Source organism: Serratia sp. Je.1.23.a (assembly GCF_051129805.1).
Classification (GTDB): domain Bacteria; phylum Pseudomonadota; class Gammaproteobacteria; order Enterobacterales; family Enterobacteriaceae; genus Serratia; species Serratia liquefaciens.
This window is the reverse complement of the sequence record NZ_JBCPSR010000002.1, coordinates 516,449-571,969: the sequence shown is the minus strand read 5'-3', so window position 1 is coordinate 571,969 and position 55,521 is coordinate 516,449. Positions and strand designations below refer to the sequence as shown.

57 protein-coding genes (2 of these 57 only partly in view) are annotated in these 55,521 nt (G+C 54.1%); 26 read left to right on the top strand and 31 right to left on the bottom strand.

Translation table 11 applies throughout. From position 1 onward, the window contains the following. Nucleotides 1-814, top strand: the 3' portion of a protein-coding gene (locus AAZT04_RS10495) for a D-hexose-6-phosphate mutarotase (protein ID WP_048760076.1). Its footprint begins 62 nt before the window's first position; 814 of the gene's 876 nt are visible here — the last part of the coding sequence; its start codon lies beyond the left edge, outside the window; the stop codon is at nt 812-814. A 115-nt stretch (nt 815-929) separates the two neighbouring features. Here the strand turns inward: AAZT04_RS10495 and AAZT04_RS10490 are convergent, their stop codons facing one another. Both AAZT04_RS10490 and AAZT04_RS10485 read right to left on the bottom strand, forming a co-directional pair. Beyond that, a complete protein-coding gene (locus tag AAZT04_RS10490) occupies nt 930-1,694 on the bottom strand; it encodes a MipA/OmpV family protein (RefSeq protein WP_020827213.1) in 765 nt (254 codons plus the stop codon). A 108-nt stretch (nt 1,695-1,802) separates the two neighbouring features. Then, entirely contained in the window at nt 1,803-2,042 is a 240-nt protein-coding gene (locus AAZT04_RS10485) for a hypothetical protein (protein ID WP_128864695.1), read from the bottom strand. A gap of 82 nt (nt 2,043-2,124) precedes the next feature. On the opposite strand from AAZT04_RS10485, the gene yeaG reads away from it, so the two are divergent. Together yeaG and AAZT04_RS10475 are read left to right on the top strand one after the other, a co-directional pair. Further along, nucleotides 2,125-4,059 (top strand): protein kinase YeaG, encoded by a 1,935-nt coding sequence (gene yeaG / locus AAZT04_RS10480; protein ID WP_020827214.1) that lies wholly within the window; start codon nt 2,125-2,127, stop codon nt 4,057-4,059. A 189-nt stretch (nt 4,060-4,248) separates the two neighbouring features. Continuing rightward, nucleotides 4,249-5,517: a YeaH/YhbH family protein gene (locus tag AAZT04_RS10475; protein WP_434679958.1), complete on the top strand. Its 1,269-nt coding sequence runs from the start codon at nt 4,249-4,251 to the stop codon at nt 5,515-5,517. A 17-nt stretch (nt 5,518-5,534) separates the two neighbouring features. Here the strand turns inward: AAZT04_RS10475 and AAZT04_RS10470 are convergent, their stop codons facing one another. Continuing rightward, entirely contained in the window at nt 5,535-6,026 is a 492-nt protein-coding gene (locus tag AAZT04_RS10470) for a GNAT family N-acetyltransferase (protein WP_242498794.1), read from the bottom strand. 622 nt (nt 6,027-6,648) lie between these two features. Here AAZT04_RS10470 and AAZT04_RS10465 point away from each other — a divergent pair. After that, complete coding sequence (locus tag AAZT04_RS10465) at nt 6,649-7,221, top strand: type 1 glutamine amidotransferase family protein (protein ID WP_434679956.1); 573 nt, start codon at nt 6,649-6,651, stop codon at nt 7,219-7,221. 99 nt (nt 7,222-7,320) lie between these two features. On the opposite strand, the gene AAZT04_RS10460 is transcribed toward AAZT04_RS10465, so the two are convergent. Together AAZT04_RS10460 and AAZT04_RS10455 are read right to left on the bottom strand one after the other, a co-directional pair. Continuing rightward, on the bottom strand, nt 7,321-8,010 hold the full coding sequence (locus AAZT04_RS10460; RefSeq protein WP_434679954.1) for an alpha/beta hydrolase: 690 nt from the start codon (nt 8,008-8,010) through the stop codon (nt 7,321-7,323). Between the two features lie 519 nt (nt 8,011-8,529). Further along, the gene (locus AAZT04_RS10455) at nt 8,530-8,688 is read right to left on the bottom strand and encodes a YqaE/Pmp3 family membrane protein (RefSeq protein WP_020827220.1); all 159 of its coding nucleotides are present in this window, start codon (nt 8,686-8,688) and stop codon (nt 8,530-8,532) included. A gap of 223 nt (nt 8,689-8,911) precedes the next feature. Here AAZT04_RS10455 and AAZT04_RS10450 point away from each other — a divergent pair, with 223 nt between their 5' ends. Further along, nucleotides 8,912-9,088 (top strand): GhoT/OrtT family toxin, encoded by a 177-nt coding sequence (locus AAZT04_RS10450; RefSeq protein WP_020827221.1) that lies wholly within the window; start codon nt 8,912-8,914, stop codon nt 9,086-9,088. A gap of 55 nt (nt 9,089-9,143) precedes the next feature. Here the strand turns inward: AAZT04_RS10450 and AAZT04_RS10445 are convergent, their stop codons facing one another. Beyond that, nucleotides 9,144-11,261: a TonB-dependent siderophore receptor gene (locus tag AAZT04_RS10445; RefSeq protein ID WP_434679950.1), complete on the bottom strand. Its 2,118-nt coding sequence runs from the start codon at nt 11,259-11,261 to the stop codon at nt 9,144-9,146. A 435-nt stretch (nt 11,262-11,696) separates the two neighbouring features. Then, a complete protein-coding gene (locus tag AAZT04_RS10440) occupies nt 11,697-11,990 on the bottom strand; it encodes a hypothetical protein (RefSeq protein ID WP_048760090.1) in 294 nt (97 codons plus the stop codon). Between the two features lie 171 nt (nt 11,991-12,161). Here AAZT04_RS10440 and AAZT04_RS10435 point away from each other — a divergent pair, with 171 nt between their 5' ends. Then, nucleotides 12,162-12,644, top strand: a complete 483-nt coding sequence (locus tag AAZT04_RS10435) for a hypothetical protein (protein ID WP_434679948.1) — start codon at nt 12,162-12,164, stop codon at nt 12,642-12,644. A gap of 10 nt (nt 12,645-12,654) precedes the next feature. On the opposite strand, the gene AAZT04_RS10430 is transcribed toward AAZT04_RS10435, so the two are convergent. Next, nucleotides 12,655-12,810, bottom strand: a complete 156-nt coding sequence (locus tag AAZT04_RS10430; protein ID WP_434679946.1) for a hypothetical protein — start codon at nt 12,808-12,810, stop codon at nt 12,655-12,657. Between the two features lie 152 nt (nt 12,811-12,962). On the opposite strand from AAZT04_RS10430, the gene AAZT04_RS10425 reads away from it, so the two are divergent. From AAZT04_RS10425 to AAZT04_RS10400, 6 genes are all read left to right on the top strand, one after another. Continuing rightward, nucleotides 12,963-13,772 (top strand): ATP-binding cassette domain-containing protein, encoded by an 810-nt coding sequence (locus tag AAZT04_RS10425; RefSeq protein WP_434679943.1) that lies wholly within the window; start codon nt 12,963-12,965, stop codon nt 13,770-13,772. A 13-nt stretch (nt 13,773-13,785) separates the two neighbouring features. Continuing rightward, nucleotides 13,786-14,568 (top strand): ABC transporter ATP-binding protein, encoded by a 783-nt coding sequence (locus AAZT04_RS10420; RefSeq protein ID WP_048760281.1) that lies wholly within the window; start codon nt 13,786-13,788, stop codon nt 14,566-14,568. Nucleotides 14,569-14,586: 18 nt separating this feature from the next. Continuing rightward, the gene (locus AAZT04_RS10415) at nt 14,587-16,095 is read left to right on the top strand and encodes an ABC transporter substrate-binding protein (protein WP_371078049.1); all 1,509 of its coding nucleotides are present in this window, start codon (nt 14,587-14,589) and stop codon (nt 16,093-16,095) included. Then, on the top strand, nt 16,095-17,813 hold the full coding sequence (locus AAZT04_RS10410; RefSeq protein WP_434679940.1) for an ABC transporter permease subunit: 1,719 nt from the start codon (nt 16,095-16,097) through the stop codon (nt 17,811-17,813). The genes AAZT04_RS10415 and AAZT04_RS10410 overlap by 1 nt, the downstream gene beginning before the upstream one ends. A 62-nt stretch (nt 17,814-17,875) precedes the next feature. Further along, the gene (locus AAZT04_RS10405; protein WP_046373357.1) at nt 17,876-18,436 is read left to right on the top strand and encodes a 3'-5' exonuclease; all 561 of its coding nucleotides are present in this window, start codon (nt 17,876-17,878) and stop codon (nt 18,434-18,436) included. A gap of 109 nt (nt 18,437-18,545) precedes the next feature. Beyond that, a complete protein-coding gene (locus AAZT04_RS10400) occupies nt 18,546-19,739 on the top strand; it encodes a multidrug effflux MFS transporter (protein WP_434679938.1) in 1,194 nt (397 codons plus the stop codon). A 3-nt stretch (nt 19,740-19,742) separates the two neighbouring features. Here the strand turns inward: AAZT04_RS10400 and dadX are convergent, their stop codons facing one another. Next, the gene (gene dadX, locus AAZT04_RS10395; protein ID WP_128864704.1) at nt 19,743-20,816 is read right to left on the bottom strand and encodes a catabolic alanine racemase DadX; all 1,074 of its coding nucleotides are present in this window, start codon (nt 20,814-20,816) and stop codon (nt 19,743-19,745) included. A 73-nt stretch (nt 20,817-20,889) separates the two neighbouring features. Then, nucleotides 20,890-22,194 carry a D-amino acid dehydrogenase gene (locus AAZT04_RS10390; protein WP_046373355.1) on the bottom strand — a complete coding sequence of 435 codons (1,305 nt, stop codon included), beginning with the start codon at nt 22,192-22,194 and terminating at the stop codon, nt 20,890-20,892. 188 nt (nt 22,195-22,382) lie between these two features. On the opposite strand from AAZT04_RS10390, the gene AAZT04_RS10385 reads away from it, so the two are divergent. Both AAZT04_RS10385 and AAZT04_RS10380 read left to right on the top strand, forming a co-directional pair. After that, entirely contained in the window at nt 22,383-22,640 is a 258-nt protein-coding gene (locus AAZT04_RS10385; RefSeq protein WP_434679935.1) for a hypothetical protein, read from the top strand. 92 nt (nt 22,641-22,732) lie between these two features. Continuing rightward, nucleotides 22,733-24,268, top strand: a complete 1,536-nt coding sequence (locus tag AAZT04_RS10380; RefSeq protein ID WP_020827233.1) for a SpoVR family protein — start codon at nt 22,733-22,735, stop codon at nt 24,266-24,268. A 62-nt stretch (nt 24,269-24,330) separates the two neighbouring features. Here the strand turns inward: AAZT04_RS10380 and fadR are convergent, their stop codons facing one another. Beyond that, complete coding sequence (gene fadR, locus AAZT04_RS10375) at nt 24,331-25,050, bottom strand: fatty acid metabolism transcriptional regulator FadR (protein ID WP_020827234.1); 720 nt, start codon at nt 25,048-25,050, stop codon at nt 24,331-24,333. 243 nt (nt 25,051-25,293) lie between these two features. On the opposite strand from fadR, the gene nhaB reads away from it, so the two are divergent. Both nhaB and dsbB read left to right on the top strand, forming a co-directional pair. After that, nucleotides 25,294-26,865, top strand: a complete 1,572-nt coding sequence (nhaB, locus tag AAZT04_RS10370) for a sodium/proton antiporter NhaB (protein ID WP_434679933.1) — start codon at nt 25,294-25,296, stop codon at nt 26,863-26,865. A 124-nt stretch (nt 26,866-26,989) separates the two neighbouring features. Continuing rightward, a complete protein-coding gene (gene dsbB, locus AAZT04_RS10365; protein WP_020827236.1) occupies nt 26,990-27,520 on the top strand; it encodes a disulfide bond formation protein DsbB in 531 nt (176 codons plus the stop codon). Nucleotides 27,521-28,027: 507 nt separating this feature from the next. Here dsbB and AAZT04_RS10360 read toward each other — a convergent pair. Beyond that, nucleotides 28,028-28,474, bottom strand: coding sequence for a YcgN family cysteine cluster protein (locus AAZT04_RS10360; protein WP_020827237.1), 447 nt, complete (start codon nt 28,472-28,474; stop codon nt 28,028-28,030). Nucleotides 28,475-28,883: 409 nt separating this feature from the next. On the opposite strand from AAZT04_RS10360, the gene AAZT04_RS10355 reads away from it, so the two are divergent. Continuing rightward, nucleotides 28,884-29,132: a CsbD family protein gene (locus AAZT04_RS10355; RefSeq protein WP_012145476.1), complete on the top strand. Its 249-nt coding sequence runs from the start codon at nt 28,884-28,886 to the stop codon at nt 29,130-29,132. A 69-nt stretch (nt 29,133-29,201) separates the two neighbouring features. On the opposite strand, the gene AAZT04_RS10350 is transcribed toward AAZT04_RS10355, so the two are convergent. The 3 genes from AAZT04_RS10350 to AAZT04_RS10340 form a co-directional block, all read right to left on the bottom strand. Beyond that, on the bottom strand, nt 29,202-29,858 hold the full coding sequence (locus AAZT04_RS10350) for a fumarylacetoacetate hydrolase family protein (RefSeq protein WP_044551811.1): 657 nt from the start codon (nt 29,856-29,858) through the stop codon (nt 29,202-29,204). A gap of 83 nt (nt 29,859-29,941) precedes the next feature. Then, complete coding sequence (locus tag AAZT04_RS10345) at nt 29,942-31,006, bottom strand: lytic murein transglycosylase (RefSeq protein ID WP_048760115.1); 1,065 nt, start codon at nt 31,004-31,006, stop codon at nt 29,942-29,944. 56 nt (nt 31,007-31,062) lie between these two features. Further along, nucleotides 31,063-31,335 carry a YcgL domain-containing protein gene (locus AAZT04_RS10340; protein WP_020827240.1) on the bottom strand — a complete coding sequence of 91 codons (273 nt, stop codon included), beginning with the start codon at nt 31,333-31,335 and terminating at the stop codon, nt 31,063-31,065. 136 nt (nt 31,336-31,471) lie between these two features. Between AAZT04_RS10340 and minC the strand changes: the two genes are divergently transcribed. The 3 genes from minC to minE are packed head-to-tail and all read left to right on the top strand — an operon-like array spanning nt 31,472 to nt 33,284. Continuing rightward, on the top strand, nt 31,472-32,173 hold the full coding sequence (gene minC / locus AAZT04_RS10335; RefSeq protein ID WP_020827241.1) for a septum site-determining protein MinC: 702 nt from the start codon (nt 31,472-31,474) through the stop codon (nt 32,171-32,173). A 25-nt stretch (nt 32,174-32,198) separates the two neighbouring features. Continuing rightward, complete coding sequence (gene minD / locus AAZT04_RS10330; RefSeq protein ID WP_020827242.1) at nt 32,199-33,011, top strand: septum site-determining protein MinD; 813 nt, start codon at nt 32,199-32,201, stop codon at nt 33,009-33,011. Between the two features lie 3 nt (nt 33,012-33,014). Next, nucleotides 33,015-33,284 (top strand): cell division topological specificity factor MinE, encoded by a 270-nt coding sequence (minE, locus tag AAZT04_RS10325; protein ID WP_012145482.1) that lies wholly within the window; start codon nt 33,015-33,017, stop codon nt 33,282-33,284. 233 nt (nt 33,285-33,517) lie between these two features. Here minE and rnd read toward each other — a convergent pair whose 3' ends face one another. The 5 genes from rnd to AAZT04_RS10300 all read right to left on the bottom strand — a co-directional run bounded on the left by rnd (nt 33,518) and on the right by AAZT04_RS10300 (nt 40,004). Further along, entirely contained in the window at nt 33,518-34,639 is a 1,122-nt protein-coding gene (gene rnd, locus AAZT04_RS10320) for a ribonuclease D (RefSeq protein WP_434679927.1), read from the bottom strand. An 89-nt stretch (nt 34,640-34,728) separates the two neighbouring features. Then, nucleotides 34,729-36,417, bottom strand: a complete 1,689-nt coding sequence (gene fadD / locus AAZT04_RS10315) for a long-chain-fatty-acid--CoA ligase FadD (RefSeq protein WP_048760117.1) — start codon at nt 36,415-36,417, stop codon at nt 34,729-34,731. A gap of 208 nt (nt 36,418-36,625) precedes the next feature. Next, nucleotides 36,626-37,216, bottom strand: a complete 591-nt coding sequence (locus AAZT04_RS10310) for a Slp family lipoprotein (RefSeq protein WP_041415437.1) — start codon at nt 37,214-37,216, stop codon at nt 36,626-36,628. Between the two features lie 101 nt (nt 37,217-37,317). Beyond that, complete coding sequence (gene tsaB, locus AAZT04_RS10305) at nt 37,318-38,019, bottom strand: tRNA (adenosine(37)-N6)-threonylcarbamoyltransferase complex dimerization subunit type 1 TsaB (RefSeq protein ID WP_041415440.1); 702 nt, start codon at nt 38,017-38,019, stop codon at nt 37,318-37,320. A gap of 80 nt (nt 38,020-38,099) precedes the next feature. Further along, complete coding sequence (locus AAZT04_RS10300; protein ID WP_434679924.1) at nt 38,100-40,004, bottom strand: ATP-dependent DNA helicase; 1,905 nt, start codon at nt 40,002-40,004, stop codon at nt 38,100-38,102. 133 nt (nt 40,005-40,137) lie between these two features. On the opposite strand from AAZT04_RS10300, the gene AAZT04_RS10295 reads away from it, so the two are divergent. Then, the gene (locus AAZT04_RS10295) at nt 40,138-40,482 is read left to right on the top strand and encodes a RidA family protein (protein ID WP_020827248.1); all 345 of its coding nucleotides are present in this window, start codon (nt 40,138-40,140) and stop codon (nt 40,480-40,482) included. 50 nt (nt 40,483-40,532) lie between these two features. On the opposite strand, the gene mdtI is transcribed toward AAZT04_RS10295, so the two are convergent. The 4 genes from mdtI to zwf all read right to left on the bottom strand — a co-directional run bounded on the left by mdtI (nt 40,533) and on the right by zwf (nt 44,054). Continuing rightward, the gene (gene mdtI, locus AAZT04_RS10290) at nt 40,533-40,862 is read right to left on the bottom strand and encodes a multidrug/spermidine efflux SMR transporter subunit MdtI (protein WP_020827249.1); all 330 of its coding nucleotides are present in this window, start codon (nt 40,860-40,862) and stop codon (nt 40,533-40,535) included. After that, nucleotides 40,849-41,217 (bottom strand): multidrug/spermidine efflux SMR transporter subunit MdtJ, encoded by a 369-nt coding sequence (gene mdtJ / locus AAZT04_RS10285; protein WP_046373350.1) that lies wholly within the window; start codon nt 41,215-41,217, stop codon nt 40,849-40,851. The genes mdtI and mdtJ overlap by 14 nt, the downstream gene beginning before the upstream one ends. A gap of 565 nt (nt 41,218-41,782) precedes the next feature. After that, nucleotides 41,783-42,424, bottom strand: a complete 642-nt coding sequence (locus AAZT04_RS10280) for a bifunctional 4-hydroxy-2-oxoglutarate aldolase/2-dehydro-3-deoxy-phosphogluconate aldolase (RefSeq protein WP_020827251.1) — start codon at nt 42,422-42,424, stop codon at nt 41,783-41,785. Nucleotides 42,425-42,578: 154 nt separating this feature from the next. Further along, nucleotides 42,579-44,054, bottom strand: coding sequence for a glucose-6-phosphate dehydrogenase (gene zwf / locus AAZT04_RS10275; protein WP_020827252.1), 1,476 nt, complete (start codon nt 44,052-44,054; stop codon nt 42,579-42,581). 417 nt (nt 44,055-44,471) lie between these two features. Between zwf and AAZT04_RS10270 the strand changes: the two genes are divergently transcribed. From AAZT04_RS10270 to AAZT04_RS10260, 3 genes are all read left to right on the top strand, one after another. Continuing rightward, nucleotides 44,472-45,344, top strand: a complete 873-nt coding sequence (locus tag AAZT04_RS10270; RefSeq protein ID WP_020827253.1) for a MurR/RpiR family transcriptional regulator — start codon at nt 44,472-44,474, stop codon at nt 45,342-45,344. Nucleotides 45,345-45,532: 188 nt separating this feature from the next. Next, on the top strand, nt 45,533-46,975 hold the full coding sequence (pyk, locus tag AAZT04_RS10265; RefSeq protein WP_020827254.1) for a pyruvate kinase: 1,443 nt from the start codon (nt 45,533-45,535) through the stop codon (nt 46,973-46,975). 107 nt (nt 46,976-47,082) lie between these two features. Then, the gene (locus AAZT04_RS10260) at nt 47,083-47,967 is read left to right on the top strand and encodes a leucine-rich repeat domain-containing protein (protein ID WP_115058657.1); all 885 of its coding nucleotides are present in this window, start codon (nt 47,083-47,085) and stop codon (nt 47,965-47,967) included. Nucleotides 47,968-48,034: 67 nt separating this feature from the next. Here the strand turns inward: AAZT04_RS10260 and lpxM are convergent, their stop codons facing one another. From lpxM to znuA, 3 genes are all read right to left on the bottom strand, one after another. Beyond that, entirely contained in the window at nt 48,035-49,003 is a 969-nt protein-coding gene (gene lpxM, locus AAZT04_RS10255) for a lauroyl-Kdo(2)-lipid IV(A) myristoyltransferase (RefSeq protein ID WP_020827256.1), read from the bottom strand. 149 nt (nt 49,004-49,152) lie between these two features. Next, nucleotides 49,153-50,475, bottom strand: a complete 1,323-nt coding sequence (gene mepM, locus AAZT04_RS10250) for a murein DD-endopeptidase MepM (RefSeq protein ID WP_041414635.1) — start codon at nt 50,473-50,475, stop codon at nt 49,153-49,155. A gap of 21 nt (nt 50,476-50,496) precedes the next feature. Beyond that, nucleotides 50,497-51,462, bottom strand: a complete 966-nt coding sequence (gene znuA, locus AAZT04_RS10245) for a zinc ABC transporter substrate-binding protein ZnuA (protein WP_046373347.1) — start codon at nt 51,460-51,462, stop codon at nt 50,497-50,499. A 78-nt stretch (nt 51,463-51,540) separates the two neighbouring features. Here znuA and znuC point away from each other — a divergent pair, with 78 nt between their 5' ends. Then, a complete protein-coding gene (gene znuC / locus AAZT04_RS10240) occupies nt 51,541-52,299 on the top strand; it encodes a zinc ABC transporter ATP-binding protein ZnuC (RefSeq protein WP_020827259.1) in 759 nt (252 codons plus the stop codon). Then, nucleotides 52,296-53,081 carry a zinc ABC transporter permease subunit ZnuB gene (znuB, locus tag AAZT04_RS10235; protein WP_116690314.1) on the top strand — a complete coding sequence of 262 codons (786 nt, stop codon included), beginning with the start codon at nt 52,296-52,298 and terminating at the stop codon, nt 53,079-53,081. Before znuC ends, znuB begins: the two co-directional genes overlap by 4 nt. Before the next feature lie 69 nt (nt 53,082-53,150). On the opposite strand, the gene ruvB is transcribed toward znuB, so the two are convergent. The 4 genes from ruvB to AAZT04_RS10215 all read right to left on the bottom strand — a co-directional run. Then, on the bottom strand, nt 53,151-54,155 hold the full coding sequence (ruvB, locus tag AAZT04_RS10230; protein WP_334647257.1) for a Holliday junction branch migration DNA helicase RuvB: 1,005 nt from the start codon (nt 54,153-54,155) through the stop codon (nt 53,151-53,153). Nucleotides 54,156-54,175: 20 nt separating this feature from the next. Further along, nucleotides 54,176-54,790, bottom strand: coding sequence for a Holliday junction branch migration protein RuvA (gene ruvA, locus AAZT04_RS10225; protein WP_020827262.1), 615 nt, complete (start codon nt 54,788-54,790; stop codon nt 54,176-54,178). Between the two features lie 108 nt (nt 54,791-54,898). Further along, complete coding sequence (ruvC, locus tag AAZT04_RS10220) at nt 54,899-55,420, bottom strand: crossover junction endodeoxyribonuclease RuvC (protein WP_020827263.1); 522 nt, start codon at nt 55,418-55,420, stop codon at nt 54,899-54,901. 74 nt (nt 55,421-55,494) lie between these two features. Continuing rightward, nucleotides 55,495-55,521: the end of a YebC/PmpR family DNA-binding transcriptional regulator gene (locus AAZT04_RS10215; RefSeq protein WP_020827264.1), read on the bottom strand. The gene runs 717 nt beyond the window's last position; 27 of the gene's 744 nt are visible here — the last part of the coding sequence; its start codon lies off the right edge, out of view; its stop codon occupies nt 55,495-55,497.

Below are 55,521 nucleotides of genomic sequence, written 5' to 3'. Positions count from 1 at the left end.
GCAACTCGACGAACTGCCCGTGGTGGTGGTTTCCCACCCGAAAGTGCGTGCGGCTATCACGCTGCAAGGCGCGCATCTATTGGCCTGGCAACCCAGCGGTGAAAAGCCGGTCATTTGGCTGAGCAACAACACGCCATTTAAAAAAGGCAATGCTATCCGCGGCGGCGTCCCCATTTGCTGGCCCTGGTTTGGTCCGGTGGCAAAACCTTCACACGGTTTCGCCCGCAATCAGCCCTGGAGTCTGACGGCGCATGATGAAGATGACAACGGCGTCATTCTGACCTTCACGCTGAAAGATAATGAGCAAACCCGTAGCCTGTGGCCACACGCCTTTACGCTGATTGCCCGCTTCAAGCTAGGCGAAGAGTGTGAGATAGAGCTGGAGTCTCACGGTGATTATCAGGCCACTGCGGCGCTGCATAGCTACTTCCAGATCGGGGACATTGAACAGGTTAAGGTAGCCGGCCTCGGCGTGCCTTATATCGATAAAGTCGCTGGAGGCGCAGAGGCCAAACAGACCGGTGACGTGACCTTCATCGGCCAGACCGATCGGGTTTATACCCAGCCGGAGGCCTTTAGCCTGATCAAAGATGCGGCGCTCCAACGCACCATTGAGGTTCATCACCATCACATGAGTGATGTGATTGCCTGGAACCCTGGCGTAGAGCTTTCTTGCAGCATGGCGGACATGCCTAACGACGGGTATAAAACCATGGTTTGCGTGGAAACCGGCCGCGTCAGCAAACCGCTGATCGCAGCAGGGGAACAACCCGCACGGCTGGCAGTGACCTTCCGCACCCGCAAGAACGCGTGATCGCAGCAGGGGCGGTGAAAACTGCCGCCCTGCATCATTGCACTACAGATGTGCAAAAGGGGCGCCAGCGCCCCTTTATGATGCCTACATTGCACTTTTTTTGTGCATTCGCTTTTTAGAAGCTGTAGCTCACACCCGTCATTAACACCCCGGTGTAAGATTTATCCACCATCGGGCTGTCTTTCACTTCATCAGACAGTTTGATGTAACGCCCCATAAAGAAGGCATTCCAGTCTTTGTTGATCTTGTAGTTGGCGCTCAGCTCAACGTAAGGTGCCCAGCTGTCGCTTGGCGTGTAGCTGTCCAGACCGCTGCGGCGAGATTCGTTATCGCTAACGCCGTAGTAGTATTTGTTCTGGTTTTTGCTGCTCCACGTCACACCCACACCCGGCACCAAGGTGAAGGCGTCCAGCTCAAACTTGTACAGATAGGCGAAGTCACCAATCATACCGTTGCTGTAATCCAGGGTATCACCGGTAAAGGTGGTACGCAGGATGCCCCAATCAGCATTATGCGTATAAGCCAGACCGGCCATCAACGTGCCGCGACGCTTGTCCAACTTCTTCATGCGATCGTCGTCACTGTCACCCGGACGGTAGCCCAACGGTGAGTAGTAACCCATCAGACTCAGTTGGTTTTCCTGATCTTTCCACAGGTAATAACCGGCGGTCAGGGTACGGAAGTAGAAGTCATCCCCTTCATAGTTGATGACGGGTACCGGATACACGCGGTCCTGATAGCCACGATACGGATCCGGGCTAACCAGCGCGGAAGCACCGAGTGACCAGGTCCCAGCCTGAGCACTTTGCGCACAAACCATTGCGGAAGCGATAATTGCTAGCGTTTTGAGTTGAAAAATCTTCACTGGTTCTTTTTCCATAAATAACAGAGTTAATAGCTGGCTTAGTTTATGTGAAATTGTCGTTACGCGCCTAATCTTTACAATAGAAAACAACCAAGATCGAATAACTTAGAATAGAAATATGAATTAATCATGGCGGAACAGTGACGTTTTTTGCCGCAGGCCGCGCCAGACAAGGCATTTGGCTATCCCTGTCATAACTGAGTCATTGATATGACTTAAAAAAAGCTTTTTACCACGCAGGAAATTTTCTGGTATGCAAACTAAGCTTAAATCAGAAGGTGAATGAATCCTGAGCCCAGTGGCAATACAGCGCAACTCGCGATAATAAGCGCACCAAGTTGGCATACGGGTTGCTGTACTCAAGGATAACTTCTTCTTTCGGGGGCCAAAACACAATCATCAGCTCCCTTTAACCTGTGCTAATAACGAAAGGACGGGCATCGCCATGAACATATTTGACCACTATCGCCAGCGCTACGAAGCTGCCAAGGACGAAGAGTTCACACTGCAGGAATTTCTTACCATCTGCCGGCAAGATCGCAGTGCATATGCCAATGCGGCAGAACGTCTACTCATGGCTATCGGTGAACCAGTTATGGTGGATACCGCGCTTGAGTCGCGTATGTCTCGCCTGTTCTCCAACCGCGTGATCGCACGCTATCCGGCATTCGAAGAGTTCTACGGTATGGAAGAAGCTATCGAACAGATAGTCTCTTACCTGAAACATGCCGCCCAGGGCCTCGAAGAGAAGAAACAAATTCTTTATCTGTTGGGCCCCGTCGGCGGCGGTAAATCATCGCTGGCAGAACGCCTGAAAGCGCTGATGCAACGCGTGCCCATTTATACCCTGAGCGCCAACGGCGAACGCAGCCCGGTAAACGACCACCCGCTGTGCCTGTTCAATCCGCAGGAAGATGCCACTATTCTGGAAAAAGAATATAACATCCCAAATCGTTACCTCGGCACCATCATGTCCCCTTGGGCGGCAAAACGCCTGCATGAATTTGGCGGCGACATCACCAAATTCAAAGTGGTCAAGGTGCGTCCTTCCATCCTGGAACAGATCGCCATCGCAAAAACGGAACCGGGTGACGAGAACAACCAGGATATCTCCGCGCTGGTCGGCAAGGTCGACATTCGCAAGCTGGAAAACCACGCGCAAAACGATCCGGATGCCTATGGTTATTCCGGCGCCCTGTGCCGTGCCAACCAGGGGATTATGGAGTTCGTGGAGATGTTCAAAGCGCCGATCAAGGTGCTGCATCCTCTGCTGACCGCCACCCAGGAAGGTAACTACAACGGTACCGAAGGGATCTCTGCCCTGCCGTTCAGCGGCATTATTCTGGCGCACTCCAACGAATCCGAATGGGTGACCTTCCGTAATAACAAAAACAACGAAGCCTTCCTCGACCGCGTTTACATCGTCAAGGTGCCTTACTGCCTGCGAGTTTCGGAAGAGATCAAAATCTACGACAAACTCCTGGATCACAGCGAACTGACCCATGCGCCGTGCGCCCCTGGCACGCTGGAAACCTTGGCGCGCTTTACCGTGCTCTCACGCATGAAAGAACCGGAAAACTCCAGCATCTACTCGAAGATGCGCGTCTATGACGGCGAAAGCCTGAAGGATACCGATCCGAAAGCCAAGTCGTACCAGGAATACCGCGACTACGCCGGGGTCGATGAAGGCATGAACGGCCTGTCTACCCGCTTCGCGTTTAAAATTCTGTCGCGGGTGTTCAACTTTGATCACGCAGAGGTCGCCGCTAACCCGGTTCACCTGTTCTATGTGTTGGAACAGCAGATCGAACGTGAGCAATTCCCGCAAGATCTGGCAGAGAAATACCTGGAGCACCTGAAAGGCTATCTGATCCCGAAATACGCCGAATTTATCGGCAAAGAGATCCAGACGGCTTATCTGGAATCTTACTCGGAATACGGTCAGAACATTTTTGACCGCTACGTGACCTATGCAGACTTCTGGATCCAGGATCAAGAGTACCGTGATCCGGATACCGGCCAGCTGTTCGATCGCGAGTCCCTGAACGCTGAACTGGAGAAAATCGAGAAACCGGCCGGCATCAGCAACCCGAAAGATTTCCGCAACGAAATAGTCAACTTCGTGCTGCGCGCCCGTGCTAACAATAGTGGCCGTAACCCTAACTGGACCAGCTATGAGAAGCTGCGTACCGTGATCGAGAAGAAAATGTTCTCGAACACCGAAGAGTTACTGCCGGTGATTTCCTTTAACGCAAAAACCTCAACGGATGAGCAGAAAAAACACGACGACTTCGTCGACCGTATGATGGAGAAAGGCTACACCCGCAAACAGGTTCGTCTGCTGTGTGAATGGTATCTGCGGGTCAGAAAGTCTTCGTAACGTCTAATGAGAATTAGCGTCATGGAGATGGCGTATACCCAAAATAATTGGCGTTGCATCAAGGCGGCAAGAGCGCTTATCCCGATGAGCTTACTCTGGTAAGTGATTCGGGTAAGTGACCGCAACCAACACAGAGGCAACGGCAAGTATAACGAGTATAGAAAGTTGGCAACGTCGTTTGGGGGAAGTATGGCCTATTTCATTGACCGACGGCTTAACGGCAAAAACAAGAGCATGGTTAACCGCCAACGCTTCTTGCGCCGCTACAAGTCGCAAATCAAACAGTCGATTGCCGAAGCCATCAACAAGCGTTCGGTCACCGACGTAGACAGTGGGGAGTCCGTCTCGATCCCCGCTGGCGATATCAACGAACCTATGTTTCATCAGGGTCGCGGTGGCACACGCCACCGCGTTCATCCGGGCAATGACCACTTTGTGCAAAATGACCGCGTCGAACGCCCTCAGGGTGGCGGCGGTGGCGGCGGCGGTCAGGGTAACGCCAGCCAGGATGGTGAAGGCGAAGACGAGTTTGTTTTCCAGATATCCAAGGACGAGTATCTCGACCTGCTGTTTGAAGATCTGGCGCTGCCGAACCTGAAAAAGAATCAGTATAAGCAGCTCACCGAGTACAAAACCCATCGGGCCGGTTACACCGCCAACGGCGTACCGGCCAATATCAGCGTGGTGCGTTCGTTGCAAAACTCGCTGGCGCGCCGCACTGCCATGACCGCAGGGAAACGCCGCGCTTTGCATGAGTTGGAAGACGAACTCACCCAGATGGAAAACACAGAGCCGGTGCAACTGCTGGAAGAGGAACGACTGCGCAAGGAAATTGCCGAACTGAGAAAGAAAATCGAAAGCGTGCCATTTATCGACACCTTTGATTTACGCTATAAGAACTATGAGCGCCGACCGGAACCCTCCAGCCAGGCGGTAATGTTCTGCCTGATGGACGTGTCCGGCTCCATGGATCAGGCCACCAAGGACATGGCCAAGCGTTTCTATATTCTGCTCTATCTGTTCCTGAGCCGAACCTATAAAAACGTCGAGGTGGTGTATATACGCCACCATACCCAAGCGAAGGAAGTGGATGAGCAGGAGTTCTTCTACTCGCAGGAGACTGGGGGCACCATTGTGTCCAGCGCGCTGAAACTGATGAATGAAGTGGTTGAGGAACGTTACGATCCGGCGCAATGGAACATCTACGCCGCGCAGGCGTCGGATGGCGACAACTGGGCCGATGACTCACCGTTGTGCCACGAACTGCTGGCGAAAAAGCTGCTGCCGATGGTTCGCTACTACAGCTACATTGAAATCACCCGCCGCGCCCACCAGACGCTGTGGCGCGAATACGAGGACCTGCAGGTAAAATTCGAAAACTTTGCCATGCAGCACATCCGCGAACCGGACGATATTTACCCGGTATTCCGCGAACTTTTCCACAAGCAGACTGTTTAATTACACATAAATTCATTTTAAATCAGCCGGTTAACTCTGTTTTCCGGCTGTTTTTTTACCGGTAAAAAGAAAACCACTTCATGATCCTGCTCATCAAGGTTATCAATACGGCCACTCTCAATAAATCCGGCCTTCGACAGTAGCTTTATCATCGGTAAATTCGAGCTATTGGTTGAGGTAAAAAGTTTTGGACGCATGCAGATCGATTTAAAATATTCGATAAATTTTAACCCCACCTTTTTACGCCTCATCAGGTTACCAACCATAAGAATTTCTATAAATCCACTGTCGTAAAAGTGATAGTGCAATACGCCGTAAGCCACGACCATGCCCTCAATTTCGGCTACGTGGCAGACACCAGCCTCGCACCACTCGCCGATCTGAGCATAGCGACGTGGGTCCTGTGATGCCAAGGTATCAATGTCAATCAATAGGTTAGCATCCGTTACTGTTGCCAGGCGAAAAATCAATTTCGGCTCCCCGTTATTTTTGTGGTTAGTGAGCATCATCCGCTGAGGTAATTCCTAATTACGTTTTTACCCATTGCGCGAATTAGGAATATTCCTATTTAATGAATAGCCAAATTGCCATCTCAGGTGAATGCTATGGAATTACTTCCCTTCGCAATCATCGTCGTTTTGATCGCAGTTGTCGTATTTTCCTTTGTCATGTATTTGCGACAAAGACGAATAAGTACTTTCAACGCCAAGCGGAAACGACGTTAGGACGCCCTCACACAAGGAAGTGGTTCAACAATCCCCTATTAGCCACAGCCTCACCCTATCCCCTCCGGCTGGCTTTATCATCGAACCGATACCCAGCGTTTTTTCTGAGGATATTCTGATACCTGCATCATTACAGATTTTCTGCTTGTCGCTGAAATTCAGGTGCGCTACTGTCGCCATCTGGAGACACACACCATCACATAACCAGAACAACATCCAGTTTGTCGCTATCATCCCTTAATCCCGCCGCTGCGCGGGATTTTTTTATGCCGTAAAGAACCTCTCAACGATATGAGGCACCGATATCCCTGCTGCCAGAAACTGACAGTGGCTGCCATTACACTCGCCATGCCTGCAGGACGAAACCTTCCTGCCCTTTATCAGCCACACAAGGAAATCGCCGCCAATGACGCGCATTGTGACCATTCTTACCGATAATTTCTCTGATTGGGAAACTGCCCTGATCAACTCTACTTGCCGCGGCTATTACGGTTTCGATACTCTCTTTGCCTCCCCCAATGGCACCCCTGTCATTTCCTCCGGCGGCATGCATGTGACCCCCAATATGGCGCTCGAGGCTATCCAACTGAGCGAGACAGATCTGTTGATCCTATGCGGAGGCACGGTATGGCGAACCGATCAGGCCCCAGATATCGCTGGGATGGTAGCGGAGGCCCATAGCAAAAACATCGTCATCGCCGGCATTTGCGATGGAACCCGCGTTTTGGCGCAGGCGGGCATACTTGATCATCTTCGCCACACCTCCAATTCGGCTGAGAATTTATCGCAGCTTAACTACGGTGGAGCTGAACATTATCAGGATGTGCCCTACGCCGTAGCCGACCAGCGCGTGGTAACCGCCCCCGGTAGCGCACCGGTCAGTTTTATGGCGGAGATCCTGGATATGTTAGGGGTTAGCGATAACAACCTTAAAACCTACCTGGCCATGCACGCCGCTGAACACAGCAAACCAATTTAGTCCCATTGGTTGCAGCCGAGTCAAACACGGCCCCCGCCCCCACTTTTCAGCATAAAAAAGCCCCGCAAGTTGGACGGGGCTCCATCTAATAGAAATGCCTTATAAGCCGTTAGCAGCTTCATCTATCAAAGCGGCGATTTCTTTCGGATGCGAAGCAAGAGAAGCGTGGCTGGCGTCCAGCGTAATCACCTTTTTGGCCTTCAAACGCGCAGACATTCGCTGCTGGTTTTCGGGGGCTATCATCCGGTCATTGCTGGAGATTTGGTACCAGGAAGGTTTGTGTTTCCACGCTGGCTCAGCGATCGTATTGCCGAAGGTGCTGGCCAACGGCGCCTTTTGCGTTACCGCCATCACCAATGCCTCATCAGCAGGCAGATCCTGACAGAAGCTTTCGTGGAATTTGTCTGTCTTAATCCATAAATAGCCGTCGCTGTCCGGCGCCAGGTTCGCCGCCGCAATTGGCGGATGTTGCTGGGTAATGCCTCCGGGGCTTTCGCCGGCGTCCGGTACGAAGGCGGCGATATACACCAATCCCACCACGTTGGGTTGATTGCCCATTTCACTGAGCACCGCGCCACCATAAGAATGGCCGACCAACAGCACCGGTCCCTGCTGCTGCGCCACCATCTTGCGGGTGCGTTCAGCATCGTCTGCCAGCGATGTCAGCGGCATTTCAACCGCGTGAATCGAGTGATATCCCTTGTGCGATAATTCGGTAATGACTTTGCTCCAGTGCGCTGCACCGCCCCAAAATCCGTGGACCAGGACTACGGTAGGTTTTGCCTTCATTACAAGATTCCTTCTTTCGCGTGGAGACGCTACACCAAACTTGAGCGTCCGCACTGTTCACTTCCAGCACCCTCTGGCTCAAGCCCAAACGTCTTTATATACCCCCTTGTATATAGTTCACATCAAGAGTTTCCAGCAATAGCTACGAATAGTTAATCGAGATCGGAGCTCTTCTGATTCGCCCACCAGCTCACGCCATTCTCCAAATGTCAGTCGCCATAGGAGTAGCGCTCGGCAGTGCAACAAGATTAAAACTAGGATTTATACCTATTACGATCTAAAATCCCATGAAAAAACAAAGAGAAGTATTTTCAACAATATCAATAGGGAATTTTTACGTGAAGGAAATGATCTCCATTCTTTTTATCGTAAGCCTGCTAGCGACGCTTTTTTCGTGGTTATTCGTTTATAGCCTCAATATTCATTAACGCCGTGCGAGAATAAAAAAACCCCGGCATGCACTGATGCCAGGGTTATCAAAGCCACACTATAGCCGTCCAGGTTTTACAACCACGGTGACTACTGTTTCGTCTGGATCCAGAATGCGTGGATCAGCCCCGGGAAGTAGCCAAACAAGGTGAGGATAATATTGAGGATAAACGCGCCGCCTATACCTTTATCCAGCAGTACGCCCAGCGGTGGCAGGATGATGGTAAATACGATTCTCCAAAAACTCATAATAGCGCCTCATTTTGTTCCATAAGCCACCAACATATTATATCTGCTTAACATTTTCAAATCTCACCCAGCAAATCGGCCTTCAACGTGGCATGAAAAATGCGTATAGCCACAGCAATTGTGTTGATACCTGCCTAAATTGAAGAAACAATTAATAAGCATTGATTATGTGGGGTTAAGCCCTTAAAATTTGTAACTTAACAATACAACTAGGTAAGGTTTCATGTCGTCGCTGTGGGTTGCAACACAATACTTTTATTTGATTGGCTTGGTAGTTTCTATGATTTTCACCTACCTGGTCAGCCGGGATACCATAAAAATTCGTTTTCTCAGTGCCTTAACGATTGGTTTAACCTGGCCCCTGAGCCTACCGGTAGTGTTGATGTTCTCCTTGTTCTGACGCTGCAGAAACCACCCCGTCAAACGCTGACGGGGCGATAGCACCGCCTCTTACATCAAAAATCGTACCCAACCGTCGCCACCACGGAGCGTTCTGCGCCCCAGTAGCAATAGCCGGTCCCATAGCAGGCCGCGACATATTTCCGGTCGGTCAGGTTATTCACATTCAGTTGCACATAGGCACCTTTCAACGACGGATTCACCCTGTCCAAATTCATCCGCACCGAGGCATCCAACAGCGTAACGGAAGGGATCCTCAACGTATTTTCGTTATCGGCCCATTGCTTGCCGATGTAACGCGCCCCAGCACCAAGATCCACACCGTATGCGGTGGCATATTTGCCCCACAGTGAAGCCATTTGGTTCGGTGCGAGATACGGTGTGTTGCCGTCGTTGCCATCAATGGCATCTTTGAATTTCACTTTATTGTAGGTATAGCCTGCGATCAGATCGAAGCGTTCGGTGATCTTGCTGCGGGCCTCCAGCTCAACCCCCTGAGAATGCACCTTGCCGGCCGGCAGGTAATAGCTTTGCTGCACCACGCGGTTAGCCACGTCTTTCTGCGTCAGGTCATACAGCGCCACGCTGTATATCGAGGAACTGCCTGGTGGCTGGTACTTCAGGCCTACCTCATACTGCTCGCTGGTGCTGGGTTTCAGCATATGGCCGTTTTGATCGGGCAATGCCTCCGGGGTGACTGCGGTGCTATAACTGACGTAAGGCGAGAAACCGTTATCGAAGCGGTACAACAGTGAGCCACGGCCACTGAAATTGTCGTCGGTGCGGGCATCGCTGGTGCCGGTGTTGAGCACCGTATTTTTAGATTCGATACGGTCGAAGCGCCCTGACAGATTCAGATACCAATTCTGTAAGCTGATTTCATCCTGCAGATAAACGCCGGTCTGCTCATAACGACGTCGGGAATCGGTATGCGTCAGGTTGGTTAATGCGTCACCGCCGGACACGCCGGTGTAAGGATTAAGCTGTGAAGCTCCCGCCGACTCATCCCACAAATTATTACGCAGGCGCTGGTAATCCAAACCCAGCATCACCTTATGATCCAGCAACCCGGTCGCAAAATCGGCTTCCAACTGGTTATCAACGGCGAAGGCATCCAGCGAAGTGGCTGAACCGCTGTAATAGCGATTCAATAGGCTGTGATCGTCATTCCAGCCAATCTGGTACACCTGCTGTAATTCAACATTGGAGTGGGTGTAACTGGCGTTCTGGCGGAATGACCAAACGTCGTTAAAGCTGTGCGAGAAAGCGTAGCTGTAAATCTGTTCCCAACGTTTGAACACATTGCGGCTGCTCTCGCCATCAAAGAAGCCACGCCCCAGCTTGTCACCGGAACTGGAATAGAGGCTGCCATCTGCCGGTACCGCACTGTGATAACCGCCTGAGGGATCTTTTTGCAGGTAAGCTTTCAGCAGCAGCGAAGTATTTTCATCCGGCTGCCACAGTAATGACGGTGAAATGGCATAGCGTTCCTCACGTTGATGGTCATACATGGTTTCGCTGCTGCGCGTCATCCCGGTCAGCCGATAAGCCCACTGTTCCGACAGCGCGCCGGTCACATCGAAAGCGCCACCCTGGGTGTTGTTATTGCCTGCCATCAGGTTAACATGCCCTTCCGTGGCAAACTGGGGGCGCTTGGAGGTCAAAGCGACCAACCCGCCCGGAATGCTTTGCCCGTACATGACCGATGAAGGCCCTTTGATAACGTCGATGCGTTCCAGGAACCAGGGGTCAACCTGCAAGGCATTATAGGTGCCGCCGTCACTCAATAACCGCAGACCATCAAGGAAGGTGTTATTAACGTCGCCACCGTGAAAACCACGTAACGCAATGGTGTCATAGCGCGTTGCACCACCGGCGAAGTTAGTGAAAACACCAGGTGTATATTTCAGGGCATCATTAACCGTTTGAGTATTCTGGTCGGTCATTTGTTGGCGCGTCACCACCGAAACGGACTGTGCAGTCAGGATCAAGGGTTTATCGGTTTTTGTCGCCCCCTGGCTGGTCGTGGCTTGATAGCCGTGCGTCGCAGCTTCCGCCGTATCCGCGGGTTTAGCAGTGACAACCAGAGTATCTTCAGCGAAAGACACCAGCGGCAGGAACATCGCAAACGCACACAAAACCCGTGACCGTTTGACAGGAAAAATCGTCGGCATACCTGTAATCCCCAGTAAAAAACATTAAATGACACCCAAAGGCCCTGTCATCAACGCGGATTAACCACGCTGTGCAGAGGTTATATCGGTGTGTTGTATGTAAATTAAGTGAAATATTAATGATAATTATTATCTTTATCGATAAAAATTTTCAAGCCTCTATGCCTTTTTATAAGCAAGCAAAGCAATCTGCACGGCAAATAAACCATGGGCTGAATAGGGAATTAGTCAATTGAAAGATAACAATAAAAAAGCCAGCACTAGGCTGGCAAGTAAACAGGAATAGATGTAAGCAATGTCGTGCCAGTTCGGAAGAGCGCATAAGGAGACAAACCTTTTCCTCTCGACTGGTACTCATAAATGATAACGACTATCATTATCCTTTAGTGCAGAGTTTCAATCCACCTCTTTTTGCTCATCCAGCGGCAACAACGCTCAGCGTGGTCGTTTAATAAACCATTTATGCAAACGGCTCACCACCAGCAGGATAGCGCCAAGCAAAATATTCGCTGCCCCCCATAAAATGAGTATGTATATAAAGGTTTGATAAAGGGGTATTCCTCGTTCGGCAGAAAAGGGATTAATATGCCAAAAACGAATGACATTAAAGGGATTGAGATTGAACCACTGACAAAATAAAGCGACCACCATAGGTGGCAGAAAGAAATAAAACCCCAGCGTGGCAATCAGCAGATACATGGTGAAACGTTCGTTTTTATACTCTTTCATATCAATAAGTTGCCATTATTTTTCGATGGGGAAACACCCTAAATCTTATGGTTTCAACAGACCTGACAGGCCCTGATTAGTTCCCGACAGAGGGTAAAATAAAGCCTGTTTAGCGTTTAAATTCCATTTAGTTTTTGAATGTTATAACGCTAGTCAGCTCAGGAGGCTCCAATGATACCGGAATATTGCCCAATCTCGCCAACCCCCAAAAAACTGAAGGTTATCTATGGCTGGTATATATATACCGTGTATGCCCTACTGATCTTTAATATCTACCTGGCGGTATACAACGTCTGCGTCAGACACCCTTTCGAAGCTCCACTGATCTCCGCATGCCACAGCCTGTTCATCGGGTTCATGCTTTTCCACCTGCTCAAAAAACGCGCTAATTTTGCCTGGATGATGCTGGCCTATTATATTCTGATGCGGATTTATTACGCCAACGTGATGCATAGCGAGTTCAATATCTGGAGCCGAGGGTTGGTTTTTATTCTTCTGACTGTATTGCTCACCGGCCCCATCGTACTGGGTCAACTTGCAACGCCACCTCTTCGTCAAGATTGGTTTGCGCGCTTAGGGTGGCGACAATGGGCTACGTTAGCCGTTCTGTCGGGGGTGCTGACACCGTTAATTACCGCAGATTATTTAGGCTGACGGCCGAGATTTAGCGTGGGATATGGGGTTCCGAGATATCGACAAGACGGCAGACCTTGGTATAGTTTTCTGATTTTTCACATATTTTATCAGTGACAAACACGCCAAGGTAGCTCAACACCAGCAGATAACCGGCCATGCACAAAATGAAAATAAGCGTTCTCACCGATAGGACCAACCTGCCAACAAAACCCTGAGTATTATACCTTGGTTAACCCACTTTAGCCTATTTCAAAGTATTTCATTAATCCGCTGGTCATTTCAGAGGCTTGAATGTTATGTTATTACATATCACAACAAGCCAACACAGATGCATTAATGGAAAGCCAAACCCCGCCGTTACTTACCGTAGAACACCTGACGCTCTCACTGAACGCAGAGGTCAAGATCCACGATCTGAGCTTCACTTTGCATGCAGGTGAACGTTTATGCCTGCTGGGCGCATCGGGTTCCGGCAAATCACTGACCGCCGCCGCCATTCTTGGCACGCTGCCGGTCGGAGCAACGGTTAGCGGTTCGATTCGACTGCAAGGGCGAGAAGTTAATGGTCTGCGTTTGCAACGGCGTAAAAACACTGAATTGGCAGCCATTTTTCAGGATCCTTTTACCAGCCTCAATCCCCTGACCACCGTGGGCCAGCAATTGACCCTGGCGCTACGCAGCCAAAATCCCCTGATGAAATGCCAGGCCCAGAACTGCGCTGCGGAATTACTGACAGCGTTGGGAATGTCGGCGGACAACGTTATGACGCGTTACCCCAATCAACTGTCCGGGGGCCAATGTCAGCGAATATGCGCAGCACTGGCCTTGCTCGGTGAGAAAAGCCTGCTTATTGCCGATGAACCCACCACCGCTCTGGACATGGTCAGCCAGCATCAGCTGATTGATATCCTGAAAAGCTACACCGAACGCCCCAGCGCGCCGGCGTTACTGTTTATTACTCACGATCTCGCCGTTGCCGCCGGTCTTTGTCAACGTGCCATCGTGCTGGTGAACGGGGAAATAGCCGAACAGGGCTCCTTCGCCCGATTGTTACAGCACCCCCAGCATCCATACACCCAACAGCTGGTCGCCAGTGCTCAACGCCCGGCATTTAACCGGCCCCCATCACTGAGCCTGGCAGGGTAACGGCATGAACAATATGCCCATGAGCGGGGAAATGCCCTTTATCAGCCTGCAGCAGGTCTGCCGACAATATTCATCAGGGGCCGGTGGGCTACAACCCACCGATCTGAATCTGTACTCCGCACAACGCGTTGGATTAGTGGGCTGCTCCGGAGCCGGGAAATCAACGCTGCTTAAGCTGTTGCTGGCGCTAGAAGCGGCGGACGCCGGCCATATTCTGTGCCAGGGCGAGGAAATTCGCCCCGCCCCGGTTCATAGATTGCGCTGGTACCGGCGGTTAGTGCAGTACGTACCTCAGGACGCCCATGCTTCGCTCAACCCTCGCCACAGAGTAGTCGAACTAATTACCGCGCCCTTGCGCCAACTTGGTCCACGTCAGGATTGGGGTATCGCTGCCGAACGGGCTTTGCGACAGGTCGAATTGGATGAAAGCCTGCTGTATGTGCGCGCCGGGCAACTTTCCGGCGGGCAGGCGCAACGGGTAGCCCTGGCGCGTGCTATTGCGCTGAAACCCCGTTTTTTACTGGCCGATGAACCGGTCAGCGGCCTGGATTTGCCGCTGCGTCAGCAGATCATCGCCCTGCTCGACCAGATTGCTCGTCAGCAAAATATGGGCATGTTGCTTGTCTCCCACGATATTTCACTGGTTGCCGCCTTATGTCAGCGCACGCTGGTGATGGCGTCTGGCGTCATTGTGGAAGACCGCCCCACCCATGAACTGCTTCACGCCCCGAGGCATTCCGCTACCCGCCGTTTGATCGACGCCATTCCGCTGTTGCCGTCCTTTTTCCAGCACTAAAATTTTGAGGAGTTTTGCATGTTCAACCCGCGCTTTATTGGCCCAACCGGCTGCCTGCTCGCCGGCAGTTTGCTGCTCGTCGGCTGCTTTGACCCTGTTGACCCCAAAGAAAGCACCGGCGACGAACGGCGCATCCGACTGGCGATGCTTCAGCCCCCACGCTCTGGGCTCACGCCGTTGAGCGATGACGCGTTTAAACTTTCGCGCTGGAGCACCGCCGAAACGCTGGTGGTGCTGAACGCCGACGGCGACGCTGAACCGGCGCTGGCAACCGAATGGCAACAGCTGGATCAACACCGCTGGCGCTTCGTACTACGATCGGGAGTCAATTTCCATGATGGTAGCGCGATGACCCCGGACAGCGTGGTGCGTTCGCTTTCAGCGGCGATGAACGCGGCCCCCAAACCGCGCATTCTTGACGGCGTCGAATTGGCTATCGTCCCAGAAGGTGATCATGCTGTCGTGATCACAACCGCCGTGCCCGATCCGCTCCTCCCGCAGCGGTTGTCCAGCCCACAATTGGCGATCCTCGCCGAACGGGCCTATGGCGCCAACGGGGTGGTTAATCCCTTGCAGGCCGGAACCGGCGCCTTCGTGCTAACAGAGATCAACGGCACCAGTAGTGCACGTTTAAACCGCTTCGACGGCTATTGGGGCGAGAAAGCGGCCGCCCCAGGAATCGACGTCAACTTTGTCCCGGATAGCGCCGCCCGTGCTGCTGCCCTGCGCACCGGCAGCGCCGATTTGGTAGAGGCGCTGCCAGTCTCGCAGTTACCGTTAATTGCGGCAGAATTGATCCACGAAGTGCCCATGCCACGCACCAATACGCTGTATCTGAACACCCGAATCGGTGTTTTCCGCGATCCGGCCATGCGCGCCGCCGCCGCCGCGGCGATCCAGCGTCGCCCGTTGGTGGACAACGTTTACGAAGGCCGCGCCGATATTGCCTCCGGGCTGCTGGGGCCCGCCCTGCGTTGGGCCGCGCCCTTGCGCCAGCCGCAACCGACTCTGCCGCCAACCACGGTTGAAGGCAAAACCATCATCCTGGCCACTTTCAGCGATCGCGCCGAGCTACCCGAAGTGGCGGTGTATCTGGCGCAGCAGCTCAGCGCCGCCGGTTTTGTGGTAACGCAGGAAGTGCGGGAATATGCGCACATTGAAGCCGATGCGCTGGCGGGTAAATTCGACGCCTTTATCTTGTCGCGAGCCACGGTGCTGGACTCTGGCGATCCTCTGGCCTACATGTACAGTGACTTCGCCTGCCGGGGTTCCTTCAATATTGCTCAACTGTGCGATCCGCAGGTGGACGAAGCATTGACTCAGGCCGCAGCCATTCCTGCCGGGCCACAACGACGCCAGGCCATCATCGCGGCAGAAAGTCGCATTCTGGCAACCCATGCAGCGATACCCTTGCTGCATGAACGCGTGATCCAGGGGGAAGCTGCCGTAATGAGGAGCGCAGAGCGCGATCCGCGTGAACGCTTGTTGGTGACGCCTCGCAGCTTCATCGCCCCAGAGCAACCTTGATGGAAAAAGCGCAACGACTATTGCCACTCGCCTCACGCCTGTTCTCGCTGCTGGGGATGATCGTATTGATTGGCCTAATGCCTTGGCTGTCCGGGCGCGATCCTGCGCTCAGCTTGCTGCGGGCGCGTTCGGGTGAACAAGAGGCTACCCCGGAAGCCCTGAATGCCATTCGTCAGCAATATGGCCTGGACGACGGGCCCTTGCTGCTGCTTGGCCGCTGGTTTCACGGCGTGCTGCGGGGTGATGCCGGCAACTCGTGGATTTCCGGTCGCCCGGTGCTGGAAGGCATGTTGCAGGCCACAGGGGTTTCTCTGACGCTGATGGGCTACGCGCTGGCCGTCGCAGTAGTGGTGGCGATACTGCTGGCGTTGCCAACCCTGTGGCGCGGCCTGCATGGCGAGAACTACCGTCCCGCAGGCGTGTTGGCGGTATCCCTGACCGCACTGCCCGAATTTTTGCTGGCAGCGCTGCTGTTGATCGTTGGCGCCGTCTGGCTGCAGTGGTTTCCTCCCTACGGCTGGCAAAGCCTGCAACATGCCATTCTGCCGGCACTGGCTCTGGGCTTACCGGCCGGCGGCCTGCTGGCGCTGTTGCTCAATGACGGCCTGGCCGCAACCTTCTCCGAACGCTGGTTGCTGACCTGGAGCCTTGCCGGTATCGCCCGGCGGCATTGCCTGTTGGCCGTTCTGCGCCGCACGCTGCCTGCACTGCTGCCTCAGGTCGGTTTAGTGCTGATTGGACTGACCGGCGGCGCGATCGCCGTCGAGAAAGTGTTCGCCATACCGGGACTGGGCCGGGCAACATTGGGGGCCGCCATCGCTCAGGATCTGCCCGCCTTGCAATGCGGGATCCTGATCCTGTTGCTGCTGGCCTTCGGCACCGGTTTCCTGATGCAGGGAGCCCATTACCTGTTGCTGGGCCGAATAGCCGCCGCATTACCCAATTCAACGCCGCCACAGCACAGCAGCCGGGCGAGTTATATTTTTGCCGCCGTCGCGGCGCTGTTGCTGTGTCTGTTAGTGCTGAGCGGGATCATCCGCGATCCCTTTTCGTCACTGCATATCCGTCTGCAGCCACCCAGCCTGGATCTGCCCTTTGGCGCAGACGCCACCGGCCGGGACATTCTGGCACGTGTCGCCTACGGTGCACTGAATACCAGCCTGTTGGCGCTGGCAGTCAGCTTCGCTTCGCTGTTCCTGGGGATAGCGTTCGGGTTGATGCCTCGCCTGATGTGCGGGGTTATTGAGTTGGCCAACGCCACACCACCGATAGTCGCAGGGCTGTTGGTCACCGCTGTCACCGGGCCTTCCCCCTTCGGTGCTGCCTGCGCGGTAATGCTGGTCAGTTGGGCGCCGCTGTCCGCTCATTGCGCTTCGCTGTTGGCTGAAGCCCGCACTCAGCCCTATATCCGCATGTTGCCAGTGTTGGGGATCGGCCGCTGGCGTACCCTGACGCACTACCTTTTGCCGGCGCTGTGGGTTCCCCTGCTGCGCCACGCCATGCTGCGCCTGCCGGGTATTGCGCTGGCGCTGGCGGCACTGGGTTTTCTTGGCCTGGGGCCACAGCCACCCAGCGCGGAATGGGGGCTGGTACTGGCCGAGGGCATGCCCTATATCGAACGGGCGCCGTGGGGCGTTTTGGCGCCAGCGGTAGCTCTGGTGCTGTTGGCCGTGCTGGCTGTCACGCTGGCAAATACCGCCGGCAATCGCCGACGCTGACGGCGCATCCTGATCCGGTTTGTAGTAACATTATTTTTATCTCTACCAGCCGGGAGTCCCCCATGCACCATCTGATGTTAGACATAGAAACGCTGGACATAAAACCGAGCGCGGTGATCCTGGTGGTGGCCGCCGTGTTTTTCGATCCCCAAACCGGCCAGCTCGGTGCCGAATTTGAAAATGCCGTCAGCAGCCAAAAAGATCAGCCAGGCAGAACCATCAGCCTGGATACCGTCGCCTGGTGGGCCAAGCAGTCGGACGAAGCGCGCAAGCTGGCGTTCGGCGGCACGGAGAGCCTCAAGCGCACGCTGACCAACCTGAGTCGCTTTATCCATATGAACAGCACTGACCAGGTTAAAGTCTGGGGCAATGGCAAGGAGTTCGACTGCACTATCCTCGAGCATGCCTTTCAGCAACTGGACATGCCCTGCCCGTGGAAGTTTTGGGACACACAGGACGTGCGTACGGTGATCACTCTGGCCGAATTGCTGGGCTTTAATCCGAAAAAAGAACGGGCATTCGAAGGCACACCGCATCGTGCGCTGGACGACGCCAAACATCAGGCCCGCTACGTGGCGGATACCATCTCCGCACTTTACTATCGCAAAGCCGCGTCGCTATGATTCCAGTAAGTTAGGCATGCCGAAGGTCGGCCGATGTTTTGCCCCTTTCCATTTATCGCCAGAGTCTCTACTCTAGCCCTCTTTGTCACTCGGATGTGCTGTTTTTGTTATGCAAAAATTTCTGTTTCTGCTCCTTAGCCTGGTGCTGCTCGGCCCGCTGGGTATCGATCTTTATCTGCCAACTATCCCGGCCATCGCTCTTGGCCTTAACAGCAGTGAAGCGCTGATCCAGTCCACCATTTCACTGTTCATTTTGGTGCTGGGTCTTGGGCAGATTATTGCCGGGCCACTGGTGGACAACTACGGCCGCAAACCCGTGGCGCTGGCCGGTATCATCATCTACATGATTGGTGCCACCATGGCCGCGCTGGCCACCACACCGACGGTGTTCGTCGCTTCACGTTTGCTGCAGGGCGTAGCGGTCTGCTGTACCGCCGTTGTGGCTTTTAGCGGCGTGCGCGATCGGATGAACGGCGACGACGCGGCTCGCGCCTTCGGCTTCCTCAACGGCACGCTTAACATTATTCCCGCACTGGCCCCGCTGCTGGGTGGGTTACTGGCGGAAGCCTTAGGCTGGCGCGCGCCTTTCTGGTTCCTGGTATGTTATGCCCTGGCCGTGCTGGTGTTGATCGCTCTGCGCCTGCCGGAAACCCGCCCGGCAGACACGGTGCGTGTTAAAGGTTTACCGGTACGCCAATATGCTCGCATCCTCAAAGATCGCCGTTTTCTGTCCTTCGCCGTGGTCAACTCCGGCGCGATGGGTATGGCATTGACCTACGTCTCGCTGGCACCCAACGTGCTGATGGGCACCGCCGGCCTGACGCCATTGCAATTCTCTCTGGTGTTTGGTGCCAACGGTTTTTGGATCATGCTGGTGAGTTTCTTTGCCAACCGCATCATTCACAAGGTGGGACGCCCGGTGTGTCTGGCAACCGGGGGAATTCTGATGGGTATCGGGTGTGTAGGCCTGCTGCTCGGGGTTACCTGGCTTTCCGGCTCGGCGCAAACTCACTGGCTGGCCTATATGCTGCCCGTCGCCAGCGCCTGCGCGGGCTTAGCCTTCGTGATGGGCCCGGCGACCAGTTATGCGCTTGAGCCCTACTCCAACGAGGCCGGTGTCGCTTCTGCGCTGGTAGGTTTTGTGCAGATGGCCGGCGGCGCAGGCCTGGGTCTGTTGGCGATGGCGCTGCCGTTGCAGCCCAAGCTGTCGCTGGCGCTGGTGATGCTGGTAGGTTGCCTGCTGGCGCTGCACGCACGGCAGCGCAGCAAGCAAATCAAGGGGCAACTGAAGAAAATTGCCTGAGGCTCAGGCCTCGGTAACGATAGGCACTCTGGCAGCCAACGCCGTCAGCAATTCATAGCCCAGCGTGCCTGCCGCGGCAGCGACATCGTCAACCGGCAGGCGCCGCCCCCACAACTCCACTTCAGCACCAATATTGGCATGCGGGCAAGGCGTCAGATCGACCGCCAGCATGTCCATCGACACCGTACCCAGCGTTCGCGTCAGCACGCCATCCACCCAGACCGGCGTGCCCGTTTGCGCATGGCGCGGGTAGCCGTCTGCATAGCCGCAGGCTACCACCCCGATGCGTTGTGCACCTTCGGCGCGATAACGCCAGCCATAGCCAACCTGATCGTTCTGTTTTAGCGTTTGAACACCAATAATTTCGCTGCTCAAGGTCATCGTAGGCTGCAGCCCGCTGTCGGCAATATCCTGCGATTGGCCGCTCGGCGAAGCGCCATAGAGAACTATGCCCGGCCGCACCCAACTGCAATGGGTTTCCGGATGCCACAAGGTGGCGGCAGAGTTGGCCAGACAGCGCGGCGCAGTAATGCCCGCCGCCGCTGTCTTAATGGTCGCCATCTGCGCTTCGACGCCCTGTGGACCGTCGGCGGTGGCGAAATGGCTCATTAGCGTCAGGCTGGCAATATTGCTTATCTGCTGAGCTTTCAGCCAAACGGCGTGCAACCGCTCTGGGGCAAACCCCAGACGGTTCATACCGCTGTTCACTTTCAGGTAAACATCCAGCGGTGCCGATAGTTTGGCTTCAGCTATCGCCGCCAGTTGCCAATCGCTGTGCACCGAGGTCGTTAAACGGTAGCGATCCAGCAGGGCTAAATCCTGCGCTTTGAAAAAACCTTCCAACAGCAAAATCGGCCCTTGCCAACCTGACTCGCGCAGCATAATCGCTTCGGCGAGATCCAACAGGGCAAAACCATCCGTTTGCGCCATGCTACGCCAAACATGTTTAATGCCATGACCATAAGCATTGGCCTTGACCACTGACCAGACTTTGGCACTTGGAGCACAGCGACGGACCACTTGCAGGTTATTTTCAAAGGCGCCAAGGTGCAGCGTGGCGGTAATCGGGCGAGGCATGGGAACTCCTACGGACCTGCGAATGCGGTCACGGACCTACGCCCGCGACCGCAACATTGTCTAATTAAGGTTTTTAACGCGCGTGATGCACATCATTCAAGGGCGCAGTGTAAGCGCTGCGAAATCCGGCGCTGTAGCGCGCTACCGCCAGGTCATCTGACGGAATAGCCGGCGTGATGCCGGAAATCAGATCGGAAAGCAGCTGGCCAGAACCACAGGCCATTGTCCAACCCAGCGTGCCATGCCCGGTATTCAGGAACAGGTTTTTCAGCGAAGTCTTGCCGACAATCGGCGTGCCGTCCGGCGTCATCGGACGTAAACCGGTCCAGAAAGTAGCTTCCTCCACCCGCCCACCGTTAGGGTAAAGATCGCGTACCACCATCTCTAGCGTCTCGCGGCGTTTTTGTTCGAGCTGGGTATTAAAACCGACAATTTCCGCCATGCCACCGACGCGAATACGCTGGTCGAAACGGGTGATGGCGATTTTGTAAGTTTCATCCAAAACGGTCGAGAATGGTGCCGCGGCCTCATCCGTAATGGGAATGGTCAGTGAGTAGCCTTTCAAAGGATACACAGGGATCGAGACCAGATCGCGCAGCAGCGCGGTGGAATACGAACCAAAGGCCACCACGTAGCTGTCGGCCTTGAAGATCTCCCCACCACATTGCACGCCGCTGATTTTATCCCCTTCCACCAGCAGGCGATCGACGCTGCGGTTATACAGGAAAGTCACGCCCGCTTGCTGGGCCAGTTTGGCTAACTGCTGGGTGAAGAGTTGGCAATCGCCGGTTTCATCATTTGGCAGTTGCAGACCGCCGGTCAGCTTATGCGCCACCTGCGCCAGCGCAGGTTCGACGGTGGCCAGTTGACTGGCTTCCAACAGTTTGTAAGGCACGCCGGCGTCTTCCAGCACCGCGATGTCCTTGGAGGCGCTTTCAAACTGTTGCTGGGTGCGAAACAGCTGCAGGGTGCCGCCCTGACGGCCTTCGTACTGAATGCCGGTTTCCTGGCGCAACGCTTTGATGCAATCGCGGCTGTATTCCGCCAACCGCACCATGCGACCTTTGTTGGTCATGTAGTGTTCGGTGTTACAGTTTTTCAGCATCTGCCACATCCAGCTCAGTTGGAAACGGCTGCCGTCCAAACGAACCGCCAGCGGCGCATGGCGCTGGAACATCCATTTGATCGCCTTCAACGGTACGCCAGGCGCAGCCCACGGCGCCGCATAGCCCGGCGAGATTTGCCCGGCGTTTGCCGCGCTGGTTTCCATGGCCGGACCAGGCTGACGGTCGATTACCGTCACCTCATGCCCCGCCTTCGCCAAATACCAGGCACTGGCAACGCCCACCACCCCACTACCTAAAATTACCACTCGCATCGCTGACTCCAGCTCAAGGCTTCACAAAGCATAATCTTCTGCTCACAGGAAATTAACTCAGTGGAAAAATCCGTCCAACATCTTCATCATCAAACGTGACAACATTCACAATTAATTTATCGTTCATGGCCGGTTCTTTTGCAATAGCTACCTATAAATAGCGATAAGATGTTGTCAAAGGCAGATTAATGAGCGAAATGGCCCCTATTATGCTGTCATTGACAGCATTGAGAGCACTAAGAAAAGCTACGACGCGCAACAAGGTTTTAACAGAACATAAAAATGAAACAGGCCCACAGAAACAGAATAAAAAACCACTAAAAAGCCATTTCATCGAGATAACATTTCATACATATCCGCAGCCGCTTCAGCAGAAAAAACTCGCCGTAAAATGCCCCTGTCGTCTCCTGAAGCGGGAAGGCGACGTCAGATCGTTGAATTTTTAAGCTTTATATCATTATTACCTCTGCCCAGATTGAGCTACGATTGATCTAGGGTCTGCCGTTCGAGCAAGGTCCGTAATAACGAGGGTGCGCTGATGACTACTTCAACACATGAAAAGGTCAAGGAAGATAAACGTCTGAGCGATGGACCGGACTGGACGTTCGAGCTGCTGCAGGTGTATCTGGAGCACATCGATCGCGTAGCCAAACATTACAAGCTCGATACCTACCCGCATCAGATCGAGGTGATTACCTCAGAACAGATGATGGACGCCTATTCGAGCGTCGGCATGCCGATTAACTATACCCATTGGTCATTCGGTAAAAAATTCATTGAGACCGAGCAGCGCTACAAACATGGGCAGCAGGGGCTGGCCTATGAAATCGTCATCAACTCCAACCCTTGCATCGCCTACCTGATGGAAGAAAATACCATCACCATGCAAGCGCTGGTCATGGCGCACGCCTGCTACGGCCACAACTCGTTTTTCAAAAATAATTACCTGTTCCGCAGTTGGACCGACGCCAGTTCGATCGTCGATTATCTGTTGTTCGCCCGCCACTACATCAGTCAGTGCGAAGAACGCTACGGCGTTGAAGAAGTGGAGAAGCTGCTCGATTCCTGCCACGCGCTGATGAACTACGGCGTGGACCGCTATAAACGCCCGCAGAAGATCTCCCTGGTCGAAGAAAAAGCCCGCCAGAAGAGCCGCGAAGAGTACCTGCAGAGTCAGGTCAATACGCTGTGGAAGACCCTGCCGCGGGTAGAACGCGAAGAGGCGCCTGAACAAGCGCGTCGCTATCCAAGCGAGCCGCAGGAGAACATCCTCTACTTTATGGAGAAAAATGCGCCGCTGCTGGAACCCTGGCAGCGTGAGGTGCTGCGCATCGTGCGCAAAGTGAGCCAGTATTTTTATCCGCAAAAACAAACGCAGGTGATGAACGAAGGCTGGGCGACATTCTGGCACTACACCATCCTCAACCATCTTTACGATGAAGGCCGGGTGACCGAACGCTTTATGCTGGAGTTTTTGCACAGCCACACCAACGTGGTGTACCAGCCGCCTTACAATAGTCCTTATTACAACGGGATTAACCCTTACGCGTTGGGCTTTGCCATGTTCCAGGACATCAAGCGCATCTGTCAGTCGCCGACCGAAGAAGATCGCTACTGGTTCCCGGACATTGCCGGTAAAGACTGGCTGGAAACGCTGCACTTCGCCATGCGTGATTTTAAGGACGAAAGTTTTATCAGCCAGTTCCTGTCCCCGAAAATCATGCGTGACTTCCGGCTGTTCACCGTGCTCGATGACGATCGCAATAACTACCTGGAGATTGCGGCGATCCATAATGAGGCGGGCTATCGGGCGATCCGTCAGGAGCTGTCTGCGCAATATAACCTGAGCGACCACGAGCCGAACATTCAGATCTGGAATGTGGATTTGCGCGGCGATCGCTCATTGACGTTGCGTTATATTCCACAAGACCGGGCGCCGCTGGACAAAAGTCGGCGTGAGGTGATGAAACACCTGCACCGCCTGTGGGGCTTCGACATTATTCTGGAACAGCTCAACGAGGATGGCAGCGTCGAGCTGCTGGAACGTTGTCCGCCGCGGCCGACTCCGCTGTAGGATTAGTGACCATGACAAAGGGGCGCCACTGGCGCCCCTTTTGCGTAATGCGAGAGGTGAAACTAACGGCGGGCTTCGGTCAGATCGCTCGGCATGGTGCCTTGCATGCTCTGCCAGATGGCCCCGCTGTCTTTACCGTAGTTACGCACGCAATCCATCACCTGATCGTACGACTTTTCATGGCACAGCGTCGACAGCTTGCTGTAGAAAGTCAGCGCCAGCTTGCGGGACTCCGGATTTGAGAAGTAGTAACGACCGACACGGGTGTACAGGCCTTTGAGGCCGTTGAAGATCAGACCGTAAATCGGGTTGCCGGAAGCGAATGCGAGACCGCGGAAAATTTCGTAGTCCAACAGGTTGAAAGCGTCCGCCTGATCTTCCACCTGAGTCGCTTTCGCCAAGACTTCCTGAGCAGCCTCAGGATGATTACGCACCGCTGCGCGAATAAAGATTGCGGCAATATTGGTACGAACCGACAGCAAGTTGTCGATCAACTGTGGAACACTTTTGTGATCGAGGCGTGCCACCGTCTCAAGAATATTGAGGCCGGATGTTTCCCAGAAATTATTTACTTTGGTCGGTTTGCCATGCTGAATGGTCAGCCAGCCATCACGGGCCAGGCGTTGTAAAACTTCGCGTAACGTGGTGCGCGTAACACCAATCAATTCTGAAAGCTCACGCTCCGCGGGCAAAATAGAGCCAGGAGGGAAGCGATTATTCCAGATACTCTCGATAATGTATTCTTCCGCGAAACCGGCAGGACTCTGCGCCTTTATGACCATGTGTTTGACGTTCCGTAGCAACGATAATCAGTAATAGTAGTCGGCTGATCATACCAGATCGCCTTGGCATGACATAGCGTGAGCGAAAAACATTAAACGAAAGTGTGCATAAAGTGGCAAAAAACGTGCAAAAACACCGCGTCAGAGAAATTTCACGTCGTAAAGCAAGCCCGTATTGCTTCTGCCCCTGCGGCATTGTTAGGGTAATATGTGACAACTTATTTTCAGGACGTGTAACGCATAATGGAAACGACTTTACGCAGTGCCCTGGTGAAAAACTTCCTCGGGCAATCACCTGACTGGTACAAACTGGCCATCCTCATCTTCTTGTTGGTCAATCCGCTGGTTTTCTTCCTGGTCGACCCCTTCATCGCGGGTTGGCTGCTGGTCATCGAATTTATCTTCACGCTGGCGATGGCGCTGAAGTGCTATCCCCTGCTGCCGGGCGGCCTGCTGGCCATTGAGGCGGTATTGTTCGGCATGACCAGCCCCGACCGGGTGGGCGAAGAGATTGCCCATAATCTGGAAGTCCTGCTGTTGCTGATCTTTATGGTGGCCGGCATCTACTTTATGAAGCAGCTACTGCTGTTCGTCTTCACCAAGCTGCTGCTCAATATTCGCTCTAAAATACTGCTGTCTTTAGCCTTCTGTTTTGCGGCGGCATTTTTGTCCGCCTTCCTCGATGCGCTGACGGTGGTTGCGGTAGTCATCAGCGTCGCAACCGGTTTTTATTCGATTTACCACAACGTGGTGTCGAACCCTTCCGGCGGCGCTGCCGACGTCAACGACGACAGCAACCTGGTAAGCGACGATAACAAACAGACGCTGGAGCAGTTCCGCGCCTTTTTGCGCAGTCTGCTGATGCATGCTGGTGTCGGTACAGCCTTGGGCGGTGTGATGACCATGGTGGGCGAACCGCAGAACCTGATTATCGCCAAAAGCGCCGACTGGGGCTTTGTCGACTTCTTCCTGCGCATGGCGCCCGTCACTTTACCGGTATTGATCTGTGGTCTGCTGGTCTGCCTGCTGCTTGAGCGCTTCGGCGTCTTCGGCTACGGAGCAAAACTCCCGGAGCGCGTGCGCGAAGTGCTGACAGAGTTTGACCGCCAGGCGACTGCCGGGCGCAGTAAGCAAGAGCAGGTCAAATTAGTGGTTCAGGCACTTATCGGCGTTTGGCTGATTGTCGCCCTGGCCTTCCATCTGGCGGAGGTTGGCCTGATTGGCCTGTCGGTGATTATCCTCGCCACTTCCCTGTGTGGCGTAACCGATGAGCACGCCATCGGCAAAGCCTTCCAGGAGGCCTTGCCCTTCACCGCCCTGCTGACGGTATTTTTCACCGTGGTGGCGGTGATCATTGAGCAACACCTGTTTACCCCGGTGATTCAATTCGTTTTGCAGGCGGAACCCTCTTCCCAACTTTCGCTGTTTTATCTGTTCAATGGCTTGCTGTCTTCAGTATCCGACAATGTGTTCGTCGGTACGGTTTACATTAATGAAGCGCGCGCCGCATTTGAAAATGGCGCCATTTCCCTGAAGCAGTTTGAAATGTTAGCGGTCGCCATTAATACCGGGACCAATTTGCCGTCGGTCGCCACGCCGAATGGCCAGGCCGCCTTCCTGTTCTTGCTGACCTCCGCACTGGCCCCCCTGGTACGCTTATCCTATGGGCGAATGGTATGGATGGCATTGCCTTATACTGTGGTATTAACCCTGGTTGGTCTGTTGTGCGTACAATTTACCCTGGCGCCCGTGACCGACCTGCTGACCCAGTGGCATTGGCTGACGCTGCCGTCGCTCGAAGCCGCTGCACACTAACCCTGTAAACCCGCTCCGCTGTCAGCGACTATTTTTGTGCTGAATCCGGCTCAGGTGGCTGGCAGCGGGGTTGAATTGGTTTACACTGCCAGTTCAATTGCTTACTGCATGGAAGAATAAATATATGTTGCAATTCTTTAACCGCTGCTCACAGGGGCGCGGTGCTTGGCTGTTGATGGCCCTGACTGCGCTGGCGCTGGAATTAGTCGCACTCTACTTTCAGCACGTAATGCTGCTGCAACCCTGTGTCATGTGCATTTACGAACGCTGCGCGCTGTTTGGCATTCTCGGTGCCTCGCTGCTGGGTGCCATCGCGCCGAAAACGCCGCTGCGTTATGCCGCTATTCTGTTGTGGATTTACAGTGCCTGGGAAGGCCTGCAGCTGGCGTGGAAACACACCATGATCCAACTGCACCCTTCGCCGTTTAATACCTGCGATTTCTTCGTCAGCTTCCCATCCTGGCTGCCGCTGGACAAATGGCTGCCTGCGGTGTTCCACGCCTCAGGTGACTGTTCGGTACGCCAATGGGAATTTTTGACGCTGGAAATGCCGCAGTGGCTGGTTGGCATCTTTGCAGCTTATTTGTTGATTGCTATCGTTGTGCTGCTGGCACAATTTGTCCGCCCACGCCGCCGCGATCTGTTTGGTCGCTGAGCATGACAGCATGAAAAACGGCGCCTCAGGGCGCCGTTTTTCATCGAGTGACTGATGATCTTCAGAGGTAATGCGAGATTAGGTATGTGTAAGGTAATAAACGAGCACTATTAGTGCTCCAGCTATGGCAAACAGGCGTATCATTTTCATTATTTTACTCTCGAAACTTAGCGTGAGAGCGCTCAAACTACCTAACATCAGGTTTAAAAAGAAGCATCTGGGCAGGATTTGACGCGTAATTTACATAACATTAAGTTAGAAGAGTAAAATGTCTTATCTACGAAAGCCTCGCTTCACTTTTCGGTCTTACCTCACAAAAATTCTGGCGCAACGATTTTCCTCGCCACTCACTTCATACAAAAAAATTCATCATAGCGATGCATTATTGCATCGATATTTTGATGAAGTTTTATCAGAGAATCCCTATAATATCCGCAAGTTAATATTTAACGATTTCCCTGGTGTTGTTGTGTGTCTTGCCCCTCATCTTTGCAGGGGCTTTTTTCCTTATCTCGCCCAGCTCGGTTTGTTCAAGATGTGATCCTGCCAGTCCACCACTTCACTTTCCCGCACCGCAATATGTCGTACCGTAATACGCTCACCGTGCATCGCAGCTTTAGAACCGCTGACCAGCGGGTGCCACGCAAACAGCGGCTTGCCTTCACCAATCAAACGGTATGCGCAGGTCGGTGGTAGCCAATCGAAGGTGGTAAGGTTTTCACGCGTCAGTTTGATGCAGTCCTCTTCCAGCTCAAAGCGGCGCTCATAGTTGCGGCACTGGCACGACTTAATATTCAGCTGGTTACAGGCTACGTTGGTGAAATAAATCTCGTCGGTATCTTCGTCGATCAGCTTATTCAGACAGCATTGCCCACAACCGTCGCACAGCGATTCCCACTCTTGTTCTGACATTTCCGCCAGCGTTTTTTGTTGCCAAAAAGGGGTTTGTGACATGTTCGCGTCCGGTATAGGTAAATGAATAGATAACCTGCAAGCAGGTTTTGAGGGTGCACTATATAGATATCCCAGCCAAATGGAAAGGCTGAAAACACAATATAATCATAGCGATAACAATATGTTCGCTTAAAAAAAACGCTATTTAAAACAACGGTATTCAACATTTTCGGCCAGTATTATCAGGCCGTTACCCTTGATGCTTAAAGGGATAAAACACACCAGGCATATCGTCTAATTATACGTACAAAACTCAGGTCTATCATCCTTTCGTTTCCCCCTCATCCATATCCCTGTTCATCATTATTCACGGGTAAGATTCATCTCATAAAGCACATTTTGCCGCCAAGAAGCGCATATCCCTGCTATGTTTAATGTTCGCCTTTTGAATGAAGATAAGGAACCAAGTATGTTTGGGAAAGCAGAAGACAAAGTAAATGAAGCTGCCGGCGCCGTTGAAGAAGCTTTTGGTAAAGCAACGGACTCACCGGATCATCAAGTCAAAGGCGCAGCCCGCAAATATGCCTCTCAGGCCAGTTACGCGGCTCGAGATGCTGCCGATACGGTGCGGACTCAGGTTGAATCTAACCCGCTGGCCGGCGTAGCCATCGCCGCCGCCGTCGGGATTGTTTTCGGTTTCTTACTGGGCCGTAAATAAGCATTTTGACCTATCGTCACCGAAAAAAAAGGCCCTGCGGGGCCTTTTTTATTGCGTTTTACCCAGGTTTCAAATCACGCGTGTGGTCAGTGATTTACCGTTGAGGGTGACTTTCAGCATGTCGCCAGAGCTCATCGGGCCGACGCCCTGCGGCGTGCCGGTAAGGATAATGTCGCCTGCGCGCAACGTGAAAAAGCGGCTCATATAGCTGATCAGCGGCAGGATCGGCGTGATCATGTCGCGAGTATTGCCTTGTTGTCGCACCTGGTCATTGACCGTCAGGGACAGCTCCGCATTTTGCGGATCGCCAAACTCCGCTACCGGTATAAACCCGGATATCGGGCAAGAACCGTCGAAACCCTTGGCTTTTTCCCAAGGCTGCCCCGCCTTCTTGAAGCCCGCCTGCAGTTCCCGCAGCGTCAGATCAAGCGCAACACCGTATCCGGCGATGGCACGCGCCACGCGATCTTCATTAGCCTGCTTTAGCGGCGTACCGATCAGCACAGCCAGCTCCACTTCATGATGTACCGAACCAAACTCTTTGGGGATCGCCACCGGCTGGCGAATATCGCACAGCGCCGTTTCAGGCTTGATAAACACTACCGGCTCTGCCGAGGTTGCACTGCCCATTTCCTTGATGTGATCGGCGTAATTACTGCCGACGCAAACCACTTTATTTACCGGAAAATCAAGTAATGAACCCTGCCAGTCTCTATGTTGATACATACCGCCTCTCCCTACAATCATGTAGGGGCTTAGCATGCTAAGCCCGTTATTCCACGCGCTGGTGGAGGCACCGCAGCCTTTTTCTATTGCCCGATACCGTCAGCCATCATACCCACACCGATCGCAAAATAGTAAGAGCGATTCCAGTGCATAATCGTGCGGAAATTATCATAAACCAGGAATGCACGGCCCTGCATGTCATCCGGTGTGATCAGCCAACTGCGCAGGCTGGAATGCGGCAGCGCTGAACCATCCGGACGCCGCACCCCGCGTTTTTGCCATTCATTGACGCTGTGCGCCTGGCTATCCTTTAGCCCCACAGCCTCGGTGCTGAACCCGGCAGGCAACCTGACCTCTCTGCCCCAACCCACACCACGCTGCCAGCCTTCGCTCGACAGATAGCGGGCCGTAGAGGCAAAGACATCGTCAACGTTGTTCCAGATATCAATGCGGCCATCACCGTCGCCGTCCGCAGCATAGTTAAGGAACGACGTCGGCATAAATTGGCATTGCCCCATGGCACCGGCCCAGGAGCCTTTCAACTGCTCGCGGCTGACATGACCCTGCTCGAGGATTTGCAGCGCCGCCATCAGCTGTTGACTGAAGAACGCCTCGCGTCGCCCTTCAAAAGCCAAGGTGGCGAGCGCAGATATCACATCTTCACGCCCCTGGATTTTGCCGAAGGCGCTTTCCATGCCCCAGAGTGCCACGACATAACGTCCCGGCACGCCGTAGTGCGCGGTGAGCCGCGAAAGCTTAGGATGATACTGCTGATACAGCGCACGGCCTTGTGCGATCTTGGCGGGTGGCAATACGCGTTTGAGGTAGTCGTCCAGCGTGATTTTCTTTTCCGGCTGATTACGGTCAGCCTTGATCACCCGATCGACAAAATGCACGTCGGTGAAAGCACTGTCGACAATCGCCGGGCTGATGCCCTGCGCCAGCGCCTGGCGCTTTAACTGTTCAACGTAGGCCGGGAACTGCGCAGGATCGCGACCCGTTTCAGAGAGTCGGCTCTGAGCCGCAGGAGTAGCTGTGCCCGACGAAGCTTCCGACGCCGATGTGGCCCCTTGCGCCATCGCCTGTTGGCCGACTGTGCATCCTAACGTCAACAGCGTCGATAGCAGGGTTATTGCCGACAATCTCATCACGCGGCTCCTTTATCAGTTTTGAGCGCTTCCAGCCTCTCCTACATCTTCGCAGGTTATTTTTTGTCGCCAGACAAATGCTGGTTTAATAAATTTTCCAACGGCGGGGGGACCTGAAGATAAAACCCTTCTTCTTTCAGGGCTTCTTTCACTTTCTCAATATCCGCCGAGGCTAACTTTTCCCGCCCTTCAAGGGAAAGCACCATTGCCAATTGCGGCGTACCGAAACTTTTCATCAGATCTTCCGGCACACGGGAGAAATCGTCTTTTTTTTCGACATAAAGATAAGTTTGATCGCGTTTAGAACTTCTATAGATCACACAAAGCATGTTTTTAACTCTATTTAATTGGGGCAGCGTCTTGCCTGGATATAACTCTGACTATAACATGCTTATAGTACTTCGGAATATCGCACCCCGATTGGTATTCCGGGGATTTAAAGTTGCTGAGACTGAGTCAGGATAGATGTCACAATCGCCAATTGAGCTAAAAGGCAGCAGTTTTACCCTATCGGTTGTTCATTTGCATAATTCGGAACCCGAGGTAATACGTCAGGCGTTACTGGAAAAAGTAGAGCAAGCGCCCGCTTTTTTGAAAAACGCCCCTGTTGTTATCAACGTTGCAACGCTGAACGGCGACGCAAACTGGAAAGAACTTCAACAGGCTGTCACGGCAGCAGGTCTGCGCGTTGTGGGTATCAGCGGTTGCAGAGATGAGCGGCAGAAACGCGCAATAACCCGTGCCGGGCTGCCGTTGCTGAACGAAGGCAAAGGCCAAAAGATGGCCACACCGGAACCGGCGCCTGCGCCAGCCCCGGTGGTGGATCCCAACGCCCCCGCCAAGACGCGCATCATCAGTACCCCTGTCCGTTCCGGCCAACAAATTTATGCCCGCAACAGCGATCTGATAGTGACCAGCAGCGTTAGCGCCGGCGCTGAATTAATTGCCGATGGCAACATTCACGTCTACGGCATGATGCGCGGTCGTGCGCTGGCCGGTGCATCAGGTGATACACAGTGCCAGATTTTTTGCACGCACCTGGGTGCTGAGCTAGTCTCTATCGCAGGGCAGTACTGGTTGAGCGACCAAATCCCGTCCGACTATGTCGGGCAGGCAGTACGACTCAGCCTGTTGGATAACGCTTTAACCATACAACCTTTAAATTAAGCCCTTTTGACAAGGAATCCATTTCATGGCACGCATTATTGTTGTTACATCGGGTAAAGGGGGCGTTGGCAAGACCACTTCAAGCGCGGCCATCGCTACCGGTTTAGCCCAAAAAGGAAAGAAAACCGTAGTGATCGATTTCGATATCGGCCTGCGTAATCTTGACCTGATCATGGGCTGCGAACGCCGGGTTGTTTACGATTTCGTTAACGTGATTCAGGGTGATGCCACACTGAATCAGGCGTTGATCAAAGACAAGCGCACCGAAAATCTGTTTATCCTGCCAGCTTCGCAAACGCGTGACAAAGACGCGTTAACCCGCGAAGGCGTTGAGAAGATCCTCAACGACCTGGGCGAAATGGATTTTGATTTTGTGGTTTGTGACTCTCCGGCGGGCATCGAAACCGGCGCACTGATGGCGCTGTATTTTGCTGATGAAGCCATCATCACCACCAACCCGGAAGTCTCCTCAGTACGTGACTCTGACCGTATTCTGGGCATTTTGTCTTCCAAATCTCGCCGTGCCGAGAGAGGCGAATCGCCAATCAAGGAACACCTGCTGCTGACCCGCTACAACCCAGGTCGCGTCAGCCGTGGCGACATGCTGAGCATGGAAGACGTGCTGGAAATTCTGCGCATTCCATTGGTCGGCGTTATCCCGGAAGACCAATCCGTACTGCGCGCATCCAACCAGGGTGAACCGGTGATCCTCGACGCCGAGTCGGATGCCGGCAAAGCCTATGACGATACCGTTAGCCGCCTGTTAGGGGAAGAACGCCCCTTCCGCTTCATTGAAGAAGAGAAGAAGGGTTTCCTGAAACGCCTTTTTGGGGGATAAACCATGGCATTACTAGACTTCTTTCTGTCCCGCAAAAAGCAGACAGCCAATATAGCCAAGGAACGGCTGCAGATTATCGTCGCAGAGCGTCGTCGCGGGGACAGTGAGCCCCCGTATCTGCCTGATTTGAAACGCGATATTCTGGCGGTAATTTGCAAATATATTCAAATCGACCCTGAAATGCTGCACGTGCAGTTTGAGCAGAAAGGGGATGATATTTCGGTACTTGAACTCAACGTGACATTACCGGAATCGGAAGAAGTAACTAAATGAGTGTGACGCACTAATTACCCCCTGTATATTTTCTTGCAGGGGGTAACTGTATGCATAACCAGTTATTGAGATAAAAAGCGCCTAATAATCGTTTTTAGCCTTTGGGATTAATCTCAATTAATCTTGCGTCACTGTTGTTTAAAGTAAATGCTGTCGGTAAGTGTTGTTATGGTTATCTCTAATAAATAATCGGAGCAGCGTTTCCTTACCCTGCCCCAAGTTTTACCACTCGATTAATAATCCTTCAAAATAGCCTGCAGTGGCGCCGCCAATAAATCACCGCGCCAACCGCTGATTAATTCTGGCAGACTGTCAGCACCCTTCAATTTCCAATGCCAATTCAGCAATTGGTTAATCTGTCGGCGCGATGCCAGTAATTCACTGCTCAACCCGCTTTGCTCACTGACAATGACGATCGCCGCCTTGATATCCTTGAACACTTTCTTGTAGCTCGGCTGATCGATCAGGTTCGACAGCGGTGCCGGCAGTGCAGCCTCATCCAGCTCATTAGCCTCTGCCACCAGCGCCAACAGCGTTTTACCGTGATAACGAATTTCCGGACCGCTCAGGCCCAGAGAGTCCAATTCCCCCAGTGATGACGGCATATGTCGCGCCACCTGCCAAAGGTTTTCCTCACGTACCACGAAGTTTACCGCCAGATCGCGCTCACGCGCCTGACGCAGGCGCCATTCAGCCAGCTTCTGCAAGCAGCCCAACTGACGCGGACGCAGTTGCCAGGCATTGGTGATTTCACGGTAGGCCAATTCTGGCGCCAGCGTCTCGCTACGGCGTTGGCATAGCAACAGGCATTCATTATTAGCGGCAGCCGTCCAACCGGCCTCTTCAGTTTCCTGAACCAGGCGTTTGGCCATCGGCAGCAGATAGAACACGTCAGCCGCCGCATAGACGCACTGTTTTTCCGTCAGCGGGCGCGCCAGCCAGTCGGTGCGGGCTTCGCTTTTATCCAACTCCACCTGCATATACTCCGCCACCAGGGTCGCAAAACCGCAAGACAGCGGTCGACCGGTGAAGGCCGCCAGAATTTGGGTGTCCACCATCGGGGTCGGCAGCGTTTTGAACGCGTTGAGGAACACTTCCAGATCCTCACTGCCGGCGTGCAGGAACTTCACAATCTGAGTATTACTCAGCAGCTCGATAAACGGCTGCCATTGCTTGATTGGCAGGGGATCAATCAGGGAGAGTTGTTCACCGTCGTATAACTGAATCAGGCCTAACTGCGGATAATAGGTGCGCGTTCTGACAAATTCGGTGTCCAGCGCTATCTGGGCATGCTTTTTCGCCTGCTCGCAGACCTGCTGCAATCCGGCATCGGTAGTGATCAACTGATAATTCAAAACGTCATTCTCTTGGTCGCTTTCATGATTCAAACACAACAACGCCGGCATTCACCGGCGTTGTTGATCTGTAAGGCGTGGATGATAACCTAGGCGGCATCGGCCGCTGCAGGTTTTTTCTGCTCATCACGCAGTTCTCGCCGCAAAATTTTACCGACGTTAGACTTCGGCAACTCATCACGGAACTCAACAATTTTAGGCACTTTATACCCGGTAAGCTGCCGACGACAATGGGTCAACAGCTCTTCTTTGGTCAGCGAAGCGTCTTTCTTCACCACGCAAATTTTAACCGTCTCACCGGTTACCTCATTCGGCACGCCAATCGCCGCGCATTCCAACACTTTCGGATGCTGACTGACCACGTCTTCAATCTCGTTCGGGTATACGTTAAACCCGGAAACCAGGATCATGTCCTTCTTCCGGTCGACGACGCGGACAAAGCCCATCTCGTCCACTGTAACGATATCGCCGGTCGCGAGCCAGCCATCTTTCAATACTTCATCGGTGGCATCCGGCCGCTGCCAGTAGCCTAACATAACTTGCGGTCCTTTGACCCACAGTTCACCCGGCTCACCAACCGGCACGTCCTGACCGTTATCGTCCACCAGCCGAATATCCGTCGAGGGTACAGGCAAACCGATACTGCCGCTGTAGTGTTTCAGATCGTAAGGGTTACCGGAGACCAGCGGCGCACATTCCGTCAGGCCGTATCCTTCCAGCAAGTGCTTACCGGTGGTTTTCTCCCACTTGTCCGCCACCGATTTCTGTACTGACATGCCGCCGCCGACGGAAAAACGCAGCGTGGAGAAATCCAGCTTGTGGAAGTCCTCGTTGTTCAATAGCGCATTGAACAGGGTGTTCACCCCACTCATGGCGGTGAACGGATATTTACCCAGCTCTTTCACCAGCCCCGGAATGTCGCGTGGGTTGGTGATCAGCAAATTGCGCCCACCCAAATCGATAAACAGCAGGCAGTTCACCGTCAGCGCGAAAATGTGATACAGCGGCAGCGCCGTTACCACCAACTCTTGCCCTTCACGAAACAGCGGCAAATAGGCAGCTTTAGCCTGCTCCAGGTTGGCCTGCATATTACGGTGTGTCAGCATCGCGCCTTTGGCCACGCCGGTAGTCCCACCGGTATACTGCAGGAACGCCAGATCGGTGTTGATAATATCGGGTTTAACATACTGTTGGCGACGCCCGCGCTGGAGCGCACTGCGAAAAGAAACCGCCGCCGGCAGATGATATTTCGGCACCAGCCGCTTGATGTATTTGACGACGAAGTTAACCAGCGTGCCTTTGGCGGCGGAGAGCTGATCGCCCATACGCGTCAGGATCACATGCTTGACCTGGGTGTTGAACACCACTTTTTCCAGCGTGTGAGCAAAGTTGGAGACGATCACGATGGCACTTGCGCCACTGTCGTTCAGTTGATGTTCCAATTCACGTGGCGTATACAGCGGGTTAACGTTCACCACCACCATACCCGCACGTAAGATACCAAACAGCGCGATGGGATACTGCAACAGGTTCGGCATCATCAGAGCAACGCGGTCGCCTTTCTGCAGCCCCAGCTCATTTTGCAGGTAAGCCGCGAAAGCCCGACTACGTTCTTCCAGCTTGCGGTAGGTCATCACCTCCCCCATGTTAATGAAAGCCGGTTGATCTGCGTAGCGCTGAACCGCATTTTCAAACATTTCGACCAAAGATGAATAACGATCGGCGTCGATCTCTGCCGGAACATCCGCCGGGTAACGTTTTAACCAGACCTTATCCAAGGTATTACTCCTGAAATTATTATTCATTATCATCATCGCAGCCCCCAAATATGCAGCCAAACCATAACAATATTTTAACTCAGCAGACCAGTTTGAGTTTTAAACAATATTCAGGTTGCGATGTACGTCACTAATTGGCGGTCATTCCCTACGCCAAAAGAATAAGGCGGCCGGAGCCGCCCTATTAAAATTTAACAACAAGCAAGCATTACTCGGTAACGATGGTTTGCACCTGCACTGGGCCAGGGTTGTACCAGCCATACCCCACGCCCCAACCGGGGCCCCAGGTACCGCTACGCCAGCCCCAGGGGCCCATCGGCGCCGGTGGCATCATCACCTGCTGAGACAGATGCCAGCGTTTGTAACCAGTGGCATTCATGGTAACAAACTTGTACGGTGTCATGCCGATCTTGCCGTCTTTCACGCCGGTGATTGGCCCAACTACCGTCACTAACTGGCCCTTAAAATCAACCGGTTCCAGGAAGCCATTAACCGAGGCTATCAGACGACCCCGTGACGGCTCACCCAATATCGGCCGGGCGCCGGAATCGAGCGGCACGGCCGCAATTTCCAGTAACGTGCGCCCCTGCTCATTGGCAACGTTCACAACGGTACCGCCAAAGCGAGCTTCAGCCCCGACAAACAGGTTCGGCGCATTCTGTACCGAAGACAGCTGCTGCACCGGCGTTGCCGTGCTGCCTTTAATCGCATCAGGCACGGTTACGCAACCTGACAGCGCCAGCACGCTGCCGGCAATAGCCAGCAGCGACATTTTTTTACAAACAGTGCGGGTTAACATCGTCGCAATCTCCTGAAATGGCTGTAACTTTGACATCAATTCACGGAGCAAGTTGCAGATCATTCCTATCCCTATTGCCGCCAAAGCACAATAGGTTGCGGCTATTCGCGGCCCGGCAATTTTTTCCAGGTGACTTCATTACGCAAATAGGTCGGCTCGGCATTTTCTACCGCCACCGCCAAACCCTGTTGCCAGGCATGCAGCGCCAACGGCAGCATATCTTCCGCCTGCGGTAACAACATTTGCCCATCGCTCAGGGTTAACGTGGAACCGGCAACCAAATCCGGATAGGTTTGCCAGCCGGTGCCGACATGCGCCCAGTGGCCTTGCAGACCTTGCGCGCGCACCAGCGCCTGCGCCGGGGTAAGTACCGCTTCACCTTCACTTTCAAGCCAGTTACCGTCCTGCTGACGTTCAAACTGACCCCAGTAGACTTCGCCCATACGCGCATCTATCGCCGACAGCACACGGTCAGCCCCGGTGAGTCGCCAGGCGCCCTGCGCCATGGTTTGCAGCGTGGAAACGCCCAGCAAGGGCAAGTCGGCGCCCAGCGCCAAGCCCTGAGCAATGCCAATGCCGATACGCACGCCGGTAAAGCTGCCCGGCCCGCGGCCAAAAGCTAGCGCATCGAGCTGGCCAAGGGTGACCCCGGATTCCGCCAGCACCTGCTGCACCATAGGTAAAATACGTTGCGTATGCTCACGTGGGCACAGCTCAAAGAGGGCGTGGATTTCGCCTTGATTCCAGATAGCAACGGAACAGGCTTCCGTCGCTGTATCGATCGCTAAAATTCGCGTGGACATGCCAACCTCAGGCGGGAAAAAAACAGGGTTTTTCATACAGGGCGCGCATTGTAGCACAGCCCTGGGGTCACGCCTATCCGCTAGCGATCTGCCTGCAGGAAGGCAACCGCCTGGGCGATATCGCGGGTACGCGGCGTCGGCGGCAGGCTATTGAGGAAAACTTCGCCATAGGGGCGCATCACCAACCGATTGTCGCAAATCACCAGCACGCCGCGATCGTCGGTATCGCGGATCAGGCGTCCAACCCCCTGTTTCAGGGTAATGACCGCGTCCGGAAGTTGCACATCGTTGAATGGGTCGCCGCCACGTAACCGGCAGTCTTCAATCCGGGCTTTCAACAACGGATCATCGGGTGAGGTAAACGGCAGTTTGTCGATAATCACGCACGACAATGCATCGCCGCGTACATCTACCCCCTCCCAGAAGCTGCTGGTCGCCACCAACAGGGCATTGCCTGCTTCGACAAACTGAGCCAGCAACTGCCCCTTGCTGGTTTCCCCCTGCAACAGCACCGGCAAGGTCATGGTGGCACGGAACTCTTCCGCCAATTCCCGCATCATCTGGTGCGAAGTACAAAGGAAGAAGCAGCGGCCGTTATTGGCTTCAATCAGCGGCCGTAGCATGCGTGCCAATTGCCGCGCGCCGCCAGGCTGGTTTGGTGAGGGTAAAAAGCGCGGTACGCACAGCAAGGCCTGTTTGGCGTAATCGAATGGGCTGGCCAGCAGCAGCGTTTTGGCCTTATTCAACCCCAGACGCTCGGTAAAGTGGCCCATCTGCTCGTTAACCGACAGCGTTGCCGAGGTGAAAATCCAACTGCCCGGTTTTTCATCCAGCAACTCACGGAAACGATCGGCCACCGTCAGCGGCGTCAACGCCAGTACAAAGTGACGCGAGTTGCACTCATACCAATAGCTGAACCCCGGTTCATTGACCTCTTTCAAGCGTTTGAGACGGGCACGATATAACGTAGCGCGTTCAAAAGCCGCGTCCAACAAGGCCGAACGGCCAAGGGAAAGTTTGACCACGTCATAACACAGCTCCAGCGCATCATCGAGCAGCAGCAAGGCGCGTTGTACATTGGGCTGGCTCAGCACCTCACGCAGGTTGCCGCGAAAGCCTGGTTCTCCCAGCATCAAACGAAAATCCTGCGTGCTTTGGCTGAGGCGGTCGGCGCTTTTTTGCAGTTGTGCGGCATCGCGCACTTCGGTGCGATAGGCAATGGAAATGTCTTTGGCCAGGTCCAGCAGTTGACGGCTGGTCAGTTGCTTACCGAAATATTGGCTGGCGATATCGGGGATCTGATGCGCTTCATCGAAGATCATCACATCGGCCTCAGGGATCAGTTCGGCAAAGCCGCCCTCCTTCACCACCATATCGGCCAGGAACAGATGGTGGTTCACCACCACCACATCGGCATCCATGGCGCGACGACGCGCTTTGACCACAAAGCAATCTTTATACAAAGGGCAATCGCTGCCCAGGCAGTTGTCGTTAGTGCTGGTCACCAGCGGCCAAACAAAGCTGTCTTCCGCCACGTCGCTGCAACTGCTGATGTCGCCCTCTTTGGTCATGGACGACCATTTGCGCAGATGGACCAGATCGATCAGCGTTTGCCCGGCCAACTCGCCGCCCGCCATCGACTGTTGCTCCAGACGTTCCAGACACAGGTAATTGGAGCGCCCTTTCAGCAGCGCCATCTTGCCTTTGTACTTCAGTGCCTTGGCCACGGTGGGCAAATCGCGTGCATAAAGCTGATCCTGCAACGCTTTTGACCCGGTGGAAATAATCACTTTGCGATCGGCCCGCAGTGCCGGCACCAGATAGGCGTAGGTTTTGCCGGTACCGGTGCCCGCTTCGACCACCAGTTCCTGCTTGAAATTAATGGATTCGGTGACCGCTTCCGCCATCTGCCGCTGTGCTTCACGCGGTTTGAAACCCTTGATTGCCTGCGCCAGGGCGCCGTCTGTTGCGAAATCGTCTGCCACGCTATCTCTCTGCCGATGTAATTCAGCGCTAATTATGCCTATCCTGCCGCGTGGCTACCACCGACTTTATCGTCACACATTTCTGCCGATGGCTGTGTTACCCTTAACGCGATGATGATATGGAGATAATTGAATGAATATCGAACGAATTGATCCAGACAAACGTTGGTCCGAAGCCGTCGTTCACAACGACACCGTCTATTACACCAGCGTGCCGGAAAACCTGGATGATGACGCTACCGCCCAGACCGCGAACGCCCTGGCAGCAATTGACGTGATCCTGGCGCGCGTTGGGTCAGATAAAAGCCGGGTGCTGGACGCCACCATTTTTCTGGCCGACGATGCCGATTTTGCTGCCATGAACGCCGCCTGGGATGCCTGGGTAGTTGCGGGTAGCGCGCCGGTACGCTGCACCGTGCAGGCCAAATTGATGAATCCGAAGTACAAGGTCGAAATCAAAATTATTGCTGCGGTATAAACGAAAAAACCGCAGACGATAACGCCTGCGGTTTTATTTTTATCTGCTGCTTAAGCCAGCTTGATGATCACCATACCTGCCAGCAACAACACCAAACCAATCCAGCCTTTGGCATTCAGGCGCTGACCGAACAGGATCCAGCCGGCGGCGATTGTCGCGGCAATACCGAAACCACCCCACAATGCATAAGCCACCGACAGGTCTATCCCCTTCACCGCCTGTGCCAGAGCACTGAACGCCCCCAGCACCGACAGCAATGAAAGCAGGCCTAACCAGATTTTACGGAAACCGTCTGACATCTTCAGGAAGATGTTGGCGACAATTTCCAACACAATCGCCAGTCCCAAGAACCCAATGTGGTACAACTCAAGCTGTTGCATGGTTGTCACCTCGCGGGCTGGCCTGTTTTCGTGGTTTGCGGGTACCGGACTTCACCAACAAGATCCCGGCGATCAACGTCACCAGACCCAGCACCTTCAAGGCCGAGATCGGCTCATCGAACCACAATACGCTGAACAAGGTAATAAACAGGATACCGATCCCTTCCCACAGCGCGTAAGCAACGCCAAGGGCAACGCGTTTAATCGCCAATGACAGCATGACGTATGATGCAGTGATCATCACATACATCACAATATGACCGGTCATGCCGCCGCTAACGCTGGCGTATTTCATCGACAGGGTACCGATAATTTCGGCCACGATGGCCAAGCCTAAAAAGATCCAATAAATCATAATTTCTCTCCCAAACGGCGAATAACGCACGCTAAGGCATATTTATCCCGATTTATCTCGTCAGACAGGCGCAACGAGGCGCTGACGACGCAGAGATCCCTGGGGATAAACTGACCCAAACGTAATAAAGAAGTTTGCCCGGCTACGCGGAATGACGGAGGACTGAGCCTGTCACCAGCACCGGTTAAGGGAGAAAGACGCTATAGCTCGCTGCACCAGTGATGCTCACTGGCAAGGATGGCAGACAGGAAAAGCTGGCAAGTAGAGGTTCTGAGGGTAATTCCATTAGTTGTCATCATAATTATTCTCTATTCTCAGCCGCACATTATCTTGTTACACGGAGTGCGATTTGCCCAATATCCTCATCAAGTAAAATTTTCAACTGCGATAGTTGTACCATAGCCAAAAAAAGAAAGCAAACCGCCGTTTTCACAAAAACGAATAAAAAAAAGTTTAAAAATAAGAAAGTTAAGTAATTTAAAAATAAAAAAAGGCTCAACAAGTCGTTGAGCCTTCGCTTAGCGTGGTGCGGGCAAATAATCGTCAAACCCAGACGCGGCGCGGGTTAGACCGCAGCGCCGCTGACCGCGGTACGTGCCAGTTCGGTGATGCGAGCGTAGTCGCCCTTTTCCAACGCATCGGCCGGAACCAACCAGGAACCGCCGATACACAACACGCTTTTCAGCGCCAGGTAATCACGGTAGTTGTTTGGCGTGATGCCCCCGGTCGGGCAGAAACGCACCTGCGGGAATGGACCGCCGATCGCTTGCAACGCCTTCACGCCACCGTTGGCTTCCGCCGGGAAGAATTTGAACTCACGCAGCCCGTGATCCATACCCAGCATCAGCTCTGAAACAGTGCTAATACCCGGAATCAATGGAATCGTGCCTGCGGTTGCGGCCTTCAGCAGCGCGTCCGTCAGGCCGGGGCTGATAGCGAATTGCGCACCGGCCTCGGTCACTGCCTGCAACTGCTGCGGGTTGATCACCGTACCGGCACCGATAATTGCCTCCGGCACCTCTGCCGCGATAGCGCGGATTGCCTCCATGGCGCAGTCGGTGCGCAATGTGACTTCCAGCACGCGCACACCACCGGCTACCAGCGCCCTGGCCAGCGGCACCGCATGTTCCAGCTTGTTGATCACTATCACCGGAACCACCGGGCCTGCGGTCAGGATCTGTTCTGCGCTGGTTTTCCAGTTTTTCATCGTTACTTCTCCATTACTTACGGGTTATCAATGGCACGCCCCTGCCACAGGGCCCCACGCATTAAAGCGCAGGCGTCCGGCCGTACCCCAAGTGATGTTGCGCCCCGGTACTGCGGGCAAAAAAATGCCGGCAGATAAGCTGCCGGCAGGGTGATTACTCGAACTCGTTCCAGGAACGGCCGTCGCGGGTGATCATCGCCACTGAAGCGACCGGACCCCAGGTGCCGGATTGGTACGGCTTAGGTGCCTCGTTATCCGCTTTCCACGCGTCCATAATGGAGTCAACCCACTTCCAGGCTTCTTCCACTTCGTCGCGGCGCACGAACAGCGCCTGGATGCCACGCATGGTTTCCAGCAACAGACGCTCATAGGCGTCAGCCACATGCTCCTGGTTGAAGGTTTCGGAGAAACTCAGATCCAGCTTGGTGGTTTGCAGACGGTGCTTGTGATCCAGACCCGGCACCTTGTTCAACACCTGAATTTCGATGCCTTCATCCGGCTGCAGACGAATGGTCAGTTTGTTCTGCGGCAACTGCTGGTAAGAATCGCTGAACAGGTTCAATGGCGGGTTCTTGAAGTAGACCACCACTTCGGAACATTTGGTCGGCAGACGCTTACCGGTACGCAGGTAGAATGGCACGCCGGCCCACTGCCAGTTGTCGATATCAACGCGGATTGAGACGAAGGTTTCAGTATTGCTGCTTTTATTCGCCCCTTCTTCTTCCAGATAACCCGGCACCTTTTTGCCCTGCACGAAGCCGGCGGTATACTGACCACGCACCGTGGTTTCACGTACATTGGTCTGATCGATGCGGCGCAGTGAACGCAGTACCTTCACTTTCTCGTCGCGAATACGGTCAGTCGTCAGGTCCGCCGGTGGCGACATGGCAATCATGGTCAGGATTTGCAACAGGTGGTTCTGGATCATGTCGCGCATCTGACCGGCCTGGTCAAAGTAGCCCCAGCGCCCTTCAATACCCACCTCTTCCGCTACGGTGATCTGTACGGAGTCGATGGTGCGGTTATCCCAGTTGGAGGCGAACAACGAGTTGGCGAAGCGCAGCGCCAGCAGGTTCAGTACCGTCTCTTTGCCGAGATAATGGTCGATACGATAAACCTGGCTCTCGTTGAAATATTCCGCGACCTGATCGTTGATCACGCGTGAAGAAGCCAGATCGGTGCCCAGCGGTTTTTCCATTACCACGCGCGCCGGCTCGTGGTTCAACTTGGCTTCGCCCAACCCTTTGCAAATCGCGCCAAAGGTGCTTGGCGGCATGGCAAAGTAGTTAATGGTGGTGCGATGTTTCTGGTCCAGCATTTTACCCAATTTGGTAAAATTCTTGCTGTCGTTCACATCCAGGTTGCAGAAATCCAGGCGCGCACTCAGCGTCGCCCAGAGCTCGTCATCCAGTTTTTCTTTCATAAAGGTGCCAAGCGCTTCCTTGACCACCTTGATATAGGCTTCTTTATCCCACTCGGCACGGCCGACGCCGATGATGCGGGTATCCGGATGGATATGACCGGCTTTCTCTAACTGGTACAGGGAAGGCAACAGCTTACGACGCGCCAAATCGCCTTTCGCGCCGAAAATAACCAGGTCACACGCCTGGGCTGTAGAGGTTACCGCCATGTTCATCTCCTCGTTGCAGGATATTTGTAATTTTCTTACATTACTAATGTACTCTCTTTGACTACGGCCAGTAAACCCGGATCAAAAGTAGAAAAAAAGCCCCAGAAAATGCAGTGTTAAGTGCTACCGACTCTAAACGTAGATGCCCGAGCCAAAAACTGTAATTTTCTGTCTTTTTTGATGCTCTTTTACCATTATGAAAGTTAGACACAGGTCATGTTCTGATGAAAAAAGCCTGCATACCCTCTGTCGACACTGCCAACGGTTACCAGCACGTAGTATATTTCCATTAAACCGGCATTGATTTCTCCTTTGATTGAAATCGACATACCCTATGGATTTCAAGTTATAGCAACTGCCATCACCCCGCTGTAGCTTGAAATGCGACGGGTATAAACCATGAGTGACCCTCGTTATATGAATACGCTGGAAAAAATCCAGAGTCATCTGGAGCTGCTGAGCAAATCTGAACGGAAAGTCGCTGAGGTGATCCTGGCCTCCCCGCAGACCGCCATCCACTCCAGTATCGCGACGCTGGCCAGAATGGCAGACGTCAGCGAACCCACCGTCAACCGTTTTTGTCGCCGCCTCGATACCAAAGGCTTCCCCGATTTCAAACTGCATCTTGCCCAAAGCCTGGCCAATGGCACTCCGTACGTAAACCGTAACGTGGAGGAAGATGACAGCGTCGATGCCTATACCGGTAAAATATTCGAATCGGTGATGGCCAGTCTGGATACAGTAAAGGCAAATTTGGATATTGCCGCAATCAATCGTGCGGTTGATCTACTTACCCAGGCCAAAAAAATCTCTTTCTTCGGTTTGGGGGCCTCTGCGGCGGTCGCTCACGACGCGATGAACAAATTTTTTCGCTTTAATATCCCGGTGGTCTACTTCGACGATATCGTCATGCAACGTATGGGCTGCATGAATTCCAGCGAAGGGGACGTAGTGGTGTTAATCTCCCACACCGGTCGTACCAAAAACCTGGTGGAAATGGCGCAACTGGCGCGTGAAAACGACGCCACGGTTATCGCCATCACCTCACGCGATACCCCTCTGGCGCACGAGGCAACCCTGGCGTTGTTGCTTGATGTTCCCGAAGATACCGACGTTTATATGCCGATGGTGTCACGAATTGCGCAATTAACGCTCATAGACGTGCTCGCCACCGGATTTACCTTGCGCAGAGGGGCCAAATTCAGAGATAACTTGAAGCGGGTCAAGGAAGCGTTGAAAGAATCGCGCTTTGATAAGGGTGTCGTTATCCCCAACAATTTCGACTCGTAACCGATGTGAAAAAACCTGTCGTTCAAGATCATCTGGACGGCGGCATTAGAGGCAGTACCCTGTTAAAACGCTCATGCGGGTAACCCAGGTGAAACATCAGTGTAGTAAAATTACATTTCACTCCAGGTTTCGTTATCCGACGTTATCGCAACACCAATAATTTGCTTCACCAGTCAACGGAGTAATACATGTCCAGACGGCTCAGAAGAACCAAAATTGTTACCACCCTGGGTCCGGCTACTGACCGCGACAATAATCTGGAAAAGATCATTGCCGCAGGCGCAAACGTAGTTCGGCTAAACTTTTCCCACGGCACGGCAGAAGATCATCAGGCTCGCGCCGACAAAGTGCGCGAAATCGCTGCCAAGTTGGGACGTCACGTCGCTATTCTGGGTGACCTGCAAGGGCCGAAAATTCGTGTTTCCACCTTTAAGGAAGGCAAAATCTTCCTTAACATCGGTGATAAATTCCTGCTCGATGCCAACATGGCCAAGGGCGAAGGCGATAAAGAAAAGGTCGGTATCGACTATAAAGGCCTGCCTGCCGACGTGGTGCCGGGCGACGTACTGCTGCTGGACGACGGCCGCGTACAGTTGAAAGTGCTCGAAGTTCAGGGCATGAAAGTCTTTACCGAAGTGACCGTTGGCGGCCCGCTGTCCAATAACAAAGGCATTAACAAACTGGGTGGCGGCCTGTCCGCAGAAGCCCTTACCGAGAAAGACAAAGCCGATATCGTCACCGCAGCAAAAATCGGCGTCGATTATCTGGCGGTTTCCTTCCCGCGCACCGGCGAAGATCTGAACTATGCCCGCCGTCTGGCGCGCGATGCTGGCTGTCACGCCAAGATCGTTTCCAAGGTTGAACGTGCCGAAGCCGTCTGCAGCGACGAAGCCATGGATGACATCATTCTGGCCTCCGACGTAGTGATGGTTGCCCGTGGCGATCTGGGCGTCGAAATCGGCGACCCTGAGCTGGTCGGCATTCAGAAAAAGCTGATCCGCCGTGCTCGCACCCTGAACCGTGCCGTGATCACCGCGACCCAGATGATGGAGTCGATGATCACCAACCCGATGCCGACCCGCGCCGAAGTAATGGACGTGGCGAACGCCGTGCTGGACGGCACCGACGCCGTGATGCTGTCTGCCGAAACCGCCGCGGGTCAATACCCGGCCGAAACCGTAGCCGCAATGGCGCGCGTTTGCCTGGGCGCAGAGAAGATCCCAAGCATCAATGTCTCCAAGCACCGCCTGGACGTACAGTTCGACAACATTGAAGAGGCTATCGCCATGTCTTCAATGTACGCAGCCAACCACCTGAAAGGTGTTACCGCGCTGATTGCCATGACCGAATCAGGCCGTACCGCACTGATGATGTCACGCATCAGCTCCGGCCTGCCTATCTTCGCCATGTCGCGCCATGAACACACGCTGAACCTGACCGCACTCTATCGCGGCGTGACCCCGGTGTACTTCGACAGCCATAACGACGGTGTTATCGCCGCCAATGACGCGGTTAACCGCCTGCGTGATAAAGGCTTCCTGGTCTCGGGTGACCTGGTGATCGTCACCCAGGGTGACGTGATGGAAACCGTTGGCACCACCAACACCAGCCGTATTCTGCGCGTCGAGTAATCTATCCTGCCGCCGGCCGTTAACGCGGCCGGCATTTTTTCCCGCACCGCCCTTTCCTCCTGTTAAACTCGTCGCCTGTCGCCACCATGGCAAACGGAGAGGCTTCGATGCTTCATCAACACCCACAGCAAAACCGCACGGCACAAAGTCTGGATCTGGACGGTCAGGGGCTGGAAAATCTGGACGATACCTGTCTACAAGGCAACTCACTGCTAAAAATCAGTCTGTATAACAATCGGCTTCGGCAATTCCCACGGCAGATTTTGCAGCATGCCGATCTGCAGGTGTTGAACATCTCTTGCAACCAACTCAGCGAACTGCCAACTGAAATAGGCCTGTTGAAACAGCTGGCCATGCTCGATTGCGGCCATAACCAGGCCAACCAGATACCGGCTGGGATCGGTGATCTGCGTGAACTGACTTATTTATACCTCAGCGATAACGCCTTTCGGGATCTGCCCCTCGAACTGGGGCGGTTACATAAACTGCGGTATTTGAATGCGACAGATAACCAACTGAGCGAATTGCCTACGGCAATCGTGCAACTCGGCGCGCTGCAGGAACTGCGGCTTTACAATAACCAGATTGCCTCGTTGCCTGAGACGTTCGGCCAGTTGACCGCCCTGCGGGAACTGCACCTGATGAATAATCGTCTGGTTGCACTACCAGAGCAAATAGCCCAGCTCTCTGCGCTGAGGGTGCTGGATGTGGAAAATAACGCTATCAGCCAGCTGCCAACCACTTTGGGTCGGCTGGCCAACCTGACTCACCTCAACCTCAGAACCAACCGCCTGCAACAGCTACCGACGTCTTTTGGTCAGCTTAAGGCACTGACCACGTTGGATCTGCGCGCTAACTGCCTAAGCGCCCTGCCTGACAGCCTGGCCGAGTTAACCCAGTTACAGCGGTTGGATCTGCGCTGGAACAACTTTACCGAAATGCCTGCCGTGCTGGAGCCGCTGATTGCCCAAGGTTGTCTGGTGCATATTTGAACCGTCAGAAACAGCAAGGGCCAGTCACCCGCAGATGACTGACCCTTGCCTGACGCCAAAACTGAGCTTAGCGGTATAAATCGTCGCGTGAATAGGGTTCGATTTCCCCTTCTTTACGCGTTTTAAGCAGTTTTAGGATCCAGGTGTACTGTTCCGGGTTGGGACCTACCAGATTCTCCACTTCTTCATTCATCCGGCGGGCAATGGTGCGATCGTCGGCCGTCGCCAGGTCGTCCATCGGCGGTCGTATATGGATATCCAGCATGCTGGTTTTACCGTCGTACACCGGGAACAGCGGCACAATGGCCGCACGACAGACCTTCATCAGACGCCCGACCGCAGGCAACGTCGCTTTATAGGTCGCAAAGAAGTCCACGAATTCGCTGTGTTCTGCTCCGTGATCCTGGTCCGGCAGATAATAGCCCCAATACCCCTGACGCACAGAACTGATAAACGGCTTGATGCCGTCATTGCGCGCGTGCATGCGACCGCCGAACTTGCGACGTACGGTGTTCCACAGATAATCGACCAGTGGGTTGCTTTGGTTATGGAACATCGCCGCCATCGGCTGACCACGAGCTGCCATCAGCATCGCCGGAACATCCACCGCCCACCCGTGTGGTACCAGGAAAATCACGTTACGCCCTTCTTCACGGATTTTATCCAGCACCTCTTCACCGTGCCAGCGAACGCGCTTCAACACTTTCTCAGGTTGGGTACAGGCCAGCTCCGCCATCAAGATCATCGATTGCGGTGCGGTGGCGAACATCTCGTCGATGATATGTTCACGCTCGTTTTCGGGCAGCTCAGGCAGGCAGTACAACAGGTTGATGCGCGCACGACGTCGAGCGCCTTTTGCCACCTTGCCGGCCAATTTGCCCACGGCGCCGAGCACAGGATCGCGCAGACGCGCAGGCACCAGTGAAATACCGGCCATTAACCCGGTTCCCAGCCAAACGCCCCAGTAGCGCGGATGGTAAAAGGCTTTCTGAAATTGCGGAATGAACTCTAGGTTCGATTTTTTCTCGTTTTGCATGCACAAGCTCTTAACATAGCGGTTCGGCTAATCATAATTGCAAAGGGTGATTTTGCAATTCACAACGGCGAAGCACCAATATAAAACAACATCGGCCCGTAATCAGGCCGATGGAATCACTGGCGCGGTAACGCGCCGGGGCAAAGGGATCAATCCAGCTGCAGCTGAGGCACCACTTCTTTCACCTGCGCCAGATAATCGCTGCGATCTTTACCGCTTAGCCCTTCTGAACGCGGCAGTTTCGCCGTCAGCGGGTTGACCGCCTGCTGGTTGGTCCACATTTCGAAGTGCAGATGCGGGCCGGTTGAGCGCCCGGTGTTACCGGATAGCGCGATGCGATCACCCCGTTTCACCTTCTGGCCTGGCTTAACCAACAGCTTTTTCAGGTGCATATAACGCGTGGTGTACTGGCGACCATGGCGGATGGCCACGTAGTTGCCCGCGGCACCGCTGCGTTTGGCGATCAACACTTCACCGTCGCCCACTGCCAGCACCGGAGTACCGACCGGCATCGCGAAGTCGACGCCTTTGTGCGGCGCAATGCGCCCGGTGACCGGATTCACACGGCGTGGGTTGAAGTTTGAAGAGATGCGGAACTGCTTCATGGTTGGGAAACGCATAAAGCCGCGCGCCAGGCCCGAGCCCTGACGATCGTAGAATTTACCGTCTTCGGCACGGATGGCGTAATAGTCTTTGCCGCCGGTGCGCATACGCACACCCAGCAGCTGACTTTGTGCGCTCTTACCGTCAAAGTGTTCGCGGGACATCAATACCGAGAACTGATCCCCTTTGCGCAGTTTGCGGAAATCCAACTGCCACTGCAGCGCTTTGATCACCGCATTGATTTCAGCACGGCTCAGACCGGCATCGCCGGCGCTGCTGACGAAACTGCCGTTCAGCCGGCCGCTGATCACATTGTTGCGCCATTCGCCCTGCTGCGACTCCTGGGTTTCTTTGAAGTTGTTACCTACGCGGTCATAGGTGCGGGTTTCACGCCGGGAAACTTCCCAGGTCAAACGCTGCAGATCGCCGGCATCGTTCACCGTCCATGACAGCTGCTGGCCAATTTTCAGATTACGCAGATCGCGGTTTTGCGATGCCAACAGCGTGACATCCGACATATCTATGCCGTATTGGGTCAGAATGCTGCCCAGCGTATCACCGGTAGAAACAACATATTCATGCACGCCATCCTCGCCGGCGACCTTCTGGTCCAGCTCATCCTGTGGGATGTCATCATCGGGGGTGGCTTGGTCGAGATCGATCGGTTCGCTGGCTTCTGGCAGCAAGGATCGTAACTGGCTGGATTCTAACTCAATGCTTTTAACGATGGGGTTATGTTCTGGGTGATAAACAAAAGGCCGCCAGACGGCAACGGCCAATGTAACCACTGTCAGCGACCCCAGCATGACGCGGTGGGGCCGTGGCAGATTGTTATACGCCAGAGCGATAGTTCGGACTATCTGCTGCACTCGATTTTATCCTCATAATCTTTACTTCAGGCAGCTCACGTACTGGTTTGACAGCTGAGTCAGGAAGTTCCCGTAGCTGTCTTTCCCCAGTGCGATGCCGGTGCCCAGCGGGTCCAGCGTTCCAGAACGCACTTTGGTCCCTTTGGCAACGGCATTGATTACGGCCGGCCTGAATTGTGGCTCAGCAAAAACGCAGACTGCTTTCTGCTCAACCAACTGTGTTCGAATTTGGTGTAAGCGCTGTGCTCCAGGTTGGATTTCGGGATTCACGGTGAAATGGCCCAGCGGGCTCAAACCGAAATGTTTCTCAAAATAGCCGTAAGCATCATGAAAAACAAAATATCCTTTGCCTTGCACAGGCTTGAGCATGTTACCAACATTTTTGTCAGTTTGCGTCAGTAGATTCTCGAACTGGCGCAGGTTTGCGTCTAATTTGTCCTTATTCTGTGGCATAAGTTCCAATAACCTGTCGTGAATCGCGATCGCGGTCACTTTTGCCACTTCCGGAGACAGCCAAACGTGCATGTTATATTCGCCATGATGGTGCCCATCGCCCTCATCGTGATCGGCATGATTATGCGCATCCGTTGCATGATCATGGTCGTGTTCATGCTCATGATCGTCGTCTTCGCCCTTCATCAACAGCGGTTTTACTCCGCTCAGTTCGCTGATGGCCAATTGACGATTAGCCGACACCGGCGTTAGGGATTTGGTCAGAAAAGCTTCCATATCAGGGCCTACCCACACCACCAGATCGGCGGCACGCAGGCGTTGGATATCGGAAGGTCGCAAGGCGAAATCGTGCGGCGAGGCGCCATCCGGCAGCAGCACCTCGGTCGGCGTTACGCCATCGGCGATAGCGGAGGCGATAAAGCCCAGTGGGCGAATGGATGTCACTACCGCCGCAGAGGCGCTGCTCAGCGGTCCGGCCATCATCAGTGCGCTAGCCAGCAACGTGCGCTGCAGCCATTTATTTTTATGTGCCATTATCAGTAATCCCGTCGTTTTCATCAGCGAGGCGTGATATTATAACATTCGGTTAGTTCTGCAAAATGTAATCATGAGATGTCCACACTGACAACGCTAAAAAATATCTCCGTCTCCTTTGGTAACCGTAAGGTGCTGTCGAATATTTCGCTCAGCCTTCAACCGGGCCGTATTCTGACGCTGCTCGGCCCAAACGGCGCGGGCAAATCCACGCTGGTGCGCGTGGTACTCGGGCTGGTTGCGCCAACGGAAGGTACGCTGGAACGCGAACCGGGCCTGCGTATCGGTTATGTGCCGCAAAAACTGCACCTCGACGCCACCCTGCCACTCACCGTAAGCCGCTTTATGCGCTTGAAACCCGGCGTCAAGAAAGCCGATATTCTGCCCGCGCTGAAACGCGTGCACGCAGCGCACCTGCTCGATCAGCCGATGCAGAAACTCTCAGGCGGCGAGAATCAGCGCGTACTGCTCGCGCGGGCGCTGCTTAACAAACCGCAACTGCTGGTGCTGGATGAGCCAACGCAAGGGGTTGATGTCAACGGCCAACTGGCGCTGTACGATCTTATCGACCAACTGCGCAAAGAACTGGGTTGCGCGGTTCTGATGGTCTCCCATGACCTGCATCTGGTCATGGCGAAAACCGATGAAGTGCTGTGCCTCAACCAACACATCTGCTGTTCCGGCGCACCGGAAGTGGTCTCGATGCATCCTGAATTCATCGCCATGTTCGGCAACCGCGGTGCGGAACAATTGGCGGTCTATCGTCACCACCATAATCACCGTCACGACCTGCAAGGACGAATTGTGTTGAAGAAAACCGGGGGCCGTGAGGCATGATCGAACTGTTATTACCCGGCTGGCTGGCCGGGGTATTGTTGGCCGCCGCCGCCGGTCCATTAGGCTCCTTTGTGGTCTGGCGCCGGATGTCCTATTTCGGCGATACCCTGGCACACGCCTCTTTGCTGGGTGTGGCCTTCGGGCTGCTGCTGGACGTGAATCCTTTCTATGCGGTGATTGCCGTGACGCTGGTGCTGGCGCTGGTGCTGGTGTGGCTGGAGCGTCGTCCGCAACTTTCCGTTGACACCCTGCTCGGTATTATGGCGCACAGTGCGCTGTCGCTGGGGTTGGTGGTGGTGGCGCTGATGTCCAACGTGCGGGTCGATCTGATGGCCTATCTGTTTGGCGACCTGCTGTCGGTCACCTTCACCGATATCTGGATGATTGCCATTGGGGTCAGCGTCGTGCTGTTGATCCTGTGGTGGCAGTGGCGCAACCTGCTGTCGATGACCGTCAGCCCAGAGCTGGCACATGTTGACGGGGTCAATCTGGTCCGTGCTCGTACCGTACTGATGCTGGTTACCGCCCTGACCATTGGTCTGGCGATGAAATTCGTCGGCGCGCTGATCATCACCTCACTGCTGATCATTCCGGCCGCTACCGCACGGCGCTTCGCCCAAACCCCCGAGCAAATGGCCGCCTACGCGGTGCTGGTGGGTGTGCTGGCAGTGACCGGTGGATTGGCCTTCTCGGCATTTTACGATACCCCAGCCGGCCCATCGGTGGTACTGAGTGCGGCGGTGCTGTTCGTCCTGAGCTTGTCCAGGAAGCAGCAAGCCTGACCTCTCTCTCTCAGATAGCAAAAGGGCCGCAATTAGCGGCCCTTTTTAATGCGGATTACGGCGTAATATTTACTCATCGCGCACCATGCCAAAGTGCTTATAGGCATGATTGGTGGCCATGCGCCCGCGCGGCGTGCGCTGGATGAAACCTTGCTGGATCAGAAACGGCTCGATCACGTCCTCGATAGTTTCCCTTTCCTCGCCGATCGCTGCCGCCAGGTTATCCAGGCCCACAGGGCCTCCGGTGAACTTGTCGATTATCGCCAGCAACAGTTTGCGGTCCATGTAATCGAAGCCTTCGGCGTCAACGTTCAACATATCCAGCGCCTGCATCGCCACCTCGCCATTGATCACGCCATTGGCGCGGACTTCGGCAAAATCGCGTACCCGACGCAGCAAACGGTTGGCGATACGCGGTGTACCGCGCGCACGGCGAGCCACTTCATGTGCGCCCTCGTCCGACAGATCCAGCCCCAGACAGTTAGCGCTGCGTGAAACGATGTGCTGCAGATCGGCAACCTGATAAAACTCCAGACGCTGCACAATGCCGAAGCGATCGCGCAGTGGCGAAGTCAGGGAACCAGCGCGGGTAGTTGCCCCCACCAGCGTGAACGGCGGCAAATCGAGTTTGATCGAGCGTGCGGCCGGGCCTTCACCGATCATGATATCCAGTTGATAATCTTCCATCGCCGGATACAGCACTTCTTCCACTACCGGAGACAGACGGTGGATTTCATCGATAAAAAGAACGTCGTGCGGTTCCAGGTTGGTCAGCATCGCCGCCAGATCGCCCGCCTTTTCCAGCACCGGCCCGGAGGTGGTGCGCAGGTTAACGCCCATTTCATTGGCAACGATGTTGGCCAGCGTGGTTTTCCCCAAACCTGGCGGGCCGAAGATCAGCAAATGGTCCAGAGCGTCGCCACGCTGCTTGGCCGCCTGAATAAAGATTTCCATCTGCTCGCGGACATGCGGCTGACCGACATACTCCGTCAGCAGCTTCGGCCGGATGGCGCGATCAAGAATTTCTTCTTCATTGATCGGCTCGGCAGAAATCAGGCGATCGGCTTCAATCATTCTCTACCCCTTATCGGCGCTTACAGCGCGGCACGCAGCGCGTCGCGGATCAGGGTTTCGCAATCTGCACCCGGCTTGGCGATTTTACTGACCATGCGACTGGCCTCCTGCGGTTTGTAGCCCAGCGCCACCAGCGCAGAGGCCGCTTCGGCTTCCGCATCCAGTTCGGCCGCTTTCGCCGCTGTGGCTGGAAGCGTGATTTCACTGCTGCTGTTGAACAGATCGCCATTAAGCCCTTTGAAGCGGTCTTTCATTTCGACCACCAGGCGCTCTGCGGTTTTCTTGCCTACGCCCGGCAATTTTATCAGCGACGTGATCTCTTCACGCTCAACCGCGCTGACAAACTGCTGCGCTGACATGCCGGACAGAATGGCCAGCGCCAGCTTAGGGCCAACGCCGTTCACTTTAATCAGTTCGCGAAACAGCGCGCGCTCTTGTTTATCGTTGAAGCCATACAGCAGTTGGGCATCTTCGCGCACCACAAATTGGGTAAACACGATAGCCTCTTGCCCCAGCTCGGGCAGTTCATAAAAGCAGGTCATCGGCATATGCACTTCATAGCCCACGCCGTTTGCCTCCAGTAATACCAGTGGCGGTTGCTTTTCCAGAATATAACCTCTGAGACGACCTATCATTTACCCTCCTGCTGAATTCCTGAGCATGACCTTCTGCCATGCCGTGCTGCTAAAGCTTATAACATAAAAAAGGCTGGATGAATATCCAGCCTCGGAACTGATTAAGCGTTACTTTAAACGTCCACGTGCCAGGTTCAATCGCCCTTCGCTCATCCGCAGCACGTTTTGGCTGAGGTGACAGTGGGTAATGGCGATCGCCAGCGCATCGGCAGCATCGGCCTGGGGATTGGCCGACAGCTTAAGCAGCGAGCGCACCATATGCTGCACCTGTGCTTTTTCGGCCGCGCCGGTACCGACCACCGTTTGTTTCACCTGACGTGCCGCATACTCAAACACTTCCAAATTCTGGTTCACGGCAGCAACAATAGCCACGCCGCGCGCCTGCCCAAGCTTGAGCGCCGAATCCGGATTTTTCGCCATAAACACCTGTTCAATAGCGAAAAAGTCTGGTTTAAATTGGGTAATGATTTCACTGACGCCCGCGTAAATCAGCTTTAAGCGCGTCGGCATGTCATCCACTACGGTACGAATACAGCCGCTGGCAATATAGCTCAACTGGCGGCCCTGCTGACGAATCAGGCCGTAACCGGTGACGCGCGATCCGGGATCGATACCGAGTATGATCGTCATCCCTACACCCACCTTGCGTTAAGCATTAACTTCGCCAGGCGCTGCCACAAGACAGCGCCGTACTTCAAACCCCATTACAGCGTCGCAGCAACCTCGTCGGA

What these genes read in the sequence shown, in the direction of transcription:
- AAZT04_RS10490 (WP_020827213.1), bottom strand. Translation starts at nt 1,694, where the DNA reads ATGGAAAAAGAACCAGTGAAGATTTTTCAACTCAAAACGCTAGCAATT.
- yeaG (WP_020827214.1), top strand. Translation starts at nt 2,125, where the DNA reads ATGAACATATTTGACCACTATCGCCAGCGCTACGAAGCTGCCAAGGAC.
- AAZT04_RS10475 (WP_434679958.1), top strand. Translation starts at nt 4,249, where the DNA reads ATGGCCTATTTCATTGACCGACGGCTTAACGGCAAAAACAAGAGCATG.
- AAZT04_RS10470 (WP_242498794.1), bottom strand. Translation starts at nt 6,026, where the DNA reads ATGATGCTCACTAACCACAAAAATAACGGGGAGCCGAAATTGATTTTT.
- AAZT04_RS10465 (WP_434679956.1), top strand. Translation starts at nt 6,649, where the DNA reads ATGACGCGCATTGTGACCATTCTTACCGATAATTTCTCTGATTGGGAA.
- AAZT04_RS10460 (WP_434679954.1), bottom strand. Translation starts at nt 8,010, where the DNA reads ATGAAGGCAAAACCTACCGTAGTCCTGGTCCACGGATTTTGGGGCGGT.
- AAZT04_RS10455 (WP_020827220.1), bottom strand. Translation starts at nt 8,688, where the DNA reads ATGAGTTTTTGGAGAATCGTATTTACCATCATCCTGCCACCGCTGGGC.
- AAZT04_RS10450 (WP_020827221.1), top strand. Translation starts at nt 8,912, where the DNA reads ATGTCGTCGCTGTGGGTTGCAACACAATACTTTTATTTGATTGGCTTG.
- AAZT04_RS10445 (WP_434679950.1), bottom strand. Translation starts at nt 11,261, where the DNA reads ATGCCGACGATTTTTCCTGTCAAACGGTCACGGGTTTTGTGTGCGTTT.
- AAZT04_RS10440 (WP_048760090.1), bottom strand. Translation starts at nt 11,990, where the DNA reads ATGAAAGAGTATAAAAACGAACGTTTCACCATGTATCTGCTGATTGCC.
- AAZT04_RS10435 (WP_434679948.1), top strand. Translation starts at nt 12,162, where the DNA reads ATGATACCGGAATATTGCCCAATCTCGCCAACCCCCAAAAAACTGAAG.
- AAZT04_RS10425 (WP_434679943.1), top strand. Translation starts at nt 12,963, where the DNA reads ATGGAAAGCCAAACCCCGCCGTTACTTACCGTAGAACACCTGACGCTC.
- AAZT04_RS10420 (WP_048760281.1), top strand. Translation starts at nt 13,786, where the DNA reads ATGCCCATGAGCGGGGAAATGCCCTTTATCAGCCTGCAGCAGGTCTGC.
- AAZT04_RS10415 (WP_371078049.1), top strand. Translation starts at nt 14,587, where the DNA reads ATGTTCAACCCGCGCTTTATTGGCCCAACCGGCTGCCTGCTCGCCGGC.
- AAZT04_RS10410 (WP_434679940.1), top strand. Translation starts at nt 16,095, where the DNA reads ATGGAAAAAGCGCAACGACTATTGCCACTCGCCTCACGCCTGTTCTCG.
- AAZT04_RS10405 (WP_046373357.1), top strand. Translation starts at nt 17,876, where the DNA reads ATGCACCATCTGATGTTAGACATAGAAACGCTGGACATAAAACCGAGC.
- AAZT04_RS10400 (WP_434679938.1), top strand. Translation starts at nt 18,546, where the DNA reads ATGCAAAAATTTCTGTTTCTGCTCCTTAGCCTGGTGCTGCTCGGCCCG.
- dadX (WP_128864704.1), bottom strand. Translation starts at nt 20,816, where the DNA reads ATGCCTCGCCCGATTACCGCCACGCTGCACCTTGGCGCCTTTGAAAAT.
- AAZT04_RS10390 (WP_046373355.1), bottom strand. Translation starts at nt 22,194, where the DNA reads ATGCGAGTGGTAATTTTAGGTAGTGGGGTGGTGGGCGTTGCCAGTGCC.
- AAZT04_RS10385 (WP_434679935.1), top strand. Translation starts at nt 22,383, where the DNA reads ATGAGCGAAATGGCCCCTATTATGCTGTCATTGACAGCATTGAGAGCA.
- AAZT04_RS10380 (WP_020827233.1), top strand. Translation starts at nt 22,733, where the DNA reads ATGACTACTTCAACACATGAAAAGGTCAAGGAAGATAAACGTCTGAGC.
- fadR (WP_020827234.1), bottom strand. Translation starts at nt 25,050, where the DNA reads ATGGTCATAAAGGCGCAGAGTCCTGCCGGTTTCGCGGAAGAATACATT.
- nhaB (WP_434679933.1), top strand. Translation starts at nt 25,294, where the DNA reads ATGGAAACGACTTTACGCAGTGCCCTGGTGAAAAACTTCCTCGGGCAA.
- dsbB (WP_020827236.1), top strand. Translation starts at nt 26,990, where the DNA reads ATGTTGCAATTCTTTAACCGCTGCTCACAGGGGCGCGGTGCTTGGCTG.
- AAZT04_RS10360 (WP_020827237.1), bottom strand. Translation starts at nt 28,474, where the DNA reads ATGTCACAAACCCCTTTTTGGCAACAAAAAACGCTGGCGGAAATGTCA.
- AAZT04_RS10355 (WP_012145476.1), top strand. Translation starts at nt 28,884, where the DNA reads ATGTTTGGGAAAGCAGAAGACAAAGTAAATGAAGCTGCCGGCGCCGTT.
- AAZT04_RS10350 (WP_044551811.1), bottom strand. Translation starts at nt 29,858, where the DNA reads ATGTATCAACATAGAGACTGGCAGGGTTCATTACTTGATTTTCCGGTA.
- AAZT04_RS10345 (WP_048760115.1), bottom strand. Translation starts at nt 31,006, where the DNA reads ATGAGATTGTCGGCAATAACCCTGCTATCGACGCTGTTGACGTTAGGA.
- AAZT04_RS10340 (WP_020827240.1), bottom strand. Translation starts at nt 31,335, where the DNA reads ATGCTTTGTGTGATCTATAGAAGTTCTAAACGCGATCAAACTTATCTT.
- minC (WP_020827241.1), top strand. Translation starts at nt 31,472, where the DNA reads ATGTCACAATCGCCAATTGAGCTAAAAGGCAGCAGTTTTACCCTATCG.
- minD (WP_020827242.1), top strand. Translation starts at nt 32,199, where the DNA reads ATGGCACGCATTATTGTTGTTACATCGGGTAAAGGGGGCGTTGGCAAG.
- minE (WP_012145482.1), top strand. Translation starts at nt 33,015, where the DNA reads ATGGCATTACTAGACTTCTTTCTGTCCCGCAAAAAGCAGACAGCCAAT.
- AAZT04_RS10310 (WP_041415437.1), bottom strand. Translation starts at nt 37,216, where the DNA reads ATGTTAACCCGCACTGTTTGTAAAAAAATGTCGCTGCTGGCTATTGCC.
- tsaB (WP_041415440.1), bottom strand. Translation starts at nt 38,019, where the DNA reads ATGTCCACGCGAATTTTAGCGATCGATACAGCGACGGAAGCCTGTTCC.
- AAZT04_RS10295 (WP_020827248.1), top strand. Translation starts at nt 40,138, where the DNA reads ATGAATATCGAACGAATTGATCCAGACAAACGTTGGTCCGAAGCCGTC.
- mdtI (WP_020827249.1), bottom strand. Translation starts at nt 40,862, where the DNA reads ATGCAACAGCTTGAGTTGTACCACATTGGGTTCTTGGGACTGGCGATT.
- mdtJ (WP_046373350.1), bottom strand. Translation starts at nt 41,217, where the DNA reads ATGATTTATTGGATCTTTTTAGGCTTGGCCATCGTGGCCGAAATTATC.
- AAZT04_RS10280 (WP_020827251.1), bottom strand. Translation starts at nt 42,424, where the DNA reads ATGAAAAACTGGAAAACCAGCGCAGAACAGATCCTGACCGCAGGCCCG.
- zwf (WP_020827252.1), bottom strand. Translation starts at nt 44,054, where the DNA reads ATGGCGGTAACCTCTACAGCCCAGGCGTGTGACCTGGTTATTTTCGGC.
- AAZT04_RS10270 (WP_020827253.1), top strand. Translation starts at nt 44,472, where the DNA reads ATGAATACGCTGGAAAAAATCCAGAGTCATCTGGAGCTGCTGAGCAAA.
- pyk (WP_020827254.1), top strand. Translation starts at nt 45,533, where the DNA reads ATGTCCAGACGGCTCAGAAGAACCAAAATTGTTACCACCCTGGGTCCG.
- AAZT04_RS10260 (WP_115058657.1), top strand. Translation starts at nt 47,083, where the DNA reads ATGCTTCATCAACACCCACAGCAAAACCGCACGGCACAAAGTCTGGAT.
- lpxM (WP_020827256.1), bottom strand. Translation starts at nt 49,003, where the DNA reads ATGCAAAACGAGAAAAAATCGAACCTAGAGTTCATTCCGCAATTTCAG.
- znuA (WP_046373347.1), bottom strand. Translation starts at nt 51,462, where the DNA reads ATGGCACATAAAAATAAATGGCTGCAGCGCACGTTGCTGGCTAGCGCA.
- znuC (WP_020827259.1), top strand. Translation starts at nt 51,541, where the DNA reads ATGTCCACACTGACAACGCTAAAAAATATCTCCGTCTCCTTTGGTAAC.
- znuB (WP_116690314.1), top strand. Translation starts at nt 52,296, where the DNA reads ATGATCGAACTGTTATTACCCGGCTGGCTGGCCGGGGTATTGTTGGCC.
- ruvB (WP_334647257.1), bottom strand. Translation starts at nt 54,155, where the DNA reads ATGATTGAAGCCGATCGCCTGATTTCTGCCGAGCCGATCAATGAAGAA.
- ruvA (WP_020827262.1), bottom strand. Translation starts at nt 54,790, where the DNA reads ATGATAGGTCGTCTCAGAGGTTATATTCTGGAAAAGCAACCGCCACTG.
- ruvC (WP_020827263.1), bottom strand. Translation starts at nt 55,420, where the DNA reads ATGACGATCATACTCGGTATCGATCCCGGATCGCGCGTCACCGGTTAC.